Here is a 57,481-nt window from a genome sequence, read left to right as displayed (position 1 = left end):
CAAGCCGACGTTCTCGAGCGCGCCTTGCAACGACGGCAGCCTGATGGGCACACGCGCCGCCTTCGCAAGAATCCAGCCCGCCGGCACGAGCAGACGGTGAATCAGGCGGGTGCGGCGAATCAGGTCGAGGAGCCACGACGAAGGCTCGTCGCCCGAGCTCGTGTTCTCCATGCGGAACTTGTCGGCCCACGCGACGAGCGGGCGGAACATCAACTGGTCGTAGGCCAGGATGACGATGGTCATCGCGAGGATCACCCAGCCGATCGCGCTCAGGTTGCGCTCGCCGATGGCCGCGGCCAGATACGCGCCGATGCCCGGCAGTACGATCGTGCGGTTGCCGACCGTGATCGCTTCGGACGCGACGACGAAGAACCAGCCGCCCGACATCGACATCATCATGTTCCAGATGAGGCCCGGCATCGAGAACGGCACCTCGAGCTTCCAGAAGCGCTGCCAGTTCGTGAGGTGAAACCCGCGCGAGACTTCGTCCAGGTCGCGCGGCACCGTGCGCAGCGACTGGTAGAAGCTGAACGTCATGTTCCACGCCTGGCTCGTGAAGATGGCGAAGATCGCCGCGCATTCGGCGCCGATCACGCGCCCGGGGAACAACGCGAGGAAGAACGTCACCGTAAACGAGATGTAGCCCAGCACCGGCACCGACTGGAGGATGTCGAGAATCGGCACCAGCACGATCGACGCACGCCGGCTCTTCGCCGCGAGCGTGCCGTAGATCAGCGTGAAGATGAGCGAGGCGACCATCGCCAGCAGCATGCGCAAGGTCGTGCGCAACGCGTATTCCGGAAGATTCGCGGGGTCGAGCGAGATCGCCTGGGTCTGCAGCGTCGAGATGGGCGCCAGGGTCTCGTGAAAACCGACGGCGGCGAGCGCGATGATGCAGATGATCATCGGGAACGCGACGAAATCCCACCGGTTGGGCAGGATCCGCCACGCCGACGCATTCGCCGTGCGATTCAGATTGAAACCAAAATCCATTCAAGGCCCTCCCCGTAAGGCTTTGTTCCGACCGCGCGAGCGCGGGATGTTGCTTGAGACGGCCAACGAGCCGTCCGGCGGGCAAGAAGCCTTTGCCCGAAACGGCCCCATGCTCAACGCACGCGGCCGTCAAAACGACGACACGTTCAGCGCACGACGGCGCCGGGCAGTCGCCGCGTCAGACGTTTCCCCGCGCTGAACCGAGCGACACTACACCAACCCGTGTGACAGGCACAACCTTCATGCGGCCCGGCGCGCCAATCCTGCGATGTTTCTGTTGCTCTTCAGCACGGCACGGGCAAAATGAAGGGCAGTCCGCGTCGAATGCGCCTCGCGCCCGCGTGCCTTGGCCTCCTTTCAGTCTGGCTGCGGCGCGCATACGCCAGCCGGCACGGCGGACAGCGCTTTTGTGCGGCGCGCATCCGTTATGTTGGACGCACGTCGCACGCCGTCAGAAGGCACTTGATAGGCGGCAGAAAACATCGTCCAATCTTGGCTTATCACGAACAATAATTTGAGCGCCGATGCGATGCGAGACGCCCGATCCGAGCCGGAAACCCGCCTGAGCCATGCCTGCCGCCCCATTGCGGGCGAAAAGCCGGAAAGCGGCAGACATGATGCGCTGCAATCCGCGCACCCGCCTCGCCCGCATGGCGCAGGCTCAACCGCTCTGGCGGCACGGCGCGTTCAGCCTGCGAAAGGCGTGAACTTCCATTGCGCCCGAGATCGATGAACAAGCTCATCCTGCACCGTGTGATCGCGACGCTCGGCCTCGCGGCGCTGGCATTCGCGTGCTGGATTGCCGCCGGCTTGTTGTCGGACCGAATGGTACAACAGGAGATGACGGCGACGGTGCGGACCGAGCGCCAGATGGCGGCGTCGATCGTCGACAACATGGCGCAGATCATCGCGAGCGATCTGGCGATGTCGCGCGCGATTCCCGCCACGCTGGCGCAGATGGACCTCACGCAGCGGGCGCTCGCGGAGTCGCGGAATTATGCCTCGAACCCGGCCGGGACGGAACTCGAACGCCGCAAGGACTGGACCGCGCGCCCCGCTCTCGAGAAGGTCAATCACTTCCTGCACGACGCGCAGGGCTTCTCCGGCCTCGACTCCATCTGGCTCGTCAACGACAGGGGCTTCTGCATTGCCTCGAGCAACGCCGCCGACGACGACAGCTTCATCGGCTACGACATGAGCGCTCGCGGCTATGTCGCGCGTGCGCTGCTCGGCGGTTTCGTCGAGATGTACGGCGTGGGGCGCCTGTCCGGCGAACCGGGCATCTTCATCGCGGCGCCCGCTTACGAGGACGGCATCCTGGTCGGGGCGGTGATCGCCAAAGTGAGCATCGACCGGCTGCGGCACTGGGTCTCGCGTGCCGGTACATTCGTGACCGACGAGAACGGCGTCGTCGTGATGGCGCATGACGGGCGGCTCGAATACGAAGCGATGCCGGATGCGCCCATCGCGCGCATGACCGGGCGCGAGCGCGTCGAGCATTATCGGCGCGAGTCGTTTCCGGAGTTGCGCCTGTCGCATATCGGCGAGCAGATGCGCGCGTCCGAGCACTGGCTCGCGCCCGCACTCGCGCAGACCTTCTACGCCGCGAACGGCAGCAACGTGCCCTCGCTTTACGACGAACGCACGGGACTCAATTCCGGCCTTTCGGCGCATATCGTCCATCCGCTCACGAGCTGGCCGGAGATCAGCCGCAATCACAGCCGCGACCGCTTCCTCGTGTTTCTGACGATGCTCGGCGTCGTGACGCTCGCGATCGTGATCGCCACGTCGTACTCGCGCGAGCGGCGCCTGCACCGCGCGACGCGCGATCTCGCCGAGCAGCTGCAATCGGCCAATACGCTGCTGTCGGCCGAAGCGCGCCACGACGCACTCACGGGCGCCCTCTCCCGGCGTTACTTCCTGGACACGCTGCGTCATGAAGTCGAGCTCGCGCGCTCGGTCGGCACTCCGCTTTCTGTGGCGATCGCCGATCTCGACCACTTCAAGCAGATCAACGATCGCTTCGGCCACGCCTCGGGCGACCGCGCGCTCGAACATTTCGTCGAAGTGTGCCGCGCGCAGCTTCGTCCGAGCGATGCGATCGGCCGGCTCGGCGGCGAGGAATTCGGCATTCTGCTGCCGCAAACCTCGCTCGCCGATGCGCAAGCCGTACTCGAACGTCTGAGGAAGCGCTTCCATCACGAGCACTGCGCGCATCTGCCGGACGACGCGGCGCTGTCGGTGTCGATCGGTATCACGGAGCTCGCATCGGACGATGCGCTCGAATGGATTCTCTCGCGCGCCGACCTCGCGCTCTACGAAGCGAAATCGCGCGGGCGTGACCGCAGCGAAGTGCGCCCCGCCGATCCCGGCCCGTCAACGCGGCACCCGGAAGACACGCTCGCGGGCAAATAGGCGGCGAGCGCGCCGCCCTCGCCGAGGCATCGAGTCACCGCACGGCCACCCGCATGTCGCGACGCGCACGCATCGCGCAGGTATCATCGACATTCGAAATCGAATGCCGCTGGCGTGAATCGGGAGAATTGCATGAAGGGAAATCTGGTCATCGTGTGTCGGGATCAGGACGCGGAAACGTTCGACCATCTGCTCGCCGAGTACGGCTCGTTTCAGACGCGGCTTTCGTCGACGGCGTGGTTCCTGAAAATCGATCTCGCGCCCGAAGTGATTCAGGAGGAGATCCTCACGCGCCTCGGCAAATACACGACGCACTACATTTTCGAGGCCTCGACCGTGACATACAACACGGTGGACAGCGAAGCGGCGTCGGCGCTCGAAACGCTGTTCGACTGATACCGCGCCGCTTCAGCGACGAAGCGCGCCGTTAAAGCACGCGCTCCTCGTGCTGCGGCCCGGCGCGCCGCTCTTCCGCCGGCAGCGTGGCGATGTCGAACGGAAAGGTCATCACGACCTGCAATCCGCCTTCCGCGCGATTGCCGATCTCGCACTCACCGCCCACGCGCCGCGCGAGCCGCTCCACGATGGCAAGTCCGAGCCCGCTATGACCACTGCCGCCGCGCGCCGGATCGAGCCGCACGAACGGCCGGCTCGCCTTGACAAGATCGTCCGGCGCGATGCCCTTGCCGTGATCGGACACTGACAGCACCCAGCCCTTCGCCTCGCGCCGCGTCTCGATGACGACCGGCGGCGCACCGTACGCATGCGCGTTGTCGAGCAGGTTCGACAGCATCCGGTCGAGCGTGGCTGCCGGCAACGCAAAAGCCGGCCCGGCCTCGAGTTTCAGGCGAATCGGCGGCGCGCCCGGCGACACCGCGCGATAAGCCCGCGCGATCCGCTCGCATTGTTCGTCCACGGGAATCGGCTCGCTGCCGTCCGGGCGGTCGTGCGCGAACACGAGGAATTGATCGACGATATGCGCCATGGAATCGACGTCGCGCACGACGCCGTCGCGCATTTTCTCGTCGTCCATCATTTCGGCGCGCAGCCGCAGGCGCGCGAGCGGCGTCTTCAGATCGTGCGCGACACCCGCGAGCATCACAGCGCGGTCGTTCTCCGTCTGCGAGACCTCGCGGACCATCTGATTGAAGCCGTGCGTCAACTGCCGCAATTCGCGCGGGCCGCGCTCGGGAACCGGTGGCGTCGGCTGGCCGCGCCCGAAGCGCCCGACCGCCTGCGCGAGCGAGCGCAACGGATATTGCAGTTGCCACGCGCCGAACAGCGCGGCAAGGACGGCCGTCGAGAAAATCAGCGCGAGCCACACGAGCATGCGGTCGCGCGAGCGCGGCGGGCGCAGCGGCTGCACCGGGACGACGATCCACCCCGAATCCTTCACGCCGTGCACCCACACGCTCGGCGGGCCGCCTGGCTCGTTCAGGCGCACTTCCGTGCCGTCGGGCAGACGGTCTTTCAGATCCTCGACGAAACGCTGCAGCGGCGGCGGCATATCCTCGCCGGGCTGCTTCGGCACCTCCGGACTCGCGAGCGGGACGACGCGCACGCGCGGCGGCAAAGGCTGATCCGGCGTGTTGGCGATGTGCTGACGAACCGCTTCTACGAGGAAAACGGCCTCCTCGACGGCGAACCGCGTCTGCACATTGTCCCGCTCGAACCGGATGATCGCGAACCAAGCGACATGCGACAGCACCAGCATGCCGATGACGATCACGACCAGCCGGCCGAACAGCGTGTCAATTGCCCGGCGCATTTTGCTCGCCGTCCGGCACGAACACGTATCCGCGCCCCCGCACCGTCTGGATGAAGCGCGGCGCCGAAGGATCGGTTTCCAGGATGCGGCGCAGGCGCCAGACCTGCACGTCGATGCCGCGGTCGGTTCCGTCGTATTCCGGGCCGTGCAGGAGTTCGAGCAGGCGCTCGCGCGTAAGCGTGCGCATCGGGTTGTTCACGAAGATCTTGAGCAGCGCGAATTCGCTGCCCGACAGCGTCAGCGGTTTGTCGTCCTGTTGCAGCGTGCGCGACTGAAAGTCCAGACGGAACCGGCCGAACGAAAACGGCTCCCGCTGCTCGGGCGCGGCCGACGGAATCGTGCGACGGCGGCGCAGCACGGCCTGCACGCGCGCGAGCAGTTCGCGCGGATTGAACGGCTTGCCGAGGTAATCGTCCGCGCCCAGTTCCAGGCCGACGATCCGGTCCACGTCGTCAGCGCGCGCGGTCAGCATGATGACCGGGATATCGTCGCCGGACGCGCGCAACTGTTTGAGCGCGGTCAGCCCGTCGACGCCCGGCATCATCAGATCGAGCACGATGAGATCGGGCCGCTCGCGTTCGATGCGGCGTTCAAGACCACCGGCGTCATGCAGCACCGACACCTCGATGCCCTGCCGGACCAGATAGTCGCGCAGAAGGTCGCGCAGTTCGGCGTCGTCGTCGACGACAAGTATTTGCGTAGTCATGGGATGCAGTTTAGCGCGTGAGTCTGACCTCGATTGATGACAGCCCTGCCACAAGGGTTACGGGGTGTTACGACGAAAGCGGGACGTAAACCGGCGTAACAAGCCTGAACCGTGCCGTAACACGCGGGCTGCCGCGAACCCCTACGCTGTGTCTCACCGACAAGCGCAAGACCTCGACACTCCAACCGACCCGTCGATCAAGGCCTCGTGGCTTCGGCATCGAAAACAATCAAGGGAGTATCAAGATGGCCAAGCAATATCGCATCCTCACCGCCGCCGCTGCTGCAATCGCGCTGACGTTCGGCACGGCCTACGCGGCCACCGGCGACGCGCCGCCGGCACCGGCCCCCGGCGGCCCGGCCATGATGGGTGGCCACGGCGGGCCTGGCGGCCACCACATGGAAATGCGCATGCAGAAGCAACTGGACGAGCTGCACGGCCAGTTGAAGCTGAACGCGGATCAGGAAAAGCTCTGGCAGACCGCGCTCACGACGATGAAGCAAAATCATCAGGCGATGCGCGACGCCCATAAGCAGATGCACGATCAGTTCAAGTCGATGGAAAGCCAGCCGATCCTCGATCTGAACGCGATGCACGCGGCGCACCAGAAGATCGAGGCGCAGAACGCGCAACTGCGCGAGCAGACCGCGACCGCGTGGCTGAACTTCTACAACGCGCTGAACGACCAGCAGAAAACGACCGTCAGCACGTCGCTCAAGAAGCACTTCGCGAAGATGCAGGAACACCAGCACAAGATGCATGAACGCTGGGGCAAGCACCGCGGCGGCCCGGACGGCGCACCGGGCGCGGCGGCGGGCGCATCGGCCACCGCGAAGCCGTAAGCGGCGGTTGCTGCAAAAAAAGCCGCGGAGCATGGCGCTCCGCGGCTTTTTTCATCGACGGCTCAGGACTTATGCGAGGTCGAACAGCAGCACTTCGGCGTTGTCGCCCTTCTCGAGCGTGACTTTCGACACATCCTCGAGCTTCGCGGCATCCCCCGCGCCGAGCGTCTCGCCATTTACCGTCACTGCGCCGCGCGCCACGTGCACGTACACGCGACGGCCCGCCGGTACGTCGAAGTCCGCGCGCTCGTCGCCATTGAAGAGGCCCGCGAAGATTCGTGCGTCCGCGCCGATTTTGACCGAGCCATCCGCGCTGTCAGGCGATGCGATCACGCGCAGCCGGCCGCGCTTTTCGTCGTCCGCGAAGCGCTTTTCCTCATAACCCGGCGCGCCGCCCGGCGCATCCGGAATGATCCAGATTTGCAGGAAATGAGCGGTGTCCGTCGGTGAGCCGTTGAACTCGCTATGACGCACGCCGGTGCCGGCACTCATGCGCTGTACGTCGCCGGGACGGATCGTCGAGCCGTTACCCATGCTGTCGCGATGCGCGAGCGCGCCGTCGAGCACGTAACTCACGATTTCCATATCGCGATGACCATGCGCGCCGAAGCCCTGGCCGCCCGCCACGCGGTCTTCGTTGATCACGCGCAGCGCGCCGAAGTGCATGTGCTCCGGATCGTAGTAATCGGCAAAGGAGAAGCTGTGATACGAGTCGAGCCAGCCGTGATTGGCGTGGCCCCGTTCGTTGCTGCGGCGAATCTCGAACATGATGTTTGCTCCCGCCCGAGGCGTTGGTTTGCGATGGAGAGAATGTAAGGGCGACGCCGCTTTGGAACAACGCGCCCCAAGGCACTACATCGTTCCACCCATGCATGTAATCGGACTCTTCCGGGTGCGCCTCCGCGCGCTCGCCGGCTTCGGGTAAAATACCGCGCTTTTCGGGGTGGCGACGGGTGGCGACAGCCCACGCTCGGCCGACGCGCCGGGATATCCGACGATCGCGAACCCGCCGCGAAGCGATTGCGAGTTAACCGGGCTGGCAGCAACGGCAGCCCGCAATTTTGACCACTTAGAATACCGACCGCTGGCCGTAAAGCGGGAGCGAGCCGGAGAAGGACAGCCGAAACGCGCGGGAAGCGCGCCGCCGGCCGGAAAGAGACATGATTACATTCGTATCGCGCGCCGCTGCCTCATCCACGGGTACGACCGCCGGAACGCATCGCGCGAACGACCGCCGTGTGCCGCGCTCGTCGCACTCCATGCACGTTAGGCACCTTACCAAGGAATCACCATGTTGCAAGGCTACGGCCCGCTGATCCTCGCGGGCACCTGGCAGACCGTCAAGCTGGCGGTGCTGTCGCTCGTGTTCGCCTTTGTGATCGGCCTGATCGGCGCGGCGGCGAAGCTGTCGAAAAACCGCGTGGCGTCGGGTTTCGGCACCGTCTACACCACGCTCATCCGCGGCGTGCCCGACCTCGTGCTGATGCTGCTTCTTTTCTACAGCATCCAGATCTGGCTGAACCTGTTCACGGACGCGGTAGGCTGGGATCAGATCGACATCGATCCGTTTCTCGCCGGCATTCTGGTCCTCGGTTTCATCTACGGCGCGTATTTCACCGAAACCTTCCGCGGCGCATTTCTCTCCGTGCCGCGCGGCCAGCTCGAAGCGGGCGTGGCTTACGGCATGACGCCTTGGCAGACCTTCTCCCGCATCATGTTTCCGCAGATGATGCGTTTCGCGCTGCCCGGCATCGGCAACAACTGGCAGGTCATGGTCAAGGCGACGGCGCTCGTGTCGATCATCGGCCTCGCGGATGTCGTCAAGGCCTCGCAGGATGCCGGCAAGGGCACGCTGCGCTTCTTTTTCTTCACGCTTCTCGCGGGCGCGGTCTATCTCGCGATCACCACGATCTCGAATTTCGTGCTGATCTGGCTGGAGCGGCGCTATTCCATCGGCGTGCGCAAGGCCGATCTCTAATCGGCCCATTCAGGAGCGGCAGGGAATCATGATCGAAATCATCCAGGAATACTGGAAGAACTACCTCTTCACCGACGGCTACCGCATCACCGGTCTCGCGATCACGATGTGGCTGCTGGTGATCTCCATTGGCCTCGGCTTTTGTCTGTCAGTGCCGCTCGCGGTCGCGCGGGTGTCGAAGAACAAGCTGCTGTCGCGTTCGGTGTGGCTCTATACGTACGTCTTTCGCGGCACGCCGCTCTACGTTCAGTTGCTGCTGTGCTACACGGGCCTGTACAGCCTGCAGGTCGTGCGCGATCACATGCTGCTCGCCGAATTCTTCCGTAGCGGCATGAACTGCACGCTGCTCGCCTTCACGCTCAACACCTGCGCGTACACCACGGAAATTTTCGCTGGCGCGATCAAGGCGACGCCCTACGGCGAGATCGAAGCCGCGCGCGCATACGGCATGTCGGGTTTCACGCTGTATCGACGGGTGATACTTCCTTCGGCGTTGAGACGCGCGCTGCCCTACTACAGCAATGAAGTCATTCTGATGCTGCACGCGACCACCGTCGCGTTCACGGCGACCGTGCCGGACATTCTCAAGATCGCGCGCGACGTCAATTCGGCGACTTATCAGTCGTTCGAGGCGTTCGGCATCGCCGCGCTGCTCTATCTTTGCATTTCGTTCGCGCTCGTGTGGCTGTTCCGCCGCGCCGAGTATCGCTGGCTCGCTTATTTGCGGCCGCAAGGCAAATAAGACCATCGAGTCAGCCAAGGACCCTTCATGAATTCCCAGATGCACAAGCTTTTTGTCGACGATATTCACAAGCAGTACGGCAGCAACGAGGTCCTGAAGGGCGTTTCGCTCAAGGCGAAGGCCGGCGACGTGATCAGCATCATCGGCTCGTCCGGCTCGGGCAAGAGCACGATGCTGCGCTGTATCAACTTCCTGGAGCAGCCGAATCAGGGGCGCATCTTCGTCGACGGCACCGAAGTCCGCACGATGAAGGACAAGACCGGCGCGCTGAAGGCGGCGGACCCGAAACAACTGCGGCAAGTTCGCTCGAAATTGTCGATGGTCTTCCAGCACTTCAATCTCTGGTCGCACATGAACGTGCTGGAAAACGTGACCGAGGCGCCCGTGAACGTGCTCGGGCTCTCGAAGAAGGAAGCAGAGGAACGCGGGCGCGCTTATCTGGAAAAGGTCGGGCTCGCACCGCGGGTGGAGAAGCAGTATCCGTCGCATTTGTCGGGTGGACAGCAGCAGCGCGTCGCCATTGCGCGCGCGCTCGCGATGCATCCCGACGTCATGCTCTTCGACGAACCGACTTCCGCGCTCGATCCGGAGCTCGTCGGCGAAGTGCTCAAAGTCATGCAGACGCTCGCCGAGGAAGGCCGGACGATGATCGTCGTGACGCACGAGATGGCGTTCGCGCGCAACGTGTCGAATCATGTCGTGTTCCTGCATCAGGGACGCATCGAGGAGGAAGGTCATCCGGATGCGGTGTTCGGCAACACGAAGAGCGAGCGCCTGAAGCAGTTCCTGTCGGGCAGCCTGAAGTAGGTTCGCGAAACGCAGCCGAAAGCCCGTTTCGGCAACCTTCGACTCCCAGAAAAGGCGCCCGCGAGGCGCTTTTTTTGCGTCCGGCCAAAGTTGTACCGACCTCTTGCGCGCCCTTCTCCGACCTAGCGCCGCGACGCGTGCGCGTCAATAGGCGACAAACCTGACTCTGAAACTTACATGACGCCAAAGCCCTGACGGCATAAGGCTTTGCGAGGCGTTTCCCATCCTGTGGGTAGTGTGCCTATCACATGGGCATTGCATTTTTGACACAGACACTCGGCGCACTTCAAATTTCTTTGGCGGTTATAACGTATTTTGTTAAATTGGTAACCAAAGTACCAAAACGAAGTACGCAAAAAGTAGTTTTACTTCAAAAGTCCAAAAGAAACTGAGGAACGGCACCGATCGACGGGTCGGCGTCAGGTTCGCGCCCACGACGCGTGAATCGCCACTAGCACCACAGCCCGCGCGTGTCCTTCCTCTGAAAACAATTTTCGGTTGGGTGCGCTCGCATCGAACCACACAGCAGCACTTGGGTTCTATTTCTTGACAGGGTTGGAGGAGATGATGAAGAAAGCTTTGCTCGCGTCGGCAGCACTGCTGACGTTCAGCGCGGTCGCGCACGCTCAAAGCAGCGTGACGCTCTATGGCCGCCTGGACGCGGGGCTCGAATATATGAACGGTGTGCCGACCGGTCCGGCCGGCGCGCCTGCCACTGGCAGTTCGCACCGCTTCAAGGCGGAAAGCGGCGACTGGGGCACGAGCTTGTGGGGTTTGAAGGGCGTCGAAGATCTGGGCGGCGGCTACCGCGCCGTGTTCCAGTTGGAAGGCAGCTTCAACACCATGACGGGTCAAGGCCCGGGCGGCGGCGGTCTCTTCAATCGCTGGGCGACGGTCGGTATCGCCAACAACCAGTTCGGTACGCTGTTGCTGGGTCGTGAGCTCTTCATCGCGAACGGCGTGTGGGACTTCGATCCGTTCGGCCAGTCGAACTGGTCGTCGGCATCGCTGGTGCGTGGCCGCAACTGGCCGCAATCGAGCAACAACATTTCGTACCAGTCGCCGAAGTTCGCGGGCCTCGACTTCTACGGTCAGTACTCGCTCTCCAACGCGACCAACTGGAACGGTAACGGCACGACCCCGCAAGGCCGTGAAGCAGGCGCGTATGTCACTTACACGACGCCGCTCTTCCAGATCCGCGGTATGTACGACGAAATCCGTAACCCGGCAAACGGCACGCTCGGCGGCGCCTACAACCCGATCGACGGCGGCTCGGGCGGCAACGGCGTCTACGCCTACTCGCGCGAGTACACGGCGATGTTCAACGTGTTCCTCGGCCAATTCAAGATTCAGGGCGCCTACCAGGCAATCCGCAGCTCCGGCATGACGGGTCAGTTGCCCGGCCAGCCGACCACGCTCGATCACGAGTGGGGCGGCGTGACGTGGCAAGCGACGCCGGCGGCAGCGCTGATCGCCGCGGTCTACCACGTGAACGGCAACAACGGCGCGGGCAACGCGACCATCTACACGGTCGGCGGCTCGTACAACCTGTCCAAGCGCACCCTGCTCGATCTGCAGGTCGCGACGGTGCAGAACAGCAAGACCGCGAACTACGGCCTGAACGCCAACAACTACGGCTCGGCTGCTTCGACGGACAACCCGTTCCCCGGCCACAGCCAGACGGGCGTGTATGCAGGTATCCAGCACTCGTTCTAATCGACGAGTCTGACCGAAGAGTCTTTTTAGAAGGTTTTCACGCTGCTGCGAGAGGCGCGTATCGGTGCGGTGCCCGAAAGGGTATCGCACCGTTTTTTATTTGTACGCGCGATAAATCCGGCACGCCGTGCGCAGCATGACGAACGTCGATTCGGGAGCCTTTCCCCTGGCATACGACATTTGTCAAATCAGCAACCAAAACTACAAAACGACGGCTCGAAAAACGTAGTTCTACTTCACAATTCCTCCAAAAACCGAGGGGCGACGCCGATCGTGGAGCTGCCGCGACGCTTCGCCGTGCGCACGTTCGCGCGTCTTTCCTCGATAACCGTGTTCGGCTCGTTGCGCCCGCATCGAGCCAGACAGCAGCTATTGGTTCAATTTTTGACAGGGATTTGGAGGAGATGATGAAAAAGGTTTTGCTCGCGTCGGCAGCACTGTTGGCGTTCAGCGCGGCGGCGCAGGCTCAAAGCAGCGTGACGCTGTATGGCCGCCTGGACGCGGGACTCGAATATATGAACGGCGTTCCGACAGGCGTCGGCCTCAACGGCGCGGCCACCGGCACGTCGCATCGCTTCAGGGCGGAAAGCGGCGATTGGGGCACGAGCCTGTGGGGTATGAAGGGCGTCGAAGATCTGGGCGGCGGCTACCGCGCCGTGTTCCGGTTGGAAGGCAGCTTCAACACCATGACGGGTCAAGGCCCGGGCGGCGGCGGTCTCTTCAACCGCTGGGCGACCGTCGGTATCGCGAACAACCAGTTCGGTACGGTACTGCTCGGCCGTGAGCTCTTCATCTCGAACGGCGTGTGGGAGTTCGATCCGTTCGGCCAGTCGAACTGGTCGTCGGCATCGCTCGTGCGTGGCCGCAACTGGCCGCAGTCGAGCAACAACATTTCTTACCAGTCTCCGAAGGTCGCGGGCTTCGACTTCTACGGCCAGTATGCGCTCTCCAATGCGACCAACTGGAACGGTAACGGCAACACGCCCCAAGGCCGCCAGGCGGGTGCGCAGATCACGTACACGTCGCCGCTTTTCCAGGTGCGCGGTCTCTACGACGAAATCCGCAATCCCGCGAACGGCACGCTGGGCGGCGACTACGGCACGAGCAACGGCGCCTACTCGTTCTCGCGCGAGTACACCGCGATGCTCAACGTGTTTCTCGGTCAGTTCAAGCTGCAAGGCGGCTATCAGGCGATCCGCACGTCCGGCATGACGGGCCAGTTGCCGGGTCAGCCGACCGCACTCGATCACGAATGGGGCGGCGTGACGTGGCAGATGACGCCGGCCGCGGCGCTGATCGGCGCGGTGTATCACGTCAACGGTAACAACGGCGCGGGCAACGCGACTATCTACACCGTCGGCGGATCGTACAACCTGTCCAAGCGCACGCTGCTCGATCTGCAAGTTGCCACGGTGCAAAACAGCAAGAGCGCGAACTACGGCCTGAATGCCAACAACTATGGCTCCTCCGCCGCGACGGACAACCCGCTTCCCGGCCACAGCCAGAGCGGCGTGTATGCAGGCATCCAGCATTCGTTCTGAGCGGCGAATCTGAACGCGCCTTAGCTTCGTAGTACGTTTCACGCCACTGCGCGGTGCGATCTCAACGCGGATCGCACCGTTTTTTTTCGCCGCGAAAGCGCATGAAAAAAGGCCGCCGATGTTCACATCGGCGGCCTTCGTAGACGCAAGAACGCGGCTAGTCCCGCGCCATCCCCGAGGCGCCGTGGCTCAGCCAGTCGAGCACAGCGCCGGCGTCATCGTCGCTCGATTGACGCGCCTTGGCGACCGTCTCGCTGATCTTCGCGCCCGGCTTCGGCGCGGCCCGGCGAATCGCCACGCCAACCGCGAGAATGTCGATGATCACGAGGTGCAGAATGCGCGAAATCATCGAAAGCTGCGACTCGCGGATTTCGATGTGATCCGTCTCCAGCGCCACCGTCGCCCGTTTGGCGAGCGGCGTATTGCTCGACGTGATCGCGATGACCGTCGCGCCCTGTTGCATCGCCACTTCGAGTACGCGCAAAAGCTCGGGCGCCCTGCCCGATTTCGACACCGCGACGATCACATCGCCCTTGCCGAGGAGCGCAGCGGACGCCGCCTGCATGTACAGGTCGCCGTAGGCGATGGTCGGAATGCCGAAGCGGAAGAACTTGTAGTGCGCGTCCTGCGCGACGATGTTCGAATTTCCGAGCCCGTAGAACTCGATGCGCCGCGCGCCGTTCAGGATATCGATCGCGCGCTCGACGTTCTCGAAGTTCAGATGCTCGCGCAACTGCAGGATCGCGGATACGGTGTTGTCCAGCACCTTCGCGCCGAAATCGGTGGCCGTGTCGCCGAGATGCACCTGGCTATGGCTCACCGGAATCGTGCCGGTCAGGCCGGTCGCGAGTTTGAGTTTGAAGTCGGACAGACCCTGGCAACCGAGCGATCGGCAAAAGCGGATCACGGTCGGCTGACTCACGTCCGCCTTGCGCGCGATGTCGATGATCGGATCGTTGATGATCGAGCGCGGATGGTTCAGAGCGAGATCGGCAACGCGCCGCTCGGCGGGTGTCAGCGCATCGCGCATCTGACGAATGCGCTCGAACACCGCCGACGAACCGCTGTTCGCACGGTTCGACAACTGCTCGGAGAGAATCGCGGACACGCCGAGAAACGCCGGATATTCCGCCGTGATGATGTACGTGGGAATGCCCGACAGATACTGCTGAAAGCGCCCTTTCGCCTCGAAACGCTCGCGAAACGGCGACTTGTGGAACAGTTCACCCAGCTTCAGGACGATGCCCCCGCCGATATAGATGCCGCCCAGCGCACCCAGCGTCACTGCGATGTTGCCGGAGAACGTGCCGAGGATCGCGCAGAAGCAGTTCACCACTTCGAGCGCGAGCGCTTCGCCTTGCAGGGCGCGGTTCGTGACGTCGGCGGCGGTGAAGGTTTCGGAGACCGTGACGTTGTCGCGCTCGGCGAGCGCCCGGTAGATCAGCTCGAGCCCTTGTCCGGCGCACACGCGTTCGAAAGAAACGTGTGGAAACTTGCGGCGCGCATAGCGCATCACGACGTCTTCGCGTTCGTCGAACGGCGAGAACGTGGCGTGGCCGCCTTCGCTGCCGAGCGCGATCCAGCGGTCATCCGCCGGAATCAGACCCGACACGCCCAGACCCGTGCCTGGCCCGAGCAGGCCGATCACGCTGTTCTGCCGGCGCGAGCCGCCGCCCACCTGTTCGCGCTGCGCGTCGGTCAAGCCGGGCAGCGCCATCGCGAGCGCGGTGAAGTCGTTCACGACGAGCAGCGTATCGAAGCCGAGCGCACGGCGCGTCGCCTCGATCGAGAAGCTCCAGTCGTGATTGGTCATCTTCACGTGATCGCCGTCGACGGGATTGGCGATCGCGATCGCCGCATGATTGACGCGTCCGACCTTCGTGTCCTTCAGATACTGCTGCATCACCTCCGCGATGCCGGGGTAATCGGCCCCCGGATACACGCGGATCTGCCCGATATCGCCAGGCGCGGTCTCCAGCGCGAAGCGCGCGTTCGTGCCGCCGATGTCAGCCAGAAGCCGCGGTCCGTCGGCGTGCTGAGTCGCGGTCTTATGCACACCAGTAGACATCGAGCTTCACTCCTTCAGCGTGGGCCAGCGTCGAGATGGCGTTCTTTTGCGGGGCGGCGAGCGCCGCGTTCAGCACGTCGAGTTTCTTCTGGCCGGCGATGAAGAGATACAACTGTCCGATCTGCTTCAGCGCCGACATCGACAAGCTCACGCGCGCGTGCGGCGCCGCGCCCGGATGCACGGAGATGAAGCGCTCCGGCGTCGAGATCGCAAAATCCCACTCGGGCGCGTCGGCGAAGATCGAGGCCGTATGTCCGTCCTCGCCCATGCCGAGCACGGCGACATCCGGCAGACGGCGGCGCGGATCGGCGTTCAATTCGGCGATGTGCGCTTCCAGCGGCCTGGCCGTATTCACGAGCGGCAGAAAATATGCCGACGCGCCCGCGTTCTGCAAAAGCGTGTCGCGCACGAGCTGCGCGTTGCTCGCGGAATCGGTCTCGGGCACCCAGCGGTCGTCGACGAGCGTCACGTCGATGTGCGCCCAGTCGAGCGGCTCGCGCGAGAGCGTCTGCAAGAACGGCTTCGGGCTCGTGCCGCCCGATACCGCGAGCGTGGCGTGGGCGGTTTGTCCCGTGGCATCGGCCGATGCCGCCCCCCTCGCCGCGAGGGATGCCTTCAGCGCGTCGCCCACGGCTTTCGCCAGCGCGTCCGAGTGGGCGCGCGGATCGTCGAAAGTGCGAAGCTCGATCATTGCTCCTCCTGCTTGTTCTGGTTTATCGATCCGCCTGCTGCCCGCACCATCGCAACGGCGGGCGAAGCGGTCTCTTGTATTTCATGTTCGCCGCGCGCCTCTTTCGGGCCGCGTCGGCATCACGCCGTCAGTTTTCTTCTTCGAGCCAGCATGTACCGGCCTGCGCAAGCATCGCGCTCGACGCGGCCGGCCCCCACGTGCCCGCCGCGTAAGGCTTCGGCTTGTTCGTCGCCGACGCCCACGCGTTCAGGATCGGCTCGACCCAGCGCCACGCCGCTTCCTGCTCGTCGCGCCGCACGAAGAGCGCGAGGCGGCCGTGAATCACGTCAAGCAACAGGCGCTGATACGCCTCCATCTGTCCTTCCTTGAAGAACTGATCGAACGCGAGATCAAGATGCACGCTCGCGAGATTCATGCCCTCGCCGGGCTGCTTCGCCAGGCAATACAGGCGGATGGATTCGTTCGGCTGCAGCCGGATCACGAGACGGTTCGCGCCCGCACGCAACGCGTTCGCGCCGAGCGCCGAATGCGGCACCGCGCGGAAGTTCACGACGATCTCCGCGACGCGGTCCGCGAGCCGCTTCCCCGTGCGCAGAAAGAACGGCACGCCGGCCCAGCGCCAGTTCTCGATTTCCACCTTCAAGGCGACGAACGTTTCCGTCGTGCTGTCGGGACGCACGCCCGGCTCGGTCGCATACGCCGGCACCGACGTGCCGCGGACGACACCCGCATGATATTGCCCGCGCACCGCGACGCGGCTGATGTCGCGCTCGTCGATGGGCTTCAGCGCCCGCAGCACGCGCAATTTCTCGTCGCGCACGGAGTCGGAATCCATCGAGTGCGGCGGCTCCATCGTCACGATGGAGAGCAACTGCAGCAAATGGTTCTGCACCATGTCGCGCAGCGCGCCCGTATTGTCGTAGAAGTCGCCGCGCGCTTCCACGCCCAGTTCTTCCGCGATCGTGATCTGGATGCTCTCGACCCACTCGCGGCGCCACAGCGGCTCGAACAGCACGTTGCCGAAGCGCAGCGCGAGCAGGTTCTGCACCGGCTCCTTGCCGAGATAGTGATCGATCCGGTAGATCTGCTCTTCCTGGAAGATCTCGCCGACGGCGTCGTTGATGGCGTTCGACGATTTCAGGTCGTAGCCGAGCGGCTTCTCGAGCACGATGCGCGCATTCTGGTTCAGCCCGACGTCGGCGAGCGCGCGGCAAATCGGCACGAAAAGCTTCGGGCTCGTCGCGAGATAGAAGACGCGCGTGCCGTCGAATCGTGCAAGCGCGTCGCGCAGCACGACGAAATCCTCCGCGCGTCCGAGGTCGAGTCCGACGTACTGGAAGCGATCGAGAAAACTGCGCCATACGGCGTCGTCGACACCGTCTTTCGTCGATACGTGCGGTTTAACGTGGCTCTCGACCCAGGCGCGGTATTCGCCCTGCTCCAGGGCTTCCCGCGCGACAGAAACGATCTTGCCCGCCGGATTGAGCATGCCCGCGCGATGCGCCTCGAAGAGCGCGGGAAGGATCTTGCGCATCGAAAGATCGCCGGTGCCGCCGAAGAGTACGAAGATGAAATTCGAGTCGCTTTGCATGAGTCTGAACGCGGGTTCGAGAACTGGATGTGAGTCGAATCGGGCATGCCGCCCAAGAGACCACGCCGTAGTCCGATAAAATTTTTTTTGACACTGAATTGTAGTTTAACTACAATCCAAATCAAGAGGAAATGTCACTGACCGGAAATTAGCCACGCGAATCAAACCAACTGGCGACCGCTTTTTTCCGGCTGGACGTTCTGTGCGCATGGTAACGGAGGCCACGGCTCACCGCTTTCCACGGAAGGCGTGCCCGTGATTCCGCTGCGCCCGGCCTCGCGCCTCGCCGTCGAGTGCGTCCTTCGGGGCAAGGTTTGAACGGCCGGGGCAAAAATCAAAAGAGGAGACAGCCGTTGCGATTCAACCCACTCATCTCTTGAGAGCCGTGCGGCCGTACATCGGTCTGCCGGCCCGGCACGCTGCGTTCGTCGTGACTCGCGCTGCCGCTTCCCCGCCGACATCGCCGATTTCCGGCCATCCAGCTTTACCGTTTTTTTGACAAACGCTTCTACCCCATTGCTTCTGGTGGCATCGGGAGCCAATCGTTTCTTGTTCAGGTGTCTGGAGGAGATAAACAATGAAAGTCCGTAAGCTCATGGGCGCGCTGTGCGCCGCAGGTCTTCTGTGCGGCGCGACGGCGTCGGCGGTTCAGGCTGCCGAAGCCGTTTCCGTGCTGCACTGGTGGACGTCCGGCGGCGAATCCAAGGCTGTCGGCGTGCTGAAGGACGACATGACGAAGCAGGGTTACACCTGGAAGGACTTCGCTGTCGCGGGCGGCGCGGGCGCGGCGGCGATGACCGCACTGAAGACACAGGTGATCTCGGGTAACGCGCCGTCGGCGGCGCAGATCAAGGGCCCGCTGATCCAGGAATGGGCCGAGCAAGGCGTGCTCGTGCCGATCGACTCCGTCGCGGGTGACTGGAAGAAGAACCTGCCGCCCGAAATCGACAAGATCATCCACGCGGACGGCCACTACGTCGCAGCGCCTTTCTCCGTGCACCGCGTGAACTGGCTGTACATCAACAAGGCTGCGCTCGACAAGGCGGGCGGCAAGGTGCCGACCAACTGGAACGAGTTCTTCCAGGTCGCCGACAAGATGAAGGCCGCGGGCATCATGCCGATCGCGATGGGCGGCCAGCCGTGGCAGGACCTGACGCTGTGGGAAGACGTCGTGCTGTCGCAGGGCGCGGACTTCTACAAGAAGGCGATCGTCGATCTCGACCAGAAGACGCTGACCTCGGACAAGATGGTTCAGGTGTTCGACACGGTCCGCAAGATCCAGGGCTACTTCGACAGCGGCCGCACGGGCCGCGACTGGAACCTCGCGACCGCGATGGTCATCAACGGCAAGGCCGGCATGCAGTTCATGGGCGACTGGGCGAAGGGCGAATTCGCCGGCGCGAACAAGAAGGCGGGCGCGGACTACATTTGCGCGCCGGTGCCGGGCACGGAAAAGGCCTACACGTTCAACGTCGACTCGTTCGTGTTCTTCCAGCAGAAGGGCCAGAAGGCCGCGACGCCGGGCCAGCTCGCGCTCGCGAAGACCATCATGACGCCGGAGTTCCAGGAGCAGTTCAGCCTGAACAAGGGGTCGATCCCGGTGCGTCTCGGCGTGCCGATGGACAAGTTCGACGACTGCGCGAAGAAGTCCTACTCTGATGAACAGACGGCGATCAAATCGGGCGGCTATGTTCCGTCGCTCGCGCACGGCATGGCTCAGGGCGACGCCGTCGCGGGCGCCATGACCGACGTCGTGACGAAGTTCATGAATTCGTCACAGGATTCGAAGAGCGCGGTCGCCGCACTCGCGAACGCCGCGAAGACGAAGTAAAGGCGTTTTCCGCCCGGCGTGTGCCCATGCATGCGCCGGGCGGCGCAAAACGCAGGACTGCATCTGTAACGTCGCATCTTTCAGCGCCAGCAGGCATTCGCCACAGAAGCGCAAGTCAGTGCACCTAAACGCACGAAAGCGCCGGCGCATCTTCCAGGAGTCGAGTCGTGACTGCCTCCATCACCGCGGACAAGAAGCCGCAAAACCCGCCCCGTCGCGTCTCACCGACGGCGGCGCTCGCCGATCGCCTGATTCCGAAGCTGGTGCTCGCTCCCAGCGTCGTGATCGCGCTCATTTTCGTCTACGGCTTCATCGCCATCACCGGGTATCTGTCACTCTCCGAATCGCGGCTCATGCCGCGCTACGATTTCGCGGGCCTGGACCGTTATCGACAGCTCTTCGCCAACGACGTCTGGTGGACTTCCGCCGCCAATCTCGGCTGGTTCGGCATTCCGTTCATCGGCATTTGCGTGTTCCTCGGCCTTTTCCTGGCCATCCTTCTCGACCAGAAGATCCGCAACGAAGGCGCATTGCGCGCCATCTTCCTGTACCCGATGGCGCTCTCCTTCATCGTGACGGGCACCGCGTGGCAGTGGATTCTCAACCCCGGCCTGGGTCTGGAGAAAGTGTTCCATGACTGGGGCTGGACGAGCTTCTCGTTCAACTGGCTGGGCGACCCGGACAAGGCGATTTTTTGCGTCGTGATCGCGGCCGTCTGGCAATCGACAGGCTTCGTGATGGCGCTGTTCCTCGCCGGCCTGCGCGGCGTCGACAGCGAAATCTTCAAGGCCGCGCAGATGGACGGCGCGGGTTTGCCGACCATCTACCGCAAGATCGTGATTCCGAGCATGCGGCCGGTGTTCTTCTCCGTGCTGCTGATTCTTTGCCACATCACGATCAAGACCTTCGACCTCGTCGTCGCGTTGACGGCCGGGGGACCGGGCACGTCATCGTCGCTGCCGGCCATCTTCATGTACACGTTCTCGTTCAACCGCGGTCAGCTCGGCGTGGGCGCCGCATCGTCGATGATGATGCTCGCCACGGTCGTCGCGGTGCTCGTGCCGCTCATGTATCTCGAATCGAGGAGCACTCGCAATGCAGCCTAAGATGACTTTGAGCCGCGCCGTCATCTACGCGGTGCTCATACTGTTCGCGCTCTACTTCCTGTTCCCGATCTACGTGATGCTGTCGACATCCTTCAAGGATCTCGACCAGCTTCGCACGGGCAACCTGCTCACGCCGCCCACGCACTTCACCTTCGCGCCGTGGGTCAAGGCATGGCAGGAAGCGTGTACCGGCGTGCGCTGCGAGGGCATGGAGCCGTTCTTCATGAACTCCGTGCGCATGGTGATTCCGGCCGTGCTGATTTCGTCGTTCATCGGTGCGTTCAATGGCTATGTGCTCACGCACTGGCGCTTTCGCGGCGCGGACGGCCTGTTCACGATGCTGCTCGTCGGCTGCTTCATCCCCTTCCAGGCAATCCTGCTTCCGATGGCGCGCCTGCAAGGTTTTCTCGGCCTGTCGAACACGACGACCGGCCTCGTGCTCGTCCACGTGATCTACGGCATCGCGTTCACGACGATGTTCTTCCGCAACTTCTACGTGAGCATTCCGTCCGAGCTCGTGAAGGCGGCGCGCATCGACGGCGCGGGCTTCTTCACGATCTTCACGAAGATCCTTCTGCCGGTGTCGCTGCCGATCTTCATGGTGTGCCTCATCTGGCAATTCACGCAGATCTGGAACGACTTCCTGTTCGGTATCGTGTTTTCGGGCGTGGATTCCATGCCGATCACGGTCGCGCTGAACAACCTGGTGAACACGTCGACGGGCGTGAAGGAATACAACGTCGACATGGCGGGCGCGATCATCGCCGCATTGCCGACGATTCTCGTCTACATGATCGCCGGACGTTATTTCGTGCGCGGGCTGACGGCCGGCGCGGTGAAGGGTTAATTCGAGCAGTTTCGAAAGATAGAGGATTCACATGGCAAGCCTTTCCATCCGTGACGTGTACAAGACCTACCCGAACGGGGTGCCGGTTCTCAAGGGCGTCAACATCGACATCGAGGACGGTCAGTTCCTGATCCTCGTCGGCGGCTCGGGCTGCGGCAAATCGACCTTGCTCAACATGATCGCGGGTCTCGAGACCGTGACCCGCGGCGACATCATGATCGACGGCAAGACGGTCAACAACCTCTCGCCCAAGGATCGCGATATCGCGATGGTGTTCCAGTCCTATGCGCTCTACCCTTCGATGAGCGTGCGCGACAACATCTCGTTCGGCCTGAACATCCGCAAGGTGCCGAAGGACGAACAGAAGAAGATCGTCGATCGCGTATCGGAGACGCTGCAGATCGGTCATTTGCTCGATCGCAAGCCGGGGCAGCTGTCGGGCGGCCAGCGTCAGCGCGTCGCGATGGGCCGTGCGCTCGCACGCGATCCCGTGATGTTCCTGTTCGACGAGCCGCTCTCGAACCTCGACGCGAAGCTGCGCATCGAGATGCGCTCCGAAATCAAGCTGCTGCATCAGCGCCTCGGCACGACGATCGTCTACGTGACGCACGATCAGATCGAAGCAATGACGCTCGGCGACCGCATCGCGGTGATGAAGGACGGCATCGTGCAGCAGTTCGGCGCGCCGCAGGAAATCTACGATTCGCCTTCCAACCTGTTCGTGGCCGGCTTCATCGGCGCGCCGCCGATGAACTTCATCGCCGGCAAGCTCGTCGAATCGGGCTCGGGCGTCGGTTTGCAGCTCGACACCGGTATCGCGCAGAAAGTGCTGAATTTGCCGTTCGACGCGGGCCGCTTGCGCGGCAAGGTCGGCCAGGACGTGATTCTCGGCCTGCGCCCCGAGCGCATCACCGATTCGCGCAGCGCGCACGACGTTTCCGATTCGAGCCTGCAGCCGGTCGACGTGCGCGTCGACGTGATCGAGCCGACCGGGCCGGACACGCTCGTGTTCGCGCAGGTGAACGGCAAGCGCATCGTGTCGCGCGTGCATCCGGCGTCGAATCCGCAGCCGATGTCGAACATGACGCTGCTGTTCGATGTGTCGAAGGCCGTGTTGTTCGATCCGAAGACGGAAGAACGGCTGGCCTGAGCCCGCTGTTCCATCGACCTCCGACGCCACGGCTTGCCGTGGCGTTTTTCATGGTGCGGCCGATACAAGGCACAATCGGCGTTTTGCATCTGGATCCGCCTGCGCCGCATGACTCTTCTCACCTCGCATCCCGAACTCGCCTGGACCCCGTCTGACGGTCCCGATCCTTTCATCGGCCTCGAAGCGCTCGACGACCCCGCCGTGCAAGCCTGGGTCGATAACCAGAACCGCCGCACCGAAGGCGCTTTCGGCAACACGTCCGAAGCGCGCGCGCTCGCCGCGCGGCTCGAAAAAGCGTACACGTCGCAGGACCGCATCGTGTCGTGCTCGCGCTATGGCGACTGGGCCTACAACACCTGGCAGGACGACGCGCATCCGCTTGGCATCGTGCGCCGCACGCCGTGGAGCGCATGGCTCGCAGGCACGCCAGTCTGGGAAACGATTCTCGACGTCGACGCGCTCGATCTCAACACCCACGACGACGACACCCGCTGGTCACTCGCCGACTTCGACATGCTCTACCCCGATTACGATCGGGCGCTCGTGAGTCTGTCGCCGGGCGGCTCGGACGCGTGCATCGTGCGCGAGTTCGATATCGCGTCGAAAAGCTTTGTCGCGGATGGCTTCGTACTGCCCGATGTCGGCAAGCACGATATCTCGTGGATCGATCGCGACACGGTCTACGTCGGCTGGGACGACAGCAGGACGAACCCGCGCCCCGCGCTCACGACCTCGGGCTTTCCGCGCGAGGCCCGGCGCTGGAAGCGCGGCACGCCGCTCGCGGATGCGCCCGTCGTCTTCGAAGGCAACCGGCGCGACGTGTCGGCGGGCGTGGACTACGACCCGATCGAAAAACTGCATCTGGCATCGCGCGCGGTGACGTTCTACGACACGCTCAATTACTGGCTCGACGAGACGTCGAACGAATGGCGTCAATTCGACCTGCCGGCGCACGCGGAAATCGAGCACTGGAACGGCTGGCTCTTCGTGACGCCGCGCAAGTTCTGGAACGTGGGCGGTCGGCGCCACGCGCCCGGCACGCTGACCGTCATCCGGCGTGAGGCGTTTCTCGCAGGCTCGCGCCAGTTCACCGCGCTCTTCACGCCGTCCGAGCGCCTCGTCCTCGCGGGAATCGATTTCACGAAGCACTGGCTGATCGTCTCGCAGATGGACGACGGCGCGCCGCGCGTCACGCTGCTGCGCCCGAGCGCGATGCTCGAAGGCGAGTGGCAAGCGCGCGACTTCGCGCTGCCGCAAGCGAGCCAGTCCTGGGTCGATTCGATCGACAGCGAGCGCGACGACACCGTGCTCATCCACGTCGAGCACTTTCTGATGCCGCCGTCGCTATATCACGCGGATCTCGCGAGCGACGCGCCGTGGCAATTGCTCGCGCGTCTTCCCGCGCAATTCGATGCGACGGGACTCTCGGCCGTGCGCCGCCACGCGATCGCGCCAGACGGCGAGCGCATTCCCTACTGGCTGATCGGACGTGAGGTCGAAACCTGCACGGACGCGCGCCCTTGTCTGCTCTATGGCTATGGCGGCTTCGAAGTCGCGCTCGATCCCGGCTACGACGCGACGACCGGCATAGCGTGGCTCGAGCGCGGCGGGCTTTACGCGGTCGCGAACATCCGCGGCGGCGGCGAATTCGGTCCGGCCTGGCATCAGGCGGCATTGCGCGAGAACCGTCAGGTTTCCTTCGACGATTTCAACGCGGTGGCCGAGGCGCTCGTCAAAACGGGTGTCACCGCGCCCGGGCAACTGGCGATCCGCGGCGGCAGCAACGGCGGCCTGCTCACAGGTGTCTGCATGGTCCAGCGGCCCGAGCTGTTCGGCGCGGTGCTGTCGGAAGTGCCGCTGCTCGACATGGCGCGCTTTCACTTGCTGCTGCAAGGCGCATCGTGGATCGACGAATACGGCGACCCCGACGACGCCGGCGATCTGCGTCATCTGATGGCGTACTCGCCCTATCAGAACGTGAAGGCGGATGTTGCCTATCCGCCGGCGCTTTTCACGTCATCGACGAGCGACGATCGCGTGCATCCCGGCCACGCGCGCAAGATGGCGGCGAAGATGCAAGCGCAAGGTCATGCGAACGTCTGGTATCAGGAAACCGGCGAAGGCGGCCACGGCGCGGGCGTCGAGCCGGAAGCGATCGCGCAGGCGGAAGCGGCCGCGTTCACCTTTCTCGCATCGACGATCGGGCCGCTCGGCTGACAATTGCGTGCTTCTTCGCGAAACGGTCCATTTCGCGCGCGCAACGCCGCGGATTTGCCGATTCGAATTCCTTCGATACGTCGCTCCGTTTCGGACACGTATAGTGACAAGCATTCCTTGTTGCAGCACGAAAGCCGGTTTCGTCGACAAACCGGCAAGCGAGTAAAGCCAGCGTTGTGGAGCGCGGGCCCGGCAAACAGGGAATATTCACTGACCGAAGCAACCCGATCGGAACACCTTTGACCCTGGCTTACCCGATCATCGACGCAAGGACATTGCCTATCGACCCATGCCGCAGTCCCACATGAACCGGTCTTTCACCTTTTGACCCAAGGATCTGACCGATCTCGCATAAAACGGCCTTCGACGCGGAACACATCTTTGACCCAGACGTACCCCTCAAGGACCCGATGAGCATCACCTTCCGACCTCGCCTTCGCGCGAGGTTTTTCTTTTGCGCGTCCGTAAAGCCGCGCGGCGCTCAGACTTTCACGGGCACCGCATGCGAGCGCAACACCAGGGTGCGTCCAGCGAACGTCAACACGCCGCATACGCCGATCACGATGCCCATGCCGTGCGGCGATACATCGTGAAAAAGCCCGACCGCGAGGCTCGCGAGCGCGCCGAGCGCAAGCTGCATCGCGCCGAAGACGGCGGCGGCCGCGCCCGCATTGCGCGGATAGCGGTGCATCAGCTCGGTCGTGCAGTTGGCCGACAGCAAGCCGACCACACCGACGACGAAGAACAGCGTCGCGACGATCGACCACAGGCCGCCCCAGCCCGTCAGCGACACGAGCGCGACCGCGAGCGCGGCCGCGACGCTCACGAACGACGCGGCCGAGATCATCTTCATCGCGCCGACGCGGCCGACGAATCGGGTGTTGAGCACATTGCCCGCGATGATGCCGACGATGTTCAGCCCGAACAGCAGCCCGTAGTACTGCGGCTTCACGTGAAAGTAATCGATATAGACGAACGGCGTCGCGGTGATGTACGCGAACATCGACGCGAACGCCATGCCGCCGCACATCATGTGGCCCCAGGTGACGGGATCGGTCAGCAAGTGGCCATACGCGGCGAACGACTTGCCGACCGCCGCGCTCGCGCGCTTCTCCTTCGGCCAGGTCTCGGGCACGCGCAGGAAGGCGGTCACCGCGCATGTCAGGCCGAAGAGCGTGAGCGCGACGAACACGACACGCCAGCCGCCGAGCAGCAGTAATTGCCCGCCGATCAGCGGCGCGAGCAACGGGCCGATCGACGTGACGATGGAAAGCATCGACAGCACACGGGCGGCGTCGCCCGGTTCGTGCGCATCGCGGGCGATGGCGCGCGCGAGCACCGATGCCGCACCCGCGCCGAGCGCTTGCAGAAAGCGCACGAGGACGAGCGCATCGATGGACCATGCCGCCGCGCAGCCGATGCTCGCGAGCGCATACAACGCGATGCCGCCGAGCAGGACGGGCCGGCGGCCGTAGGCGTCGGACATCGGGCCATAGAGCAGCATGCCGAACGAGAAGCCGAACATGAAGCTGGTGAGCGTGCTTTGCGCGGCGGCCGGGCTTGTGCCGAACGAGGCGGCGAGCGAAGGCAGGCTCGGCAGATACATGTCGATCGACAGCGGGCCGCACGCGGCGAGCGCGCCGAGCAACAGGATCAGCCGGCCATCTGGACGGCGACGGATGGTGTCGGGCATGGAGTTCGCAGGACGGGAATGCGTGGATGCGACGCGGCTTCGTGCCGCGCAAGCGATCGGCCATTGTACGCGACGCCCCGCCGTGATCCGGCCCCGATCGCCGCGTTGCGATAAGCTCGTCGCTTGCTTCTTTCTCTTTGCATCGATCCGATGACCGCCTTTCTTCTGATCTGGAGCCCCAGGAAGTGGCCGTGGCCCGAGTTGCCCGACATCGCGCGGCGCGTGGCCGCCGGCGATGCCGTCGCCGATGCATGGGGCTGCGGCACCGCGCGCGGGCTCTTGCCGGGCGACCGGGTGTTCGTTCATCGCGTGTCGCAGGAACCGAAGGGCGTGTTCGCGTCGGGCTGGGTGACGCGCGCGCCGTACGAAGTGCCCGACGCCGGAGCAAAGCGCGGCTATCGGCTGTGCATCGATTTCGTGTACGACTGGCTCGTCGATGCGCACGCGGACGTCGTCGTCACGCGCGACGAATTGCGGGCGCATCCGTTCTCGGTGCAGACGTGGGACGCACAGATGTCCGGCACGCTCATCAAGCCGATGGCCGAGGGCGCGCTGGAAAAGCTCTGGGCCGAGCGAACCGGAAGGCGCCCGCGGCCTCCCGCGCCTGCCGCCCCAGCGACGCCCGGCGAGGCGGGCGGCCACGCCGCGCGCAAACCCGCGAGGCGATCGCGCTCGCCATAGGCGCGACACCGCCCGTTCGCAACGACTCCGGTACAATTTCAGCATCGTTTCTTCGCGTCGGACCGCGCGTCTTGCACGCCGCGCTCGTCGCCGCTCGAGCCCGGTCGGCCCTTCGCGACTCCCGCTTCCATTTTCAGCGCAGGCCCTCATCCATGTCCAAGAATCAAGTTCTCTTCGAACGCGCCCAGCGAACCATTCCCGGCGGCGTGAACTCGCCGGTGCGTGCGTTCCGCTCGGTCGGCGGCACGCCGCGCTTCATCGAGCGCGCGCAAGGCGCGTATTTCTGGGATGCGGACGGCAAGCGCTATATCGACTACATCGGTTCGTGGGGCCCGATGATTCTCGGCCACGTTCATCCCGAGGTGCTCGACGCCGTGCAGCGCGTGCTCGCGGACGGCTTTTCCTTCGGCGCCCCGACCGAAGCCGAAATCGAGATCGCCGAGGAAATCTGCAAGCTCGTACCGTCCATCGAACAGGTGCGCATGGTGTCCTCCGGCACCGAAGCGACGATGAGCGCGCTGCGCCTCGCGCGCGGCTTCACGAACCGCAGCCGCATCATCAAGTTCGAGGGCTGCTATCACGGCCACGCGGACAGCCTGCTCGTCAAGGCCGGTTCGGGCCTCCTGACGTTCGGCAATCCGACGTCCGCAGGCGTGCCCGCCGATATCGCCAAGCACACGACCGTGCTCGAGTACAACAACGTCGAGCAACTCGACGAGGCGTTCAAGGCATTCGGGTCGGAGATCGCGTCGGTGATCGTCGAGCCGGTCGCGGGCAACATGAATCTCGTGCGCGCGACGCCCGAATTCCTCAACGCGCTGCGCGAGCGCTGCAGCGAGTACGGCGCCGTGCTGATTTTCGACGAAGTGATGTGCGGCTTTCGCGTCGCGCTCGGCGGCGCGCAGGAGGTCTACGGCATCAAGCCGGACCTCACGTGCCTCGGCAAGGTCATCGGCGGCGGCATGCCGGCGGCTGCGTTCGGCGGACGCCGGGACATCATGGCGCATCTCGCGCCCTTGGGCGGCGTCTATCAGGCAGGCACGCTTTCGGGCAATCCGATCGCCGTGGCCGCGGGCCTCAAGACGCTGCAACTGATCCAGCGCCGCGGTTTCTACGACGATCTCGCCAGGCAGACGCGCAAGCTCGTCGACGGCCTCAGCGCCGCCGCCCGCGAGGCGAAAGTGCCCTTCTCCGCGGATTCGATCGGCGGCATGTTCGGCCTGTATTTCATGGATCGCGTGCCGGGCAGCTTCGCGCAGATCCAGCAGGGCGACACCCGCCGCTTCAACGCGTTCTTCCACGCGATGCTCGATGCGGGCGTGTACTTCGCGCCGTCGGCGTTCGAAGCGGGCTTCGTGTCGAGCGCGCACGACGACGCCGTGATCGACGCGACGATCGACGCCGCGCGCGGCGCGTTCGCGTCGCTCGCCGCCTGACGCTCGCGGGCCGCGCCGATGTTCTCGCAAACCGACTTCACGTATATGGAGCGCGCGCTCGCGCTCGCCTCGAAGGGCATGTATACGACCACGCCGAATCCGCGCGTGGGCTGCGTGCTCGTCAAGAACGGCGAAGTGATCGGCATGGGCTACACGCAGCCGGCCGGCCAGGATCACGCCGAAGTGCAGGCGCTGAAAGACGCGCGTTCGCGCGGCAAGGATCCGCGCGGCGCGACGGCGTATGTGTCGCTCGAACCGTGCAGCCATTTCGGGCGAACGCCGCCGTGCGCGCACGCGCTCATCGACGCGCGCGTCGAGAAAGTGATCGCGGCGATGGAGGACCCGAACCCGTCGGTGTCCGGGCGCGGACTCACGATGCTGCGCGATGCGGGCATCGACGTTCGCTGCGGGCTGCTCGCGAACGAGGCGCACGAGATGAACATCGGCTTCGTGTCGCGCATGACGCGCCGCCGTCCGTGGGTGCGCATGAAGGTCGCGGCCACCCTCGACGGCCGCACCGGCCTGCCGACCGGCGAAAGCCAGTGGATCACCGGCGAGGACGCACGCGCCGACGGCCATGCGTGGCGCGCCCGCGCCTGCGCGATCCTGACGGGCATCGGCACGGTACGGGAGGACGATCCGCAACTGACCGTGCGCGCGGTCGACACGCCGCGCCAGCCACAACGCGTGCTGATCGACAGCCGTCTCGACGTGCCGAACGAAGCGCGCATTCTCGAGGGCGCGCCGCCGTGGATCTTCCATGCCGCCGACGCCGATCCCGCCCGCATCGACGCGCTGCGTGAGAAAGGCGCGGATCTGATCGAGCTGTCCAACGAGCACGGCAAGGTCGATTTGCCCGCGATGCTCACCGCGCTCGCCGATCGTGGCATCAACGAGCTGCACGTGGAAGCGGGTCACAAACTGAACGGCTCGCTGTTGCGCGAGGGCTGCGTCGACGAACTGCTGATTTATCTCGCGCCGAGCCTGCTTGGCAGCGCGCCGGGCATGTTCGACTTCGCGCCGCCCGATACGCTCGACGCGCGGCCCCATCTGAAATTTCATCGCATCGACCGGCTCGGGGACGATTTGCGCATACTTGCGCGCTTCGCCGAGGCGAACGTCGCGCGCTGATTGCACACCGATTTCAAGGAACGAAGCCGATGTTTACAGGAATTGTCGCGGCGGTGGGCCGCATCGAAAAGGTCACGCCGCTCGGTTCGGAACCCGAAGCGGGCGTTCGCCTGACGGTCGCCGCGGGCGATCTCGATCTCGCCGATGTCGAACTCGGCGATAGCATCGCGATCCAGGGCGCGTGCATGACGGTGATCCAGAAGTCGTCCAATGCGTTCGATGTCGAAGTGTCGCGCGAAAGCCTCAACAAGACGGTCGGGCTCGGCGCAGCGGGCGTCGAAGTGAATCTGGAGAAGGCGTTGCGCGCCCACGACCGGCTCGGCGGGCATCTCGTTTCCGGGCACGTCGATGGACTGGGCGTCGTGTCGAAGTTCGAACCCGTCGGCGAATCGCATGAACTGCGCATCGTCGCGCCGAAGGACATCGGCAAGTACCTGGCTTACAAAGGCTCGGTGACGGTGAACGGCGTGAGTCTCACCGTGAACTCCGTGAGCGACCGTGCCGACGGCTGCGAATTCTCCATCAACCTGATTCCGCATACCGTTGAAGTCACGACGCTCAAGGCGCTTTCCAGAGACGCGAAGGTCAATCTGGAAATCGATCTGATCGCGCGATATGTCGAACGGATGATGAGCGCGCGCTAATCTGAGCCTCTTTTGCGCGGCGCCGGGGCCACTCGTTGGCCACGAAGGCCTCCCGCCCGTCTGCCCGCCGATTTCACCGACTGTCCATCGTCCGTGGCGTAAAATACGCGCTTTCCCCAAACCGGACCCGCACGGGACGTCATCATGTCGCTCGCCTCCACTCCTGAGATCATCGCTGAACTGAAAGCCGGCCGGATGGTGATCCTCGTCGACGAAGAAGACCGCGAAAATGAAGGCGATCTCGTCGTCGCCGCCGAATTCGTGACGCCCGAAGCCATCAACTTCATGGCGAAGCACGGCCGCGGGCTCATCTGTCTCACGCTCACGCAGGAGCGCTGCAGGCAACTGAACCTGCCGCTCATGACGCATCGAAACGGCACGCAGTACGGCACGGCTTTCACGGTCAGCATCGAAGCCGCCGAGGGCGTGACGACCGGCATTTCCGCCTCGGACCGTGCAAAGACGATCGCCACGGCGGTCGCCCACGACGCGCGCGCCGAGCATATCGTTCAGCCGGGCCACGTGTTCCCGATCATGGCGCAGCCGGGCGGCGTGCTCGTGCGAGCGGGCCACACCGAAGCGGGCTGCGATCTGACCGCGCTCGCGGGCCTCACGCCCGCCGCGGTGATCTGCGAGATCATCAAGGACGACGGCGAGATGGCGCGCCTTCCGGACCTCATTCAATTCGGCGAGCAGCACGGCATCAAGATCGGCACGATCGCCGATCTGATCCACTACCGCAGCCGCACCGAGTCGATCATCGAGAAAGTCTGCGAGCGCACGATGCAGACCGCGCACGGCCCGTTCCGCGCGGTGCTGTATCGCGACGAGCCGACGCACTCGCCCCATATCGCGCTCGTGCGCGGCACACCGCATCCCGACCGCGACACGCCGGTGCGCGTGCACGAGCCGCTCTCGGTGCTCGATCTGCTCGAAATCGATTCGTCGACGCACTCGTGGACCATCGACGCCGCGATGAAGGAAATCGCCGCGCGCGATCTCGGCGCGATCGTCATGCTCAATTGCGGCGACACGAAGGAGCATCTCGTCGACGTGTTCCGCGCCTTCGACCAGAAGGACAAGGCGGCCGAGCTGAAGCGCCGCCCGATCGACTTCAAGACCTACGGCATCGGCGCGCAGATTCTGCGCGATATCGGCGTCGGCAAAATGGAAGTGCTCGCGACGCCGCGCAAGCTCGGCAGCATGTCGGGCTACGGGCTAGAAGTGACGGGCTTCGTGCCGATGCCCGGCTGCCCCGCCACCGCCGCGCCGACGGAAACCGCCATCACCCAGTTGCGCTCGGCCTGAGACCGCCGGCCCGCACAATCCTATTCCACACAATTCCAAGGGAAGACCTCATTCATGGAAATCGGACAATATCAGCCGAACCTCGACGGTGACGGCTTGCGCATCGGCATCGTGCAGTCGCGCTTCAACGAACCGGTGTGCAACGGCCTCGCCGACGCCTGCATCGAAGAGCTGGAGCGCCTCGGCGTGATCGGCCAGGACGTGCTGCTCGTCACCGTGCCGGGCGCGCTCGAAATTCCGCTCGCGCTGCAGAAGCTCGCGGAATCCGGCCAGTTCGACGCACTGATCGCGCTCGGCGCCGTCGTGCGCGGCGAGACGTATCACTTCGAGCTCGTGTCGAACGAGAGCGGCTCGGGCATCTCGCGTATCGCGCTCGATTTCGGCATTCCGGTCGCGAACGCCGTGCTGACGACCGAAAACGACGAGCAGGCCGTTGCCCGCATGACCGAAAAGGGCCGCGACGCCGCGCGCGTGGCGGTCGAAATGGCGAATCTGTCCGTCGCGCTCGAGCAGCTCGACGGCGATGACGAAGACGAAGACGAAGAAGACGAGGACCGCGCATGAAGAGCGCACGACGCCGTTCGCGCGAACTCGCGACGCAAGGGCTTTATCAATGGTTGCTGTCGGGCGCGCCCGCCGGCGAAATCGACGCGCAACTGCGCAACGCGCAAGGCTTCGACAAGGCCGATCAGGCGCATCTCGATGCGATCCTGCACGGCGTGATCAAGGAATCCGCCGCGCTGTCCGAGCAGTTGCAGCCGTGCCTCGACCGCCCGATCGAGCAGTTGTCGCCGGTCGAGCGCGCGGTGCTGCTCGTGGCCGCGTTCGAGTTCAAGCATCACATCGACGTGCCGTATCGCGTCGTCATCAACGAGGCGGTCGAGCTGACGAAGACCTTCGGCGGCTCGGACGGCTACAAATACGTGAACGGCGTGCTCGACAAGCTCGCCGTCGTCATGCGCCCGACCGAGGCGCAGGCGCGCGGACGCGGAGCATAAATGGGCCAGGGTGCGGAACCTCTCGTGCGGCTGGCGTCGCGCGTCGATGCAATCGAGCCGTTCTATGTGATGGAGCTGATGAAAGAGGCTCAGGCGCTCGAACGCGCGGGCCGCGACGTCATCCACATGAGCATCGGCGAGCCCGACTTCACCGCGCCCGAGCCCGTGATCCACGCCGCCGCCGATGCGTTGAAGCGCGGCGTCACGCAGTACACCAACGCGCTCGGCATCACGCCGCTGCGCGAGGCGATCGCGCGGCATTATCGCGATACGTTCGGCCTGACGGTCGATCCGGAGCGCATCGTGGTAACGGCGGGCGCGTCGGCGGCGCTGCTGCTCGCGTGCATGGCGCTTGTCGATAACGGCGACGAAGTGCTGATGCCCGATCCATGCTACCCGTGCAACCGGCACTTCGTGTCGGCGGCCGATGGCAAACCGGTGCTCATCGCGAGCGGTCCAGCCGAGCGCTTTCAGTTGACGGCGGAACATGTCGAGGAAAACTGGGGACCGGCCACACGCGGCGTGCTCCTCGCGTCGCCGTCGAATCCGACGGGCACGTCGATCGAGCCCGATGAACTCCGGCGCATCGTCGACACGGTGCGCGCACGCGGCGGCTTCACGATCGTCGACGAGATCTATCAGGGTTTGAGCTACGACGCGAAGCCCGTGTCCGCCCTCTCCTTCGGTGACGACGTCGTCACCGTGAACAGCTTTTCCAAGTACTTCAACATGACCGGCTGGCGGCTCGGCTGGCTCGTCGTGCCGCGCTCGATGGTGAGCGCGGTCGAAAAGCTGTCGCAGAACCTGTTCATCTGCGCGTCGGCACTCGCGCAGCACGCGGCGCTCGCGTGTTTCGAGCCGCAGACGATCGCGATTTACGAAGCGCGCCGCCTCGAATTCAAGCGTCGACGCGACTACATCGTGCCGGCGCTGCGTTCGCTCGGCTTCGGCGTGCCCGTGGTGCCCGACGGCGCGTTTTACGTTTATGCCGACACGACGACGGTTCATCACCCCGCTGCGGGCAACAGCGACGCACTCACGCACTCGATGCTCCACGACGCGGGCGTCGTGCTCGTGCCGGGCGCGGATTTCGGGTTTCATGCGCCGGAGCGCTATATCCGTCTGTCGTATGCGACGGCATATTCGAAGCTGGAGGAAGCTGTCGAGCGGCTAGGCGCGCTATTCCGCCGATAAGAAGACGTCGCAAGAACGAAAAAAGAGCACCGCAAAGGTGCCCTTTTTCTTTGTGTCCGACCAAACCTTCAAGCGCCGAACTCCGCCGACGCGACGTGCTTCGTTTCTCCATCGCCGTCGTCCTGCGCCGCTGCCTTCTTCGCCGCATCGATCGTCACGTGAACGCGCTTCTCGGTTGCGGTCGAGGCCAGAACCTGCTTCGGCGCAGCCTGAACCGGCGCCTGCGGTGCGTTGATCGGCACGTTGCGGCCGCGCGCGACATCGCGCAGACGCGTACGCTCGGCCAGCACCTTCGCGCCGTAGCCGCCGTCATCCTGCGTCGTCGAGCCCACGTAATAGCGCAGGCCACCGGCCACGGAGCCGCCGCGCGCGATGCAATCCTTCAGCACGAGCGCGCCGACCTTGATGTTCGCGAGCGGATCGAGCGCCGCGTGCGAGCCGCCGAAGTATTCGAACTTGTCGGAATGAACCTTCGACATCACCTGCATCAGGCCCTGCGCGCCGACGCCGCTTTCCGCATACGGGTTGAAGCCCGATTCGATCGCCATGACCGAGAGCAGCAGGAGCGGGTCGAGGCCGACTTCGCGTCCGGTATCGAACGCGGCGCGCACGAGCTCGGCGACCGGCTCTTCCGCCACGCGATAGCGTCGCGCGATGAAGTTCGACACGAGCTTCTGCTCGCGCGTCGACACGAGCACCCGGTCGTCGCGTGCATCGGCGACCACGCGTTGCGTCGGAATCATGCTCGCGAGCATGCCGGCGGACGGCATCGTGCGCGGGTCGAGCCCGTTGGGCGATACGGCGAGGCTGATGCCCCCGGTGAGCTGACGCGTGCTCGCGTCGTCGCCGGCGGCGGCACCGAGCGACGGCCCCGTCGCAGGCGCCTTGAGATCGTCCGATGGAGCCGCGTTAGCAGCGACGTCTACGGGCAGCGTGGAACCGCCAGGCGCGCGATGCACCGCCGAGAACGGCGGCAACGGCTGGCCCGCGAGCAGGCGTGCCGGCCCGGCCTGAACGGCAGCCGACACGAAAGGCATGATCTTTGCGGCAAAGTTCGTGCGCCAGGAAGGCAGCAACCACAATGCAAGCGCGCTGACGACGGCAGCACAACCGACCATCGCGAAGACATGGTGACTCAAACGGCGTCCGCGACGCAGCGCCACGCGCACGATCTGCGCGGCGCGGGTGTCGGAACCCCACCAAACCGAAGTGTTCATCGATACTCCCAATGTTGCATGATTTGCGCAGATGAATACGAATAAAGCGCGTATTCGGAGCGCAAATCAGACACCGCTTGCTCTCGGCAAGCACAAGCGGCATCGGGGATACGGCATGCGCCGTCTGGAAAGCCGATCCGGCAAAAGACTGCCGGGCTGCGCGGCACGAACTGCATGCCCTCATGCGCAATGACCTTCCACGCGAAAGACCGGCGCGAAAAACGCCGGCCAGGACAACCAACCACCGTGAGTCGCCGGGCAGGAACGGCGCAGGCGACGCACGTTGCGTCAGAACAGACCTGAGGCGAAGGTAAAAAGTTTCAAAACCTGCAATGGATGCCAAGCGATTCTAGCAGGGTTTAATTATCCGTCAATGCTATAGACTTGCGTTTCAATTACTTACAGTTATATTGAACAGTGTTCAGCACTCGAAAAGCACGTATGACGGGCGATTCCCGGCGGAATTCACTGAATGTCCCCCAACGCACGGACGCGCACGCAGGTAAAATCGACAATCGCTTGGCGCGCAGCCGCCCCGTCCGTCGAGCTTCATGCTCCGGCGCCTTCGAGTCCACTTTCGACCATCGATGAAATACAAAGATCTGCGCGACTTCATTGCCCGCCTCGAGGCGCTCGGTGAACTGCGCCGCATTCGGCAGCCCGTTTCCCCCGTTCTCGAAATCACCGAAGTCTCGGATCGCGTGTTGCGCGCGGGCGGCCCAGCGCTGCTTTTCGAAGCGCCCACCGGCCACACGATGCCCGTGCTCGCCAACCTGTTCGGCACGACCCGGCGCGTCGCACTCGGCATGGGCATCGAGACGGAGGCGCAAGGCGGCGCCGATGTCAGCCTCGGCAGCGACGTCGCCGCGCTCAGTTCGTTGCGCGATGTCGGCAGGCTGCTGTCCGCGCTCAAGGAACCCGAGCCGCCGAAGGGCCTGAAAGACGCGGGCAAACTGCTCTCGCTCGCGAAAGCCGTGTGGGACATGGCACCGAAGTCGGTCAGCGCGCCGCCTTGCCAGGAAGTGGTGTGGGAAGGAAAGGACGTCGATCTCAATCGACTGCCGATCCAGACGTGCTGGCCCGGCGACGCCGGCCCGCTGCTCACCTGGGGTCTCACCGTCACGCGCGGGCCGAACAAGCCGCGCCAGAATCTCGGCATCTATCGGCAGCAGCTCATCGGGCGCAACAAGCTCATCATGCGCTGGCTCGCGCATCGCGGCGGCGCGCTCGACTTTCGCGAGTTCGCGCTCGCGAATCCCGGCAAGCCGTATCCGGTGGCGGTCGTGCTCGGTGCCGATCCCGCGACGATCCTCGGCGCCGTGACGCCCGTGCCCGATTCGTTGTCCGAATATCAGTTCGCGGGCCTTCTGCGCGGCTCGCGCACGGAGCTCGCGAAATGCCTGACGCCGGGCGTCGATACGCTTCAGGTGCCGGCGCGCGCCGAGATCGTGCTGGAAGGCTTCATCTATCCGCAAGACGGCACGCCGCCGCCCGCACCCGAAGGCGCGCCGCCGCGTCCATCGGCTTCTGCCGCCGCGAAATACGAGCACGCTCTCGAAGGGCCGTACGGCGATCACACCGGCTACTACAACGAACAGGAGTGGTTTCCGGTCTTTACCGTCGAGAAAATCACGATGCGCCGCGACGCGCTGTTCCATTCCACTTACACCGGCAAGCCGCCCGACGAGCCCGCGGTGCTCGGCGTCGCGCTGAACGAAGTGTTCGTGCCGCTCCTGCAGAAGCAGTTCACCGAGATCACCGATTTTTATCTGCCGCCCGAAGGTTGCAGCTATCGCATGGCGATCGTGCAGATGAAGAAGAGCTACCCCGGCCACGCGAAGCGCGTGATGTTCGGTGTGTGGAGCTTCCTGCGTCAGTTCATGTACACAAAGTTCATCGTCGTGGTGGATGAAGACGTGAACGTGCGCGACTGGAAGGAAGTCATCTGGGCCATCACGACGCGGGTCGATCCGACGCGCGACACCGTCATGGTCGACAACACGCCGATCGACTATCTCGACTTCGCGTCGCCGGTCGCGGGCCTCGGCTCGAAGATGGGGCTCGATGCGACCAACAAATGGCCCGGCGAGACGAGTCGCGAATGGGGCCGCCCGATCGTCATGGACGAAGCGGTGAAGCGCCGCGTCGATGCGCTGTGGACTGAAATCGGACTGGATAAATCATGATCGCAGCCACGCTCTATCGAGGCGATGTCGTCGAGAACACGCACGCGGCGCACGTCGCCGTCGTCGATGCAAACGGACGCCTCGTGCATTCCTTCGGCGATCCGCATCGCGTGACGCTGCCGCGCTCGGCTGCGAAGCCCGCGCAGGCGCTCGCGGTGATCGAAACGGGCGCGCTCGAGCGCTTCGGCTTCACCGACGAAGACCTCGCGCTGATGTGCGCATCGCATAGCAGCGAGCCGCGTCATATCGAGCGCGCGCTCGCGATGCTCGCCCGGTCGAACGCGAGCGAAAGCGATCTGCGCTGCGGCGGCCATCCTCCGATCTCGGAGGCGGTGTACAAGGACTGGATCAGGCGCGACTTCACGCCGACTCCCGCCTGCAGCAACTGCTCCGGCAAGCACGCCGGCATGCTCGCCGGCGCGCGGGCGATGAACGCGCCGCCCGGCGATTATCACCTGCCCGATCATCCGCTCCAGACGCACGTGAAGCGCACGGTCGCGCGCGCGGTCGATCTCACCGACGACGCTGTGCAATGGGCCATCGACGGCTGCAATCTGCCGACGCCCGCCTTCCCGCTCGAACGTCTCGCGCGGCTCTATATGAAAATCGCCGCCGCGCCGGACGGCTCGCCGCTTGCGCGCATCCATCGCGCGATGACGTCGCATCCGGAGCTCGTTGCCGGCGAAGGGCGTTTCTGCACGCTGTTGATGCAGGCGTTCGGCGGCACGCTCGTCGGCAAGACGGGCGCGGATGCAAGCTATGCAATCGGCGTGCGCCGCGAACGAGGTCCGATCGGCATCGCGGTGAAGGTCGAGGACGGCAACACGTCGGTGCTCAATGCTGTCGTCGTCCACGTGCTCGATACGCTCGGCATCGGCACGCAACGGCAACGCGACGCGCTCGCCGCGTTCCGCAATCCGCCGACGCGCAACACGATGAACGTGCCGACCGGCCGTCTCGACGTGAGTTTCGAGCTTCACAACCATTAATAACAATATGCATTCGTGGTCGTTGCTGTCGGACGGTTTCTTTCTGTCGCTGTCGCTGTGTCTGGATATCGGGATCGCCAATGTCGCGATCATTTCGCTTGCGCTGTCGCATGGCTTCAAACCGGGGCTCGTGCTCGGCCTCGGGACATGCTTCGGCGATCTGGTCTATGCGATGCTCGCGCTCGCGGGCATGTCGGCGCTGCTGCAGTTTTCCGCGGTGCGCTGGGTCGTGTGGATCGGCGGTGCGATCGTGCTGCTCTTCCTCACGTGGAAGATGGCGCGGGAAGCGCTCAATCCGGCATCCGCGCCGCCCGTCGAAGGCGAAGCGGATCTCACCGTGCCCCGTCCCGGCCACTGGAAAAGCTTCTTGCGCGGATGCCTGCTCGCGGTGTCGTCGCCGAGTGCAATCCTGTGGTTCGCGGCGGTCGGCGGCGCGCTCATCGCCAAGTCCGGCGCGACGAGCCCCGTCTCCGCGTCCGTGTTTCTGATCGGCTTTTTCTGCGGCGGACTCGGCTGGACGATCTTTATCTGCACGCTCGCGAGCCACGGCAGAAAGCGCGCCGGAACCCAGCTCCTGCGCGCGTGCCACGTGATGTCCGCCCTGCTCTTCGCGTACTTCGCGTACAGCGTGATCGTCAACGGCTACCGCGATCTGATCGTCAACGCGACGTCATGACGAAGCACCATCATCACGCGACGAACTGAGCCAGCTTCGCGAGATCGACGTTGCCGCCCGACACGATCACGCCGACCCGCTTGCCTTCGACCGGCACGACCTTCTGCAGAACGGCCGCGGCCGCGAGACAGCCGGTCGGCTCGACGACCATCTTCATGCGCTGCGCAAAGAAGCGCAGCGTCTCGATCAACTGCGCGTCGCTCACGGTGACGATCCGGTCGACGTGACGCTGGATGATCGGGAAGTTGTATTCACCGACATGCGTGGACGCGGCGCCATCGGCGATCGTGCGCGGCACCTCGATATGCACGATCTCGCCGCGCGCGAGCGACTGCTGCGCGTCGTTGCCCGCTTCCGGCTCGACGCCGATCACCTTGCAGTCCGGCGACAGCGCCGCCGCCGCGAGCGCGCATCCGCCGATCAGCCCGCCGCCGCCCAGGCACACGAACAGATAATCGAGCGGCCCGGTTTCCTCGATCAGTTCCTTCGCCGACGTGCCCTGCCCGGCGATGACATGCGGATGATCGTAAGGCGGGATCAGCGTCATGCCGCGCTCATCGGCCAGCTTGCGGCCGATTTCCTCACGGTTTTGCGTGTAGCGGTCGTAGGTGATCACTTCGCCGCCGTAGCCGCGCGTCGCCTCCATCTTCGCGGCGGGCGCGTCCTCCGGCATCACGATCGTTGCGCGGATGCCTGCGAGCTTCGCGGACAGCGCGATCGCCTGCGCATGATTGCCGGACGAGTACGTGATCACGCCCGCGGCGCGCTGCCGGTCGTCGAAATGGGAGAGCGCGTTGTAGGCGCCGCGGAACTTGAACGCGCCCATGCGCTGGAAGTTCTCGCACTTGAAAAAGAGCGACGCGCCCGCGATGGCATCGGCAGTGCGGGAAGTCAGGACGGGCGTGCGATGGGCGACGCCTTCGATGCGCCGGGCGGCATCGGCGACGTCATCGAAAGTCGGGGCGGGAAGAGAGGACATCGGCGTGGGCGTGCGAGTTGAAGGGGATCACCATTCTCCCAGTTCCATCGCAGAATTCAAAAGCCCTGAAACGAAGAAGGCGACGCACGCTTGCATCGCCTTCTTGATTTGCCCGCCGGACCGATCAGTAACGCCAGCCCGGACCATGACGGTAGTAGCCATGATGCCGATAGTACGGACGGCCGTAGTAGCGGTATCCGCCGTAACCGCCTACGACCACGGCAGGCGGCGGCCCATAGACGACCGGTGGCGGCGGCGCGACGTACACGGGCTGCGGCGGAGCTACATAGACGGGTGCGGGCGGCGCAGCGTAGACCGGATAGGCTGGCACCCCGATGCCCACGCCAACTGAGACATGCGCCTGCGCAGCACCGACAAAACCGACGCCGAGCGCACCAGCAACCAACAAACCACCGAGCTTTTTCACTTTCGTTCTCCTCGCCGCTTCGCGTGTGGCCGGTATCCACGGCTCACGAGCGACGGTATGAACCAAATTTATCGAAAAAAACGGTCGGTCGCAGGGGCCATTTGTTGCAAATTGCAAGTTCCTTAACGCCGGCGCGGACGTGAAAGCCCGACGTCGCCGGCGAAAGTGTTCGAATTCGCCGTTCGGCGGTCGTTGGCGAGCGATGCACGAGACGCCCCGCTGAAAATCGCAAAATATGCGTAACGTCTATTTACAAATGAAGCGAAAAGCCCCGCCAGACAGCGCGTCCGGCGGGGCTTTTCATGTACTCCGCGAGATTTTTAAACGGTTCGCTTCAGCCTACTTTCACGTAAGCGAACTCACGCGTGACGTTGGGCGGCACATACGCCGCGCCGATGACCACCCGTGGCGTAAGGCGCTTCTTCTGGTCCCACCAGCGGCGCCGCTGGGCTTGGCTCAAGAAGCGCAGATGCTTTCGGTAAGAGAAAATGCTCATGGCGACCTCCGAACGTAGCGAATGAAACCCTTAAGGGAGAACGGGCGGCTTCGGCCGCATGCCGTCTCCCGCTGAATCCTTGTTCTCGTTAGTATTGAGCGCCGGTTCGTTCCTCGATGTTCGCAAAGAAACCTAGAATGACGTCGAATGTGCGTCTAACCACGTACAGCAGGAAAGATACCCTTGAATCCGGAAACCGGCCTTTCCAATTCCGCTCGCCAGTACTTCGACCACAAAATAAGCCCGCCACTGTTTGCTTTGTATTTATATCCTGCCAGTTTTGCGTGAAATACGCGTTTTCGAGATCGTCTCGGATTGGCAACACTAGGGTTTTCCGATGATGACGTTGCGTGGCGCGAGCGCCCTCGCGAACCACTTTCACTTGCCTTTCACGCCATTGTCCGGAGAATCGCTCGCGCCACGTGCGACAACGTCCCCAAGCGGCCTTAAAGCCATGTTAAGGTGACGTCCGTCCCCCATCAGGCACGCCTGCTGGGCGGGGAATCCGAGTCGCCGCATTCAGTCAATCGCGACGCTTCATCGAAGGGAACGGGCGCGATCGCGTGGATCGCGCGCGATGCGCTGGCTTCGGCACGATACTCAAGTCCAGAGAACGAACAATGATCAAGGTCAGCATTCACGATTCGCGCCGCATGGCCGAGCGCTCCTCCGAGACCACCACCGGCCGGATCTTCGCCCGCTAGCACCTCCGCATTCCTTCACTCTTCGTCAAACGACCCGGCGCAAGTCGCGACACTGCGCACGCATCCTAGAGGACCCGAGATGTTCGGCGATATCGCCCGTTTTCTGCTTAACACGCTTTTCACCCTGTTCGGCGCGGCGCTTTTGCTGCGCGCATGGATACAGGTCGTGCGCATGCCGCCCTACAACCCGGTATCGAACGCCGTCATGCAGGCGACCAACTGGATCGTCCTGCCGCTGCGCAAGATCCTGCCCGGCGGGAAGATCGACTGGGCGAGCATCGTCGCGGCATTCATCGCGTCGGCTGTCTATGTCACGCTGATGGTCGTGCTCGCAGGCGTCGATCCGACGCTCATGGCGCCGATCCTTCTGCTCGTCGCGCTGCTGACCGTCGTCAAGTGGGCGCTGAACCTGGTCATCTGGGTGACGATCCTGATGGCGCTGCTGTCATGGCTCAATCCGCAGTCGCCCGCGATGCCGCTGCTCTACCAGATCACCGCGCCGTTCCTCGATCCGTTGCGGCGCATTCTGCCGCGGCTCGGCGGCATCGATCTCTCGCCGATCCTGCTCTTCGTGATCGTGCAGGTGCTGCTGATGGTCGTGACGCGCGTCGCCGTCTCGATGACGCTGTTCGGGATCTGAACGCCCGGCGCAATTGCGCCTCGGGGCGTGTTGCGCTTACAATAGCCGGTTCATGCGGGCGTCGTATAATGGCTATTACCGTAGCTTCCCAAGCTACTGACGTGGGTTCGATTCCCATCGCCCGCTCCAGAATTCCAGCGAAAGCCGCCCCAAGTCACGTTTGGGCGGCTTTTTAGTTTCCCGCATCCGTTTCCAGCATCGCCTCATGAACCACGATCCCAAGGACGCCGCCGACGCCAACGGCAATCACCCGCCCGAGGTCAGCAGCGGCGAAGACGTCACGCTGCGCCATCGCCGCATCCGCAGCTTCGTCACGCGCGCGGGCCGTGTATCGCCGGGCCAGCAGCGCGCAATCGACGATCTCGGTCCGCGCTATGTCGTGCCCTACGCGCCTCAGCCCGGCGATTGGGATGCGCTCTTCGGCCGACAGGCGCCGCGCGTGCTGGAGATCGGCTTCGGCATGGGCGCCACCACGGCGGAGATCGCGGCCGCGCGTCCCGGCGATGACTTCATCGGCGTGGAAGTGCATGAGCCGGGCGTCGGCGCACTCCTGAAGCTGATCGGCGAGCAAGGGCTCGGCAATATCCGGATCCTTCAGCACGACGCGGTTGAAGTGCTCGAACACATGATCGCGCCCGACAGTCTCGACGGCGTGCACATCTACTTCCCCGATCCGTGGCACAAGGCGCGTCATCACAAGCGCCGCCTGATCCAGCCGAAGTTCGTCGCGCTGCTCGTGTCGCGCATGAAACCGGGCGGCTACATCCATCTTGCGACCGACTGGCAGAACTATGCCGAGCAGATGCTTGAAGTGCTGTCCGCCGAGCCGGCACTGGAAAATACCGCGGACGGCTACGCGCCGCGCCCCGATTTCCGTCCGGTCACCAAGTTCGAGCGACGCGGACTGCGGCTCGGACACGGGGTCTGGGACCTGATGTTCCGCCGCTGCTGAAACGCGCCCGGGCAAAAAAAGACAACGCCACGGCAAGCCGTGGCGCTTTGCATCCTGCGCGGCGAGACGCGCGTCAGTCGGCCCAGCTCAAGCCCCCGCTGTATCCGACGATCAGAATCAGCAAGCCGAAGCCGATGCGATACCACGCGAACGCCGTGAAATCGTGCGAGGCGACGTAGCGCAGCAGCCACCGCACGCAGACGAAGGCGCTGATGAAGGCCGCGACGAGCCCGACCGCGAAGAGCCCGAAATCGTTCACGGTCAGCGTGCGCCAGTACTTCGCCATTTCGTAGAGCGTCGCGCCGAAGATGATCGGAATGGCGAGGAAGAACGAAAACTCGGTGGCGACGCGTCGTTCGAGTCCGAACAGCATCCCGCCGATGATCGTCGCGCCGGAACGCGAGGTGCCCGGAATCAGCGCGAAGCACTGCGCGAGACCGACCTTGAAGGCATCCGTGTAAGAGAGATCATCGACGGATTGCACGCGCGGCGTGACGGCGCGTTCGCGCTGGCGCGACTCGGCCCACAAGATCACGATGCCGCCGACGATCAGCGCCACCGACACCGGCACCGGCGAGAACAGAACCGACTTGATGCCCTTCTCGAAAAGAAGACCGAGCACGATGGCCGGAATGGTCGCGATGATCAGGTTCAGCGTGAATCGCCGCGCATCGGCGCGTACGGGCAGACCCGTGACCACGGAACCGATCTTCCCGCGATATTCCCAGCAGATCGCGAGAATGGCGCCGAACTGGATGACGACATCGAAGGTTTTCGATTGCGCGTCGGTGAAATTCAGCAAACTGCCCGCCACGATCAGGTGCCCCGTGCTCGAAACCGGCAGGAATTCGGTCAAGCCCTCCACGACGCCCAGAATGAGCGCCTTCACCATCAATATCCAGTCCATCCGTTCAGCCCTTGTTCGCCGTTATCGCCGTTGCTTGCGGAGCACATTGCGCAGAGATTTCGACTCACTTCTCAACGATCTGCACACGTATGCCGTTTGTAAGGACTGTGATTGTACCGGGTTCGTAGGACACGCCGGCGAACTGGAGTTCCTCGGGTTTGAAGGTGTGGATCGGATAACGATCGAGCAATTGCGCGGCGAGTTGCGCGCCGACCGACGCAATCTGCTGGTTGTACTGCCCGGCGTCACCACTAAACTGCGCATCGTCAACGGATGGCGAGACGAGAATGACTGAACGGCTCGGCGCGTCGTAAGCGAGTTGCGTCGAGAGCGTGAACGCGCCGATCACGGGATTCGGCATGAACGGCGTGGACAGACGCGCGTCGACGCGCACCGTCACGCGATTCCGATCCGGCGCCATGCCAACGACCGGATTGCTCAGGACGACATCGAATATTTGCGACGCCGTGCGTTGCAGCGGGAATTTGCGCGCGACGGCTTGCTGAACCTGCTGCGTCGAAAATGTGTAGTGGTCCGGAATGAAGGGGAATATCGAGTTCGACGCGGATTGCGCCGTCGAAGTGAATGCGAGTGCGGACAAAGACACCAGTCCTGCCAGCACGAACCGGCGCCGCAGCGGCGCGACGGGTTCCGTCATGCGTGATCCTCCAAAGCTTTTTTTCAAGTCTGCGCCGTGTGGGGCGATTCGCGAATTGGACTGCCGATCATCGAGACAGTTGCGTCGGCCGCGTCTGCGTTTCCAGTCGTTCGATCCACGTCAGCGCATATTCGCGCGTCTCTCCGCACATCTCCACGGACGGCTGCAAACCGCCGCAGCACGCCGGCCTGCGCGGATCGCCGAAAATCCTGCAGCGCAGATCGTCGCCCAGTTGGACGCAACGCTCGCCCGCGCGCTTGCCTTCCGGCATTCCTGGAATCGGACTCGAGATGGACGGCGCGATGCAGCAGGCGCCGCAACCTTCGCGGCAGGCATGAGACGAAGAATCGATCGGCATGGCGACACTCAACCGCATAAAAAGAAACGATATTGTCCCACGCCTCATCTTTGCGCTTCGTCAAATCGCTGCTATCAGGCTGCGACCTTATCGCGCAAATGCCGCGTTCACCGCCCGACTACACTCGGAAGATTCCCCGAGGTTCGCCATGACTGCCGCCGCCCCGCTCTTTCGTCCCGATCTGCTCACGCGCTACGACGCGCACGGCCCGCGCTACACGTCCTACCCGACCGCCGTCCAGTTCACCGACACGTTCGACCCCGCGCATTATCGCGAAGCTGCGAGCAAGGCGAAAGCGAACGCCGATCTCTCGCTCTACTTCCACATCCCGTTCTGCGACACCGTCTGCTTCTACTGCGGCTGCAACAAGGTCGCGACGAAAAATCGCGCGCACGCACGCCCCTATCTCGACCGGATGAAGCGCGAACTGGCCTTGCAGGCCGCGCTCTTCGAGACTTCGCGTCCGGTCACGCAGCTTCACTGGGGCGGCGGCACGCCGACCTTCCTCTCGCACGACGAGATGGCCGAACTGATGTCCGCCACGCGCGAGCATTTCAATCTCGTCGCCGACGAGCGCGCCGAATATTCGATCGAAGTCGATCCGCGCGAGGCGTCGGAGGCGACGATCGCGTTGCTGCGCGAGCTCGGTTTCAATCGGCTGAGCCTCGGCGTGCAGGACTTCGACGAACGCGTGCAGCGCGCCGTCAATCGCATCCAGCCGCGCGAAATGACCGAAACGGTGCTCGACGCCGCGCGCAAGAACGGCTTCAAGTCCGTGAGCGTCGACCTGATTTATGGCCTGCCGCATCAGAGCGTCGAGAGCTTTTCGCGCACGCTCGACGCGATCATCGATCTGAAACCGGATCGCGTGTCCGTGTTCGGCTATGCGCACATGCCGTCGCTCTTCAAGATGCAGCGGCAAATCGACGAAAGCGCGCTGCCCTCGCCTGCCGTGCGGCTCGCGATTCTCGAGCGCGTGATCGCGCGCATGGGCGAAGCGGGCTACGTGTACATCGGCATGGATCACTTCGCGCTGCCGGGCGACGAGCTCGCGCGCGCGTTCGAAGCCGGCACGCTGCAGCGCAACTTCCAGGGCTACAGCACGCGGGCGGATTGCGATCTGATCGGCATCGGCGCGTCGTCGATCGGCAAGATCGGCGATGTCTACGCGCAAAACGCGCGCGAACTCGCCGACTACGCCGCGGCGATCGACGCGGGCGATCTCGCCATCGCGCGCGGCGTGCGTCTTTGCGCCGATGACGAACTCCGCCGCGACATCATCATGCGTCTCATGTGCGGCGGCGAGCTGCGTTTCGACGATGTCGCGAGCGCGCACGGCATCGAGTTCCCGGCCGCTTTCGCCAGCGAACTCGCGCGCCTCGCGCCGATGGCCGACGACGGCCTCATCGACCTCTCTCGCGACGCGATCCGCGTGCTGCCCGCCGGACGCATGCTGGTGCGCAATATCGCCTCGATATTCGACCGCTATCTGGGACAAGCGAGCCTGCGGCGCTTCTCGCGCACGATCTGAGCGGTGTTCGATCGGCGGCGGTGGCTTAGAATGACAGCCACCTCGGGCGCCCCGGCTTTGCGAACGGCGCCCCTTCATTCACTGCCGATGCGAAACGCCGGGCGCGCCCGACCTTCTCGCATCAGGCAACGCCACTGCCCGACGCCATGCCGACCACTTCGCCGCAGTTCGCCCCGCTCGCCCAACTCGCCGCCGATCTGAAGCGCGGCCGCACGACGAGCCGCGCGCTCGTCGAGGCGGCGCTCGAGCGCATCGCCGATCCTGCCGGACAGGGCTCGACCGTATTCCTCCATGTCGATGCCGAACACGCCCGCGCCGCCGCCGATGCCCACGATGCGCTGCGCCGCGCCGGCACCGTGCTCTCGCCGCTCGCGGGCATTCCGGTATCGATCAAGGATCTCTTCGATATCGAAGGCGAAGTGACGCGAGCCGGCTCGAAAGCGTTGCAGGATGCCGCTCCCGCGAAGGCCGACGCCATCGCCGTCGCGCGCCTGCGCCGCGCGGGCGCGGTGATCGTCGGGCGCACCAACATGAGCGAGTTCGCATTCTCCGGCCTCGGGCTGAACCCGCACTACGGCACGCCGCGCTCGCCGTGGCATGCGGACGTGCCGGGCGACGCGCGCATCGCGGGCGGCTCGTCGTCGGGTGCGGCGGCGTCGGTCGCGGACGGCATGGCCGCCGTCGCGCTGGGCACCGACACGGGCGGCTCCATCCGCATTCCCGCCGCGCTGTGCGGCCTCACCGGCTTCAAGCCGACCGCGAGCCGCATTCCGAAGCAAGGCGGCGTGCCGCTTTCGAAAACGCTCGATTCGTTCGGGCCCATCGGCGTCTCGGTCGCGTGCTGCGCGCTCGTCGACCGCATTCTCGCCGGGCGCGACCCCGGTGTGCCCGCCACGCGCCCACTCGACGGCGTGCGCCTCGGCGTGCTCACGAATTACGTGACCGATGGCGTCGAGTCGCCCGTCGCGAGTGCGGTCGCCGCCGCAGTCAATCACCTCGCCGCGGCGGGCGCGCTCGTGGAAGACGTGCGTTTCGCGCCCCTCGATCGGCTGCCTGACATCAATCGCTATCCGCTCGTGGCGATCGAGGCGTACGCGTGGCATCGGAAGCTGATGGCTGAGCGCGGCAACGATTACGACCCGCGCGTGCTCGCGCGTCTGAAGCGCGCCGAAGCGGCCAGCGCGGCGGACTACATCGACTTGTGCGAGGCGCGCGCCGCGATGATCGAAGAAGCCCGCACGACGCTCTGGCAGCGCTTCGACGCGATCATCTGCCCGACCGTGCCGGTGCTGCCGCCGCGCATCGCCGATCTGGAAACGGACGACGACGCCTTCACGCGCACCAATGCGCTGATTCTCCGCAACCCGACGGCCTTCAACTTCCTCGATGCGTGCGCGCTGTCGCTGCCCTGCCATCCGCGCGGCGAGGCGCCCGTCGGCCTGATGCTCGCAGGCGCGCCGAACGCCGATGACACGCTGCTGTCGATCGGGCGCGCCGTCGAAGCGGTGCTGGAGACGACCCGCTGAGCGCCTGAAAAACAGCTGACCATCGCGACCGAACATCGCGGCCGAACATCGCGGCTGATTTCGCGCATCGGGCGTTCGCGCTAGAATTCACCGCGATCCCCGCGCAACTCAGGTGCTTCCTTCTCGAATCGTTGAGAAATAATGAACAACTCTTTGAATCACTTCACGATGCATCAGGACGACCGGGTGATGCGCCGCGAGCGCCGCCTGCTCGTGTTGCTCGGTTTCGTCAGTCTCGGGCTCGTCGGCGGCGCGCTGTATCTGCAATTCTTCCATGGCGAAGATCCTTGCCCGCTGTGCATCATCCAGCGCTATTTTTTCGTGCTGGTCGCGATTTTCGCGTTTCTCGGTGCGGCCTTCCGTAACTGGCGCGGCATTGCGCTGCTCGAAACGCTCGTCGCGATTTCGGCGCTCGGCGGCGCCGCCACCGCCGCGCGCCACGTCTATGTGCAATCACATCCCGGCTTCAGTTGCGGTTTCGATGCGCTTCAGCCGATCGTCGACGGTCTGCCGCCCGCAAGCTGGCTCCCGCAGGTATTCAAGGTCGCGGGTCTGTGCGAAACGCCGTATCCGCCGATTCTCGGTCTGTCTCTGCCGCAATGGTCGCTCATCGCGTTTGTGCTGATTTTCGTGCTGGTCGCGGCGAGCGTGCGTTTGAAGCGCAAGTTGCGCACGACGGTCCGGTAATTTGTTCCGGGCGGCGACATTCGCGCGCCGCCCGTTTTCTCCGCTTCACTGCGCACTACGCGCTTCCTCCTTTCCCGCATCAGCGCATCCGCATAATCTTGATACGTGCCCGACAATATTTTTGGGATATTGGGGTGTTAAGGTCGCGTCTGGATGGCGATCTACGTGCGCGCAGTCCGATTCGTTCAAAGGCAGCCTGAGCGTTTTCTCACGCCAACCCATGAAGCGAACGGAAACCGCGTAACGCGCGCCCGGTCCGCAATGTCTTCCTGAGTCATGACAACGCAAACCATCCGCTTCCTTCAACGCGGCGCCGTGCGCGAAATCGGCGGCGCGCCCGCCACGCGCACGGTGCTTCAGCATCTGCGCGAGGATGCGCTTTGCACCGGCACGAAGGAAGGCTGCGCGGAAGGCGATTGCGGCGCATGCACCGTCGTGATCGGCGAGCTCGACGCTTGCGGGGCACTCGCGCTCAAAGCCGTCAACGCGTGCATCCAGTTTCTGCCGACGCTCGATTCCCGCGCCCTCTTCACCGTCGAAGATCTGCGTGGCGCGGATGGCACGCTGCATCCGGTGCAGCAGGCGCTCATCGACTGTCACGGCTCGCAATGCGGCTTTTGCACGCCGGGCTTCGTGATGTCGCTGTGGGCGCTCTATCACCGTCATCCGCGCGATGCAGGCCCGCCGTCGCGCGACGAAATCGCCGCCGCGCTCTCGGGCAATCTGTGCCGCTGCACGGGATATCGGCCGATCGTCGATGCCGCGCAGCGCATGTTCGAGTATCCGCGTCCGCCCTTCGATGCCGCCGCCCTCACGCAACAGTTGATCGCACTGAAGCGCACGCAGACGTTCGAATATCGCGCGTCCGATGCATCCGGTCAGCACACCTTCCACGCGCCCGTCACGCGCGCCGAATTCGCCCGGTTGCGCGCCGCGCATCCGAACGCGCGACTGCTCGCGGGGAGCACCGATGTCGGCCTGTGGGTCACGAAGCAGTTCCGCGATCTCGGCGAACTGCTCTACATCGGCAACGTCGACGAGCTGAAGACGATCGAGCGCGACGCGCACACGCTGACGATCGGCGCGGCGGCCTCGCTCGAAGACGCGTATGCCGCGCTCGCCGCCGACTATCCCGGGCTTGCCGAGCTGTGGACGCGGTTCGCGTCGCGGCCGATCCGCAACGCGGGCACACTCGGCGGCAATGTGGCGAACGGTTCGCCGATCGGCGATTCGATGCCGGCGCTCATCGCGCTGAATGCGCAACTCGTGCTGCAGAAGGCCGACAAGACCCGCACGGTGCGCCTCGACGCGTTCTATCTCGGCTATCAGAAGACCGCGCTCGATGCCGGCGAATTCGTCGCGGCGATTCGCGTACCGCGCCCGGTCGCGGCGTTGCGCTTTCGGACGTACAAGGTATCGAAGCGTTACGACCAGGACATTTCGGCGGTGTGCGCGGCGTTCGCGATCTGGCTCGACGACAGCCATCGCGTGACGGATGCGCGCATCGCGTTCGGCGGCATGGCGGCGACGCCCAGACGCGCGGCGCAGGCCGAGGCGGCGCTCATCGGGCGCGAGTGGAACGAAGCGTCGGCACGCGCCGCGATGACCGCGCTCGACGCCGATTTCCAGCCGCTCACCGACATGCGCGCGTCGAGCGCCTATCGCGCGAAAGTGGCGCGCAACGTACTGTGGCGCTTCTATCTGGAAACGCGACCGGACGCGCCGCTCGCGCCCGCCGAAGTGAATGCCTTCGCGTACGCCGCGCATGGGGAGGAAACGTCATGAACCGACTGACCGAACCGATGGATATCGACGCCGCCGGCGCGTCGCTGCCGCACGAATCGGCGGCGCTGCACGTGAGCGGCGAAGCGGTGTACACCGACGACATCCCCGAGTTGCGCGGCACGCTGCACGCGGCGCTCGGCCTGTCGCGGCACGCACATGCGCGCATCGTGTCGCTGGATCTGGACGCGGTGCGCGCCGCGCCCGGCGTCGTCGCGGTGCTCACGGCCGCGGACATTCCCGGCGAGAACAATTGCGGCCCGGTGCTGCACGACGATCCCATTCTCGCCGCCGATGTCGTGCAGTACCTCGGCCAGCCGGTATTCGCGGTCATCGCCGAGAGTCACGATCTGGCGCGCCGCGCCGCCGCGCTCGCGAAAAGCGAGGATGTCGTTCGTTACGAGCCGCTCGAAGCCGTGCTGACGCCGCGCGAAGCGAAGGCGCGCAACCAGTTCGTCCTGCCGCCGCTGCACTTGCGTCGCGGCGACGCGGCCGGGCGCATCGCATCGGCGAAACATCGGCTCGCGGGCGAGTTCGAAGTCGGCGGGCAGGAGCAGTTCTATCTCGAAGGACAGGTCGCCTACGCGATTCCGAAAGAGCAGGACGGCATGCTCGTCCATAGCTCGACGCAGCATCCGAGCGAGATGCAGCAGGTCGTCGCGCACATGCTCGACTGGCCGACACACGCCGTGCTGTGCGAATGCCGGCGCATGGGCGGCGGCTTCGGCGGCAAGGAATCCCAATCGGCGCTGTTCGCGTGCGTGGCGTCGCTCGCGGCGCATTGGCTGAAGCGTCCCGTGAAGCTGCGCGCCGATCGCGACGACGACTTCATGATCACCGGCAAACGTCACGACGCGGTCTACGAATACGAATGCGGCTTCGATGACGACGGGCGCATCGCCGGCGTGCGCGTCGAGATCGCGTTGCGGGCCGGCTATTCGGCGGATCTGTCCGGTGCGGTCGCCACGCGCGCCGTATGCCACTTCGACAACGCGTACTTTCTGGGCGATGTCGAGATCCGCGCGCTGTGCTGCAAGACCAACACGCAGTCGAACACCGCGTTTCGCGGCTTCGGCGGCCCGCAAGGCGCGCTCGTGATGGAAGTCATGCTAGACGAGATCGCGCATCGGCTGAAACGCGATCCGCTCGACGTGCGGCGCGCGAACTATTACGGCATCGGCGATCGCAACGTGACGCCTTACGGTCAGCCGGTCGCGGACAACGTGATCGCGGCATTGACCGACGAACTCGTCGCGTCGAGCGAGTATCAGAAGCGCCGCACCGAAGTCGCCGCGTTCAACGCGAAAAACGGCGTGCTCAGGCGCGGCATCGCGTTCACGCCCGTCAAGTTCGGCATTTCGTTCAACGTGCCGTTCCTGAACCAGGCGGGCGCGCTCGTGCACGTCTACAAGGACGGCTCCGTGCTCGTCAATCACGGCGGCACCGAAATGGGACAAGGCCTCAACACGAAGGTCGCGCAGGTCGTCGCGAGCGTGTTCGGCGTCGGCTTGCAGCGCGTGCGCGTCACGGCGACCGACACATCGAAGGTCGCGAATACATCGGCGACGGCGGCATCGACGGGCAGCGATCTGAACGGCAAGGCCGCCGAAGCCGCGGCACTCACGATCCGCGCGCGTCTCGCCGAGCTCGTCGTCAAGCAGCTCGGCGGCAATGCAGCCGACGTACGCTTTCACGGCGGCGTCGTGGACGTGAACGGCGGGCAGATGCCGTTCGATCAGCTCGTCGCGGCCGCGTATCTCGCGCGCGTGCAACTGTGGTCGGACGGCTTCTATGCCACGCCGAAAGTGCACTGGGACGCGAAGACGCTGCAAGGCCATCCGTTCTATTACTTCGCGTACGGCGCGGCGGTGTCGGAAGTCGTCGTCGATACGCTCACCGGCGAGTGGAAGCTCCTGCGCGCCGATCTGCTGCATGACGCGGGACGCTCGATCAATCCGGCGATCGATATCGGCCAGGTGGAAGGCGGCTTCATCCAGGGCATGGGCTGGCTCACGACCGAAGAACTGTGGTGGAACCGCGACGGACGCCTGATGACGCATGCGCCGTCGACCTACAAGATCCCGGCCGTCAGCGACGCGCCCGCGATCTTCAACGTCGCGCTCTATCGAAATGACAACGCGGAGCCGACGATTTTCCGTTCGAAAGCCGTCGGCGAGCCGCCGCTCCTGCTGTCGTTTTCGGTGCTGCTCGCGATACGCGCGGCGATCGCATCGGTTTCCCCCGATTCAACCGATGCGCCCAAACTGCGCGCGCCGGCGACGCCGGAGGCAATTCTTGACGCGCTCTCTGTCGAGGCGGAGGAAGCGGCCCCGGTAAACTAACGCCTGCAACGACGCAAACCGACATTTCTGGAGCTCACCGATGCAAGTTTGGCTGAACGACCTGCAACACCTGCTCGCGCACGGCGACGCCGTCGTGCTCGTGACGGTCGCGCGTGTCGAAGGCTCCGCGCCGCGCGAGCCGGGCACGAAGATGATCGTCACGCGCGAGGACGCGCGCTACACGATCGGCGGCGGCCATCTGGAATGGAAGGCCATCGAGACCGCACGGCAAGTGCTGAAGGACGGCATGCGCAGCCCGCGCATGAGGCGGCTGGAGCGTTTCGCTCTGGGCCCGAGCCTCGGCCAGTGCTGCGGCGGCGCGGTCGTGCTGGCGTTCGAGCGGCTCGACGTATCCGATCTGAACTGGGTGACGACGCTTGCGAAGCGCACCGCGCAGGGTTTGTCGACCGTGCGCAGCGTCTCGTTCGCGCCGATGCCCGATGCCGTCATGCTCTCCGACCCCGAACCGGGCGCGACCGACGCCGACTGCCTCTTGTGGGACGGCGCCGGTTTCGACGAGAGCGGCGCGCTCCTGACCGAAACCATCGCGCCGCGCGATTTCCAGGTCGTGCTGTTCGGCGCGGGACACGTTGGCGCGGCGCTCGTGCGCGTGCTCGCGACGCTGCCCTGTCACGTCACCTGGGTCGACGAGCGGGACGCCGCCGGCTTCGGCCAGTTCGCCGCGCCGCAGTCCGTGCCGGAAAACGTAACGATCGAGCCGAACGGCGCGCCCGATGAAGCCGTCGACAATGCGCCGCCCAACGCGTACTTCATCGTGATGACGCACAACCACACGGTGGATCTCGCGCTGGCGGAGTGCATTCTCAGACGCGGCGACTTCGCGTTCTTCGGCATGATCGGCTCGTTTGCGAAGAAGAAGCAGTTCGAGCATCGGCTCGCGGCGCGCGGGATCGACCCCGCGCGCATCGCGAGGATGGTGTGTCCGATCGGCATCGACGGCATCGTCGACAAGGCGCCCGAAGTGATCGCCGTTGCAGCGGCAGCCCAACTGCTGCAGGCGGTCGAAGCCAACGCTTCGAGCCACGCGTCGTCGCAACAGACCGCCTGACCCACAGGCACAACCGTAGCCCCATCACAACAAAGCCCACATGAATCCCACACTCGCCGACAAGATTGCACGCGCGCCGAAAGCCGAGCTGCATATCCATATCGAAGGGTCGCTCGAACCCGAGCTCATTTTCGCGCTCGCGAAGCGCAACAACGTGAAGCTCGCGTACGACTCGATCGAGGCGCTGCGCGCCGCCTACGCGTTCACCGACCTGCAATCGTTCCTCGACATCTACTACGCGGGCGCGAGCGTGCTGCTCACCGAGCATGATTTCTACGACATGACGATGGCGTATGTCGAGCGCGCGCTCGCGGACCACGTCGCGCACGCGGAAATCTTCTTCGATCCGCAGACGCACACGGAACGCGGCGTATCGATCGAAACGGCCGTCGCGGGCATCGAGGCCGCACTCGCCGAAGGTGAGAAGCGCGGTCTTTCGAGCAAGCTGATTCTCTGTTTCCTGCGCCATCTTTCTGAAGAGGACGCGCTCGCGACCTATGAAAGCGCATTGCCGCTGTTCGACAAGTACGCGCATCGGCTGATCGGTGTCGGGCTGGATTCGTCGGAGCGCGGGCATCCGCCCTCGAAGTTCGAGCGCGTGTTCGCGAAGGCGCGTGAGCGCGGCCTGAAGCTCGTCGCGCATGCGGGCGAGGAAGGGCCGCCCTCGTATGTCTATGAAGCGCTCGATCTGCTGAAGGTGGATCGCGTCGATCACGGCGTGCGCAGCATCGAGGACGCGGCGCTCGTCGCGCGTCTCGCGGATGCGCGCATCGCACTGACCGTGTGCCCGCTCTCGAACATCAAGCTCTGCGTGTTCGACGACATGACGAAGCACACGCTGAAAGACCTGCTGGACCAAGGCGTCGCGGTGATGATCAACTCCGACGATCCCGCGTACTTCGGTGGCTACGTCAACGCGAATTACTTCGCGATCGTCGACGCGCTGAAGCTCACCGATCACGAGGTCTACACGCTGTTGAAGAACAGCCTGGAAGCCTCGTTCGTCACCGAAGAAGAACGCGACGCAATGGTCGCGCGCCTGGATCAGCACTGGAAGCAGTAAAGAACAAGCATGGAAACCACAGCAACAACTCCACAACGCGACGCGACCGCGCTCGAGCGCTTCTTCGGCATTCGCGCCGCGGGCTCGCGCACGAAGACGGAAATCGTCGCAGGCATCACGACGTTCCTCACGGCGATGTACATCATCGTCGTCAATCCGGGCATTTTGTCGGCGGCGGGCGTGCCGTTTCCGGCCGCGCTGACGGCGACCGTCATCGTCAGCTTTCTCGGCAGTTGCGCGATGGGCCTCTACGCGCGCAATCCGGTGCTCGTCGCGCCCGGCATGGGCATGAACGCGCTCTTCGCGTTCGTCATGGTTCACGGCGGCAAAATGCCGTGGCAAACCGCGCTCGGCTGCGTGTTCTGGTCCGGCGTGATCTTCGCGGTGCTCGCGGTGTTCAACGCGCGCAAGCTCGTCGTCGATGCGATTCCCGCGAATCTGCGGCACGCGGTGTCGTGCGGCATCGGTCTGTTCATCAGCCTCATCGGCCTCGTGAACGCGAAGTTCGTCGTCGGCGACCCGGTGACAATCGTGCATTCGGCGTCGCTGAATCCCGTCGTCATCACGTTCCTGATCGGTCTCGCGGTCACGACGATTCTCGTCGCCCGCAAGGTCACCGGCGCGCTGATGCTCGGCATCGTGTTCACGACCGTCATCTCGATTCCGATCGGCCGCTTCTGGGGCGACGGCACCGCATACTGGCCCGCCGCGATCGCCACGAAGACGCTCGTCAACTGGAACGGGCTGTTCGCCGCGCCGGATTTTTCCGCGATCGGCCAGCTCGATCTCGTCGGCTCGCTGAAGGTCGTCTACTGGCCGTTCATCTTCGTGATGCTGTTCACGTCGTTCTTCGACGCGCTCTCCACGTTCATGGCGATATCCGAAGCAGGCAAGCTTTACGACTCGGACGGCAATCCGCGCAACATCCGCCAGTCGATGATGGTCGATTCCTTCGCCGCGCTCGTTTCCGCGCCGCTCGGCACGAGCCCGGCGAACGCGTATATCGAATCGGCGGCAGGCATTTCTGCGGGCGGGCGCACGGGCCTCGTCGCCGTCGTCGCGGGCCTGTGCTTTTTGCCCTTCCTGTTTCTCTCGCCGCTCCTGTCGCTCGTTCCGGCGATCGCGACCGCGCCCGCGCTCGTGCTCGTCGGCGTGTTCATGATGGAAGCGATCACGCAGATCGAATGGCATCGCTTCGATGAAGCCATTCCCGCGTTCCTCGCGATGATCCTGATCCCGCTGACCTACTCGATCACCGATGGCGTCGCGTACGGCTTTCTCGCGTTCGTCGTGCTGAAGTCGGCCACGGGGCGCGCGAAGGAAATCAAGCCGGCGATGTGGATCATCGCTGCCTTTTCTCTAGTGCTGCTTTCACAGCTTTAAACCCAGAAACGGAGACGTTGCATCATGACTCAAACCGCCTACCGCGCCCAGTTGCTGACCTTTCGGGAAGATCCCGCGCATGCCGCTGACGGCGCGGTCTACGAGGCCGATGGCCTTCTGATCGTCGAGGACGGCAAAGTGGTCGCGGCAGGCGCGTATGCGTCGCTGCGCGAGCGGCTCAGCCCCGACGCGACCGTCCACACCATGCGCGACAAGCTGATCGCGCCGGGTTTCATCGACTCGCACATTCACTATCCGCAGACGGACATGATCGCGTCGCCCGCGCCGGGGCTGCTGCCGTGGCTCAACACGTACACGTTTCCGACGGAGCGCGGCTTCGAGAATCCGGCGGTCGCGCGTGAAACGGCGAGCTTTTTCATCGACGAACTGCTCGCCTGCGGCACGACGACGGCGCTCGTCTACTGCACGGTGCACAAGCAATCCGCCGATGCGTTCTTCACCGAAAGCGAGGCGCGCAATCTGCGCATGGTCGCGGGCAAGGTGCTGATGGATCGCAACTGCCCCGAGTTTCTGCGCGACACGGCGCAATCCGGCTACGACGACAGCGCGGAACTCATCGCGCGCTGGCATGGCCGCGGCCGTCAGCATTACGCGCTGACGCCGCGTTTCGCGCCGACATCGACGCAAGCGCAACTCGAAGCGTGCGGCGCGCTCGCGCAGCAGCATCAGGACGTGTTCATCCAGAGCCACGTCGCGGAAAACACGGATGAGATCAAATGGGTCGAGAGCCTCTTTCCGGGGCATCGCAGCTATCTCGACATTTACGATCACTACGGACTCTTGCGTCGCCGGGC

At 64.4% G+C, this 57,481-nt stretch carries 50 protein-coding genes and 1 tRNA gene (2 of these 51 running past the window's edge); 36 read left to right on the top strand and 15 right to left on the bottom strand.

Features of this window, described 5'->3' with window-relative positions; all coding sequences use genetic code 11:
- Positions 1–993 carry the 5' portion of an ABC transporter permease subunit gene (locus NCR38_RS03885; protein WP_250476440.1) on the bottom strand. It extends 771 nt beyond the left edge of the window, so the window shows 993 of its 1,764 coding nt (coding positions 1–993); it begins with the start codon at positions 991–993; its stop codon lies beyond the left edge, outside the window.
- 729 nt (positions 994–1,722) lie between these two features.
- On the opposite strand from NCR38_RS03885, the gene NCR38_RS03880 reads away from it, so the two are divergent.
- Together NCR38_RS03880 and NCR38_RS03875 are read left to right on the top strand one after the other, a co-directional pair.
- Complete coding sequence (locus NCR38_RS03880) at positions 1,723–3,408, top strand: diguanylate cyclase (RefSeq protein WP_061120629.1); 1,686 nt, start codon at positions 1,723–1,725, stop codon at positions 3,406–3,408.
- 132 nt (positions 3,409–3,540) lie between these two features.
- On the top strand, positions 3,541–3,804 hold the full coding sequence (locus tag NCR38_RS03875; RefSeq protein WP_061120630.1) for a hypothetical protein: 264 nt from the start codon (positions 3,541–3,543) through the stop codon (positions 3,802–3,804).
- Between the two features lie 31 nt (positions 3,805–3,835).
- Here the strand turns inward: NCR38_RS03875 and NCR38_RS03870 are convergent, their stop codons facing one another.
- Together NCR38_RS03870 and NCR38_RS03865 are read right to left on the bottom strand one after the other, a co-directional pair.
- Positions 3,836–5,176 (bottom strand): ATP-binding protein, encoded by a 1,341-nt coding sequence (locus NCR38_RS03870; RefSeq protein WP_061120631.1) that lies wholly within the window; start codon positions 5,174–5,176, stop codon positions 3,836–3,838.
- Positions 5,160–5,882 carry a response regulator gene (locus tag NCR38_RS03865; protein WP_061120632.1) on the bottom strand — a complete coding sequence of 241 codons (723 nt, stop codon included), beginning with the start codon at positions 5,880–5,882 and terminating at the stop codon, positions 5,160–5,162. Before NCR38_RS03865 ends, NCR38_RS03870 begins: the two co-directional genes overlap by 17 nt.
- A gap of 245 nt (positions 5,883–6,127) precedes the next feature.
- Between NCR38_RS03865 and NCR38_RS03860 the strand changes: the two genes are divergently transcribed.
- On the top strand, positions 6,128–6,724 hold the full coding sequence (locus tag NCR38_RS03860) for a periplasmic heavy metal sensor (protein ID WP_061120633.1): 597 nt from the start codon (positions 6,128–6,130) through the stop codon (positions 6,722–6,724).
- A 69-nt stretch (positions 6,725–6,793) separates the two neighbouring features.
- Here the strand turns inward: NCR38_RS03860 and NCR38_RS03855 are convergent, their stop codons facing one another.
- Complete coding sequence (locus tag NCR38_RS03855; RefSeq protein ID WP_061120634.1) at positions 6,794–7,492, bottom strand: pirin family protein; 699 nt, start codon at positions 7,490–7,492, stop codon at positions 6,794–6,796.
- 523 nt (positions 7,493–8,015) lie between these two features.
- Between NCR38_RS03855 and NCR38_RS03850 the strand changes: the two genes are divergently transcribed.
- The 5 genes from NCR38_RS03850 (at position 8,016) to NCR38_RS03830 (ending at position 13,508) form a co-directional block, all read left to right on the top strand.
- Positions 8,016–8,702 carry an ABC transporter permease gene (locus tag NCR38_RS03850; protein ID WP_061120635.1) on the top strand — a complete coding sequence of 229 codons (687 nt, stop codon included), beginning with the start codon at positions 8,016–8,018 and terminating at the stop codon, positions 8,700–8,702.
- A gap of 28 nt (positions 8,703–8,730) precedes the next feature.
- Positions 8,731–9,444 (top strand): ABC transporter permease, encoded by a 714-nt coding sequence (locus NCR38_RS03845; protein WP_035506196.1) that lies wholly within the window; start codon positions 8,731–8,733, stop codon positions 9,442–9,444.
- Positions 9,445–9,471: 27 nt separating this feature from the next.
- Positions 9,472–10,251 carry an ABC transporter ATP-binding protein gene (locus NCR38_RS03840; protein WP_061120636.1) on the top strand — a complete coding sequence of 260 codons (780 nt, stop codon included), beginning with the start codon at positions 9,472–9,474 and terminating at the stop codon, positions 10,249–10,251.
- 567 nt (positions 10,252–10,818) lie between these two features.
- On the top strand, positions 10,819–11,967 hold the full coding sequence (locus tag NCR38_RS03835; protein WP_061118922.1) for a porin: 1,149 nt from the start codon (positions 10,819–10,821) through the stop codon (positions 11,965–11,967).
- A 407-nt stretch (positions 11,968–12,374) separates the two neighbouring features.
- A complete protein-coding gene (locus NCR38_RS03830; protein ID WP_250476451.1) occupies positions 12,375–13,508 on the top strand; it encodes a porin in 1,134 nt (377 codons plus the stop codon).
- 157 nt (positions 13,509–13,665) lie between these two features.
- Here the strand turns inward: NCR38_RS03830 and NCR38_RS03825 are convergent, their stop codons facing one another.
- From NCR38_RS03825 to zwf, 3 genes are all read right to left on the bottom strand, one after another.
- Positions 13,666–15,576, bottom strand: coding sequence for a bifunctional transcriptional regulator/glucokinase (locus tag NCR38_RS03825; protein WP_250476439.1), 1,911 nt, complete (start codon positions 15,574–15,576; stop codon positions 13,666–13,668).
- Positions 15,557–16,267, bottom strand: a complete 711-nt coding sequence (pgl, locus tag NCR38_RS03820) for a 6-phosphogluconolactonase (RefSeq protein ID WP_250476438.1) — start codon at positions 16,265–16,267, stop codon at positions 15,557–15,559. The genes NCR38_RS03825 and pgl overlap by 20 nt, the downstream gene beginning before the upstream one ends.
- Before the next feature lie 127 nt (positions 16,268–16,394).
- Positions 16,395–17,858 carry a glucose-6-phosphate dehydrogenase gene (gene zwf, locus NCR38_RS03815; RefSeq protein WP_061118897.1) on the bottom strand — a complete coding sequence of 488 codons (1,464 nt, stop codon included), beginning with the start codon at positions 17,856–17,858 and terminating at the stop codon, positions 16,395–16,397.
- Positions 17,859–18,435: 577 nt separating this feature from the next.
- Between zwf and NCR38_RS03810 the strand changes: the two genes are divergently transcribed.
- The 5 genes from NCR38_RS03810 to NCR38_RS03790 all read left to right on the top strand — a co-directional run bounded on the left by NCR38_RS03810 (position 18,436) and on the right by NCR38_RS03790 (position 25,009).
- Entirely contained in the window at positions 18,436–19,689 is a 1,254-nt protein-coding gene (locus NCR38_RS03810) for an ABC transporter substrate-binding protein (protein ID WP_061118896.1), read from the top strand.
- A 167-nt stretch (positions 19,690–19,856) separates the two neighbouring features.
- Entirely contained in the window at positions 19,857–20,795 is a 939-nt protein-coding gene (locus NCR38_RS03805) for a carbohydrate ABC transporter permease (protein WP_250476437.1), read from the top strand.
- Positions 20,785–21,642 (top strand): carbohydrate ABC transporter permease, encoded by an 858-nt coding sequence (locus NCR38_RS03800; protein WP_061118894.1) that lies wholly within the window; start codon positions 20,785–20,787, stop codon positions 21,640–21,642. Before NCR38_RS03805 ends, NCR38_RS03800 begins: the two co-directional genes overlap by 11 nt.
- A 31-nt stretch (positions 21,643–21,673) precedes the next feature.
- A complete protein-coding gene (locus tag NCR38_RS03795; protein ID WP_061118893.1) occupies positions 21,674–22,792 on the top strand; it encodes an ABC transporter ATP-binding protein in 1,119 nt (372 codons plus the stop codon).
- A gap of 108 nt (positions 22,793–22,900) precedes the next feature.
- Positions 22,901–25,009, top strand: a complete 2,109-nt coding sequence (locus NCR38_RS03790; protein ID WP_250476436.1) for a prolyl oligopeptidase family protein — start codon at positions 22,901–22,903, stop codon at positions 25,007–25,009.
- 481 nt (positions 25,010–25,490) lie between these two features.
- Here the strand turns inward: NCR38_RS03790 and NCR38_RS03785 are convergent, their stop codons facing one another.
- Complete coding sequence (locus NCR38_RS03785; protein WP_061118919.1) at positions 25,491–26,702, bottom strand: Bcr/CflA family multidrug efflux MFS transporter; 1,212 nt, start codon at positions 26,700–26,702, stop codon at positions 25,491–25,493.
- A gap of 150 nt (positions 26,703–26,852) precedes the next feature.
- Between NCR38_RS03785 and NCR38_RS03780 the strand changes: the two genes are divergently transcribed.
- The 8 genes from NCR38_RS03780 to NCR38_RS03745 all read left to right on the top strand — a co-directional run bounded on the left by NCR38_RS03780 (position 26,853) and on the right by NCR38_RS03745 (position 34,094).
- Positions 26,853–27,383 (top strand): hypothetical protein, encoded by a 531-nt coding sequence (locus NCR38_RS03780; protein ID WP_061118892.1) that lies wholly within the window; start codon positions 26,853–26,855, stop codon positions 27,381–27,383.
- A gap of 152 nt (positions 27,384–27,535) precedes the next feature.
- A complete protein-coding gene (gene hemL / locus NCR38_RS03775; RefSeq protein WP_061118891.1) occupies positions 27,536–28,819 on the top strand; it encodes a glutamate-1-semialdehyde 2,1-aminomutase in 1,284 nt (427 codons plus the stop codon).
- Positions 28,820–28,837: 18 nt separating this feature from the next.
- Positions 28,838–29,950: a bifunctional diaminohydroxyphosphoribosylaminopyrimidine deaminase/5-amino-6-(5-phosphoribosylamino)uracil reductase RibD gene (gene ribD / locus NCR38_RS03770; protein WP_061118890.1), complete on the top strand. Its 1,113-nt coding sequence runs from the start codon at positions 28,838–28,840 to the stop codon at positions 29,948–29,950.
- A 29-nt stretch (positions 29,951–29,979) separates the two neighbouring features.
- Positions 29,980–30,594, top strand: coding sequence for a riboflavin synthase (locus tag NCR38_RS03765; protein WP_061118889.1), 615 nt, complete (start codon positions 29,980–29,982; stop codon positions 30,592–30,594).
- A gap of 144 nt (positions 30,595–30,738) precedes the next feature.
- Positions 30,739–31,902, top strand: coding sequence for a bifunctional 3,4-dihydroxy-2-butanone-4-phosphate synthase/GTP cyclohydrolase II (ribBA, locus tag NCR38_RS03760; protein ID WP_061118888.1), 1,164 nt, complete (start codon positions 30,739–30,741; stop codon positions 31,900–31,902).
- 54 nt (positions 31,903–31,956) lie between these two features.
- A complete protein-coding gene (ribH, locus tag NCR38_RS03755) occupies positions 31,957–32,466 on the top strand; it encodes a 6,7-dimethyl-8-ribityllumazine synthase (RefSeq protein WP_061118887.1) in 510 nt (169 codons plus the stop codon).
- Entirely contained in the window at positions 32,463–32,900 is a 438-nt protein-coding gene (gene nusB / locus NCR38_RS03750) for a transcription antitermination factor NusB (protein WP_061118886.1), read from the top strand. The genes ribH and nusB overlap by 4 nt, the downstream gene beginning before the upstream one ends.
- On the top strand, positions 32,901–34,094 hold the full coding sequence (locus tag NCR38_RS03745; protein ID WP_250476435.1) for a pyridoxal phosphate-dependent aminotransferase: 1,194 nt from the start codon (positions 32,901–32,903) through the stop codon (positions 34,092–34,094).
- 68 nt (positions 34,095–34,162) lie between these two features.
- On the opposite strand, the gene NCR38_RS03740 is transcribed toward NCR38_RS03745, so the two are convergent.
- Positions 34,163–35,311: a lytic transglycosylase domain-containing protein gene (locus tag NCR38_RS03740; protein ID WP_061118884.1), complete on the bottom strand. Its 1,149-nt coding sequence runs from the start codon at positions 35,309–35,311 to the stop codon at positions 34,163–34,165.
- A 587-nt stretch (positions 35,312–35,898) separates the two neighbouring features.
- Here NCR38_RS03740 and NCR38_RS03735 point away from each other — a divergent pair.
- Genes NCR38_RS03735 through NCR38_RS03725 form a run of 3 tightly spaced genes read left to right on the top strand, consistent with a single transcriptional unit; the run spans position 35,899 to position 39,162 of the window.
- On the top strand, positions 35,899–37,497 hold the full coding sequence (locus NCR38_RS03735; RefSeq protein ID WP_250476434.1) for a UbiD family decarboxylase: 1,599 nt from the start codon (positions 35,899–35,901) through the stop codon (positions 37,495–37,497).
- A complete protein-coding gene (locus tag NCR38_RS03730) occupies positions 37,494–38,486 on the top strand; it encodes an asparaginase (RefSeq protein ID WP_061118882.1) in 993 nt (330 codons plus the stop codon). Before NCR38_RS03735 ends, NCR38_RS03730 begins: the two co-directional genes overlap by 4 nt.
- Positions 38,487–38,493: 7 nt before the next feature.
- Positions 38,494–39,162 carry a LysE family translocator gene (locus NCR38_RS03725; protein WP_061118881.1) on the top strand — a complete coding sequence of 223 codons (669 nt, stop codon included), beginning with the start codon at positions 38,494–38,496 and terminating at the stop codon, positions 39,160–39,162.
- A 13-nt stretch (positions 39,163–39,175) separates the two neighbouring features.
- On the opposite strand, the gene NCR38_RS03720 is transcribed toward NCR38_RS03725, so the two are convergent.
- The 3 genes from NCR38_RS03720 to NCR38_RS03710 all read right to left on the bottom strand — a co-directional run bounded on the left by NCR38_RS03720 (position 39,176) and on the right by NCR38_RS03710 (position 41,064).
- Positions 39,176–40,141: a threo-3-hydroxy-L-aspartate ammonia-lyase gene (locus NCR38_RS03720; protein WP_061118880.1), complete on the bottom strand. Its 966-nt coding sequence runs from the start codon at positions 40,139–40,141 to the stop codon at positions 39,176–39,178.
- Between the two features lie 124 nt (positions 40,142–40,265).
- Positions 40,266–40,568 (bottom strand): hypothetical protein, encoded by a 303-nt coding sequence (locus tag NCR38_RS03715; protein WP_250476433.1) that lies wholly within the window; start codon positions 40,566–40,568, stop codon positions 40,266–40,268.
- 334 nt (positions 40,569–40,902) lie between these two features.
- Entirely contained in the window at positions 40,903–41,064 is a 162-nt protein-coding gene (locus NCR38_RS03710; RefSeq protein ID WP_167354150.1) for a hypothetical protein, read from the bottom strand.
- Positions 41,065–41,847: 783 nt separating this feature from the next.
- Between NCR38_RS03710 and NCR38_RS03705 the strand changes: the two genes are divergently transcribed.
- From NCR38_RS03705 to trmB, 3 genes are all read left to right on the top strand, one after another.
- Positions 41,848–42,408, top strand: a complete 561-nt coding sequence (locus NCR38_RS03705; RefSeq protein WP_061118878.1) for a YggT family protein — start codon at positions 41,848–41,850, stop codon at positions 42,406–42,408.
- A 54-nt stretch (positions 42,409–42,462) separates the two neighbouring features.
- Positions 42,463–42,537, top strand: a tRNA-Gly gene (locus NCR38_RS03700).
- A 76-nt stretch (positions 42,538–42,613) separates the two neighbouring features.
- Positions 42,614–43,360, top strand: coding sequence for a tRNA (guanosine(46)-N7)-methyltransferase TrmB (gene trmB, locus NCR38_RS03695; protein ID WP_061118877.1), 747 nt, complete (start codon positions 42,614–42,616; stop codon positions 43,358–43,360).
- 73 nt (positions 43,361–43,433) lie between these two features.
- Here trmB and NCR38_RS03690 read toward each other — a convergent pair whose 3' ends face one another.
- The 3 genes from NCR38_RS03690 to NCR38_RS03680 all read right to left on the bottom strand — a co-directional run bounded on the left by NCR38_RS03690 (position 43,434) and on the right by NCR38_RS03680 (position 45,283).
- Positions 43,434–44,267 carry an undecaprenyl-diphosphate phosphatase gene (locus tag NCR38_RS03690; RefSeq protein WP_061118876.1) on the bottom strand — a complete coding sequence of 278 codons (834 nt, stop codon included), beginning with the start codon at positions 44,265–44,267 and terminating at the stop codon, positions 43,434–43,436.
- Between the two features lie 64 nt (positions 44,268–44,331).
- Positions 44,332–44,925 (bottom strand): DUF1439 domain-containing protein, encoded by a 594-nt coding sequence (locus NCR38_RS03685; protein ID WP_061118875.1) that lies wholly within the window; start codon positions 44,923–44,925, stop codon positions 44,332–44,334.
- A gap of 67 nt (positions 44,926–44,992) precedes the next feature.
- Complete coding sequence (locus NCR38_RS03680) at positions 44,993–45,283, bottom strand: YkgJ family cysteine cluster protein (protein ID WP_086961160.1); 291 nt, start codon at positions 45,281–45,283, stop codon at positions 44,993–44,995.
- Positions 45,284–45,431: 148 nt separating this feature from the next.
- Between NCR38_RS03680 and hemN the strand changes: the two genes are divergently transcribed.
- The 9 genes from hemN to guaD form a co-directional block, all read left to right on the top strand.
- The gene (gene hemN, locus NCR38_RS03675) at positions 45,432–46,814 is read left to right on the top strand and encodes an oxygen-independent coproporphyrinogen III oxidase (protein WP_061118873.1); all 1,383 of its coding nucleotides are present in this window, start codon (positions 45,432–45,434) and stop codon (positions 46,812–46,814) included.
- Positions 46,815–46,960: 146 nt separating this feature from the next.
- Complete coding sequence (locus NCR38_RS03670; protein ID WP_061118872.1) at positions 46,961–48,340, top strand: amidase; 1,380 nt, start codon at positions 46,961–46,963, stop codon at positions 48,338–48,340.
- A gap of 168 nt (positions 48,341–48,508) precedes the next feature.
- A complete protein-coding gene (locus NCR38_RS03665) occupies positions 48,509–49,027 on the top strand; it encodes a disulfide bond formation protein B (RefSeq protein WP_061118918.1) in 519 nt (172 codons plus the stop codon).
- 276 nt (positions 49,028–49,303) lie between these two features.
- Positions 49,304–50,812, top strand: coding sequence for a xanthine dehydrogenase small subunit (xdhA, locus tag NCR38_RS03660; RefSeq protein WP_250476432.1), 1,509 nt, complete (start codon positions 49,304–49,306; stop codon positions 50,810–50,812).
- The gene (gene xdhB / locus NCR38_RS03655; protein WP_061118870.1) at positions 50,809–53,151 is read left to right on the top strand and encodes a xanthine dehydrogenase molybdopterin binding subunit; all 2,343 of its coding nucleotides are present in this window, start codon (positions 50,809–50,811) and stop codon (positions 53,149–53,151) included. Before xdhA ends, xdhB begins: the two co-directional genes overlap by 4 nt.
- Positions 53,152–53,191: 40 nt before the next feature.
- Entirely contained in the window at positions 53,192–54,220 is a 1,029-nt protein-coding gene (gene xdhC, locus NCR38_RS03650) for a xanthine dehydrogenase accessory protein XdhC (protein ID WP_061118869.1), read from the top strand.
- A 40-nt stretch (positions 54,221–54,260) separates the two neighbouring features.
- Positions 54,261–55,283, top strand: a complete 1,023-nt coding sequence (locus NCR38_RS03645) for an adenosine deaminase (RefSeq protein ID WP_061118868.1) — start codon at positions 54,261–54,263, stop codon at positions 55,281–55,283.
- Positions 55,284–55,292: 9 nt separating this feature from the next.
- Complete coding sequence (locus NCR38_RS03640; RefSeq protein ID WP_061118867.1) at positions 55,293–56,666, top strand: NCS2 family permease; 1,374 nt, start codon at positions 55,293–55,295, stop codon at positions 56,664–56,666.
- Between the two features lie 24 nt (positions 56,667–56,690).
- A protein-coding gene (guaD, locus tag NCR38_RS03635) for a guanine deaminase (protein ID WP_061118866.1) crosses the window boundary here: on the top strand, positions 56,691–57,481 show its 5' portion. Its footprint extends 538 nt past the window's final position; the window shows 791 of its 1,329 coding nt (coding positions 1–791); its start codon is at positions 56,691–56,693; its stop codon lies off the right edge, out of view.

The organism is Caballeronia sp. INML1, from assembly GCF_023631085.1.
In the GTDB taxonomy this organism is placed as follows: domain Bacteria; phylum Pseudomonadota; class Gammaproteobacteria; order Burkholderiales; family Burkholderiaceae; genus Caballeronia; species Caballeronia turbans.
This window is presented reverse-complemented; position numbering and strand designations above follow the sequence as displayed.

Bases quoted from the DNA above. Each gene is read 5' to 3' on its own strand.
- NCR38_RS03880 (WP_061120629.1), top strand. From the start codon at position 1,723: ATGAACAAGCTCATCCTGCACCGTGTGATCGCGACGCTCGGCCTCGCG.
- NCR38_RS03875 (WP_061120630.1), top strand. From the start codon at position 3,541: ATGAAGGGAAATCTGGTCATCGTGTGTCGGGATCAGGACGCGGAAACG.
- NCR38_RS03870 (WP_061120631.1), bottom strand. From the start codon at position 5,176: ATGCGCCGGGCAATTGACACGCTGTTCGGCCGGCTGGTCGTGATCGTC.
- NCR38_RS03865 (WP_061120632.1), bottom strand. From the start codon at position 5,882: ATGACTACGCAAATACTTGTCGTCGACGACGACGCCGAACTGCGCGAC.
- NCR38_RS03860 (WP_061120633.1), top strand. From the start codon at position 6,128: ATGGCCAAGCAATATCGCATCCTCACCGCCGCCGCTGCTGCAATCGCG.
- NCR38_RS03855 (WP_061120634.1), bottom strand. From the start codon at position 7,492: ATGTTCGAGATTCGCCGCAGCAACGAACGGGGCCACGCCAATCACGGC.
- NCR38_RS03850 (WP_061120635.1), top strand. From the start codon at position 8,016: ATGTTGCAAGGCTACGGCCCGCTGATCCTCGCGGGCACCTGGCAGACC.
- NCR38_RS03845 (WP_035506196.1), top strand. From the start codon at position 8,731: ATGATCGAAATCATCCAGGAATACTGGAAGAACTACCTCTTCACCGAC.
- NCR38_RS03840 (WP_061120636.1), top strand. From the start codon at position 9,472: ATGAATTCCCAGATGCACAAGCTTTTTGTCGACGATATTCACAAGCAG.
- NCR38_RS03835 (WP_061118922.1), top strand. From the start codon at position 10,819: ATGAAGAAAGCTTTGCTCGCGTCGGCAGCACTGCTGACGTTCAGCGCG.
- NCR38_RS03830 (WP_250476451.1), top strand. From the start codon at position 12,375: ATGAAAAAGGTTTTGCTCGCGTCGGCAGCACTGTTGGCGTTCAGCGCG.
- NCR38_RS03825 (WP_250476439.1), bottom strand. From the start codon at position 15,576: ATGTCTACTGGTGTGCATAAGACCGCGACTCAGCACGCCGACGGACCG.
- pgl (WP_250476438.1), bottom strand. From the start codon at position 16,267: ATGATCGAGCTTCGCACTTTCGACGATCCGCGCGCCCACTCGGACGCG.
- zwf (WP_061118897.1), bottom strand. From the start codon at position 17,858: ATGCAAAGCGACTCGAATTTCATCTTCGTACTCTTCGGCGGCACCGGC.
- NCR38_RS03810 (WP_061118896.1), top strand. From the start codon at position 18,436: ATGAAAGTCCGTAAGCTCATGGGCGCGCTGTGCGCCGCAGGTCTTCTG.
- NCR38_RS03800 (WP_061118894.1), top strand. From the start codon at position 20,785: ATGCAGCCTAAGATGACTTTGAGCCGCGCCGTCATCTACGCGGTGCTC.
- NCR38_RS03795 (WP_061118893.1), top strand. From the start codon at position 21,674: ATGGCAAGCCTTTCCATCCGTGACGTGTACAAGACCTACCCGAACGGG.
- NCR38_RS03790 (WP_250476436.1), top strand. From the start codon at position 22,901: ATGACTCTTCTCACCTCGCATCCCGAACTCGCCTGGACCCCGTCTGAC.
- NCR38_RS03785 (WP_061118919.1), bottom strand. From the start codon at position 26,702: ATGCCCGACACCATCCGTCGCCGTCCAGATGGCCGGCTGATCCTGTTG.
- NCR38_RS03780 (WP_061118892.1), top strand. From the start codon at position 26,853: ATGACCGCCTTTCTTCTGATCTGGAGCCCCAGGAAGTGGCCGTGGCCC.
- hemL (WP_061118891.1), top strand. From the start codon at position 27,536: ATGTCCAAGAATCAAGTTCTCTTCGAACGCGCCCAGCGAACCATTCCC.
- ribD (WP_061118890.1), top strand. From the start codon at position 28,838: ATGTTCTCGCAAACCGACTTCACGTATATGGAGCGCGCGCTCGCGCTC.
- NCR38_RS03765 (WP_061118889.1), top strand. From the start codon at position 29,980: ATGTTTACAGGAATTGTCGCGGCGGTGGGCCGCATCGAAAAGGTCACG.
- ribBA (WP_061118888.1), top strand. From the start codon at position 30,739: ATGTCGCTCGCCTCCACTCCTGAGATCATCGCTGAACTGAAAGCCGGC.
- ribH (WP_061118887.1), top strand. From the start codon at position 31,957: ATGGAAATCGGACAATATCAGCCGAACCTCGACGGTGACGGCTTGCGC.
- nusB (WP_061118886.1), top strand. From the start codon at position 32,463: ATGAAGAGCGCACGACGCCGTTCGCGCGAACTCGCGACGCAAGGGCTT.
- NCR38_RS03745 (WP_250476435.1), top strand. From the start codon at position 32,901: ATGGGCCAGGGTGCGGAACCTCTCGTGCGGCTGGCGTCGCGCGTCGAT.
- NCR38_RS03740 (WP_061118884.1), bottom strand. From the start codon at position 35,311: ATGAACACTTCGGTTTGGTGGGGTTCCGACACCCGCGCCGCGCAGATC.
- NCR38_RS03735 (WP_250476434.1), top strand. From the start codon at position 35,899: ATGAAATACAAAGATCTGCGCGACTTCATTGCCCGCCTCGAGGCGCTC.
- NCR38_RS03730 (WP_061118882.1), top strand. From the start codon at position 37,494: ATGATCGCAGCCACGCTCTATCGAGGCGATGTCGTCGAGAACACGCAC.
- NCR38_RS03725 (WP_061118881.1), top strand. From the start codon at position 38,494: ATGCATTCGTGGTCGTTGCTGTCGGACGGTTTCTTTCTGTCGCTGTCG.
- NCR38_RS03720 (WP_061118880.1), bottom strand. From the start codon at position 40,141: ATGTCCTCTCTTCCCGCCCCGACTTTCGATGACGTCGCCGATGCCGCC.
- NCR38_RS03710 (WP_167354150.1), bottom strand. From the start codon at position 41,064: ATGAGCATTTTCTCTTACCGAAAGCATCTGCGCTTCTTGAGCCAAGCC.
- NCR38_RS03705 (WP_061118878.1), top strand. From the start codon at position 41,848: ATGTTCGGCGATATCGCCCGTTTTCTGCTTAACACGCTTTTCACCCTG.
- trmB (WP_061118877.1), top strand. From the start codon at position 42,614: ATGAACCACGATCCCAAGGACGCCGCCGACGCCAACGGCAATCACCCG.
- NCR38_RS03690 (WP_061118876.1), bottom strand. From the start codon at position 44,267: ATGGACTGGATATTGATGGTGAAGGCGCTCATTCTGGGCGTCGTGGAG.
- NCR38_RS03685 (WP_061118875.1), bottom strand. From the start codon at position 44,925: ATGACGGAACCCGTCGCGCCGCTGCGGCGCCGGTTCGTGCTGGCAGGA.
- NCR38_RS03680 (WP_086961160.1), bottom strand. From the start codon at position 45,283: ATGCCGATCGATTCTTCGTCTCATGCCTGCCGCGAAGGTTGCGGCGCC.
- hemN (WP_061118873.1), top strand. From the start codon at position 45,432: ATGACTGCCGCCGCCCCGCTCTTTCGTCCCGATCTGCTCACGCGCTAC.
- NCR38_RS03670 (WP_061118872.1), top strand. From the start codon at position 46,961: ATGCCGACCACTTCGCCGCAGTTCGCCCCGCTCGCCCAACTCGCCGCC.
- NCR38_RS03665 (WP_061118918.1), top strand. From the start codon at position 48,509: ATGCATCAGGACGACCGGGTGATGCGCCGCGAGCGCCGCCTGCTCGTG.
- xdhA (WP_250476432.1), top strand. From the start codon at position 49,304: ATGACAACGCAAACCATCCGCTTCCTTCAACGCGGCGCCGTGCGCGAA.
- xdhB (WP_061118870.1), top strand. From the start codon at position 50,809: ATGAACCGACTGACCGAACCGATGGATATCGACGCCGCCGGCGCGTCG.
- xdhC (WP_061118869.1), top strand. From the start codon at position 53,192: ATGCAAGTTTGGCTGAACGACCTGCAACACCTGCTCGCGCACGGCGAC.
- NCR38_RS03645 (WP_061118868.1), top strand. From the start codon at position 54,261: ATGAATCCCACACTCGCCGACAAGATTGCACGCGCGCCGAAAGCCGAG.
- NCR38_RS03640 (WP_061118867.1), top strand. From the start codon at position 55,293: ATGGAAACCACAGCAACAACTCCACAACGCGACGCGACCGCGCTCGAG.